The organism is Streptomyces sp. NPDC031466 (genome assembly GCF_055581265.1).
Window position 1 is genome coordinate 626,075 of the sequence record NZ_JBVIJT010000002.1, and the last position, 54,500, is coordinate 680,574.

At 72.2% G+C, this 54,500-nt stretch carries 54 protein-coding genes (2 of these 54 running past the window's edge); 34 read left to right on the plus strand and 20 right to left on the minus strand.

The window, feature by feature from the left end; all coding sequences use genetic code 11:
* The 4 genes in view from opcA to tkt are tightly spaced (at most 34 nt apart) and all read right to left on the minus strand, a layout consistent with a single transcriptional unit that may run on beyond the window.
* A protein-coding gene (gene opcA / locus ACZ5GP_RS05655; RefSeq protein ID WP_468749541.1) for a glucose-6-phosphate dehydrogenase assembly protein OpcA crosses the window boundary here: on the minus strand, window positions 1-936 show its 5' portion. It extends 198 nt beyond the left edge of the window; 936 of the gene's 1,134 nt are visible here — the first part of the coding sequence; the start codon lies at window positions 934-936; the stop codon falls past the left edge of the window.
* Window positions 933-2,456, minus strand: a complete 1,524-nt coding sequence (zwf, locus tag ACZ5GP_RS05660) for a glucose-6-phosphate dehydrogenase (RefSeq protein ID WP_468749542.1) — start codon at window positions 2,454-2,456, stop codon at window positions 933-935. Before zwf ends, opcA begins: the two co-directional genes overlap by 4 nt.
* Window positions 2,457-2,461: 5 nt before the next feature.
* Window positions 2,462-3,580, minus strand: coding sequence for a transaldolase (tal, locus tag ACZ5GP_RS05665; protein WP_468749543.1), 1,119 nt, complete (start codon window positions 3,578-3,580; stop codon window positions 2,462-2,464).
* Window positions 3,581-3,614: 34 nt separating this feature from the next.
* Window positions 3,615-5,702 (minus strand): transketolase, encoded by a 2,088-nt coding sequence (tkt, locus tag ACZ5GP_RS05670; RefSeq protein ID WP_468749544.1) that lies wholly within the window; start codon window positions 5,700-5,702, stop codon window positions 3,615-3,617.
* 430 nt (window positions 5,703-6,132) lie between these two features.
* On the opposite strand from tkt, the gene ACZ5GP_RS05675 reads away from it, so the two are divergent.
* The 3 genes from ACZ5GP_RS05675 to ACZ5GP_RS05685 all read left to right on the plus strand — a co-directional run bounded on the left by ACZ5GP_RS05675 (window position 6,133) and on the right by ACZ5GP_RS05685 (window position 8,741).
* A complete protein-coding gene (locus ACZ5GP_RS05675) occupies window positions 6,133-7,086 on the plus strand; it encodes a heme o synthase (protein ID WP_358583829.1) in 954 nt (317 codons plus the stop codon).
* Window positions 7,087-7,176: 90 nt separating this feature from the next.
* Window positions 7,177-7,536 carry a hypothetical protein gene (locus ACZ5GP_RS05680; RefSeq protein ID WP_468749545.1) on the plus strand — a complete coding sequence of 120 codons (360 nt, stop codon included), beginning with the start codon at window positions 7,177-7,179 and terminating at the stop codon, window positions 7,534-7,536.
* A 110-nt stretch (window positions 7,537-7,646) separates the two neighbouring features.
* Window positions 7,647-8,741 (plus strand): amidohydrolase family protein, encoded by a 1,095-nt coding sequence (locus tag ACZ5GP_RS05685; protein WP_468749546.1) that lies wholly within the window; start codon window positions 7,647-7,649, stop codon window positions 8,739-8,741.
* Here the strand turns inward: ACZ5GP_RS05685 and ACZ5GP_RS05690 are convergent.
* The 3 genes from ACZ5GP_RS05690 to ACZ5GP_RS05700 form a co-directional block, all read right to left on the minus strand.
* The gene (locus ACZ5GP_RS05690; protein WP_468749547.1) at window positions 8,721-9,743 is read right to left on the minus strand and encodes a COX15/CtaA family protein; all 1,023 of its coding nucleotides are present in this window, start codon (window positions 9,741-9,743) and stop codon (window positions 8,721-8,723) included. The two genes, ACZ5GP_RS05685 and ACZ5GP_RS05690, sit on opposite strands and share 21 nt — an antisense overlap.
* 117 nt (window positions 9,744-9,860) lie before the next feature.
* Window positions 9,861-10,631 (minus strand): ABC transporter permease, encoded by a 771-nt coding sequence (locus ACZ5GP_RS05695; protein WP_468749548.1) that lies wholly within the window; start codon window positions 10,629-10,631, stop codon window positions 9,861-9,863.
* Window positions 10,628-11,551 carry an ABC transporter ATP-binding protein gene (locus tag ACZ5GP_RS05700; protein WP_468749549.1) on the minus strand — a complete coding sequence of 308 codons (924 nt, stop codon included), beginning with the start codon at window positions 11,549-11,551 and terminating at the stop codon, window positions 10,628-10,630. The genes ACZ5GP_RS05695 and ACZ5GP_RS05700 overlap by 4 nt, the downstream gene beginning before the upstream one ends.
* A gap of 162 nt (window positions 11,552-11,713) precedes the next feature.
* Here ACZ5GP_RS05700 and ACZ5GP_RS05705 point away from each other — a divergent pair, with 162 nt between their 5' ends.
* The 8 genes from ACZ5GP_RS05705 to ACZ5GP_RS05740 all read left to right on the plus strand — a co-directional run bounded on the left by ACZ5GP_RS05705 (window position 11,714) and on the right by ACZ5GP_RS05740 (window position 18,305).
* On the plus strand, window positions 11,714-12,454 hold the full coding sequence (locus ACZ5GP_RS05705; protein WP_468749550.1) for a helix-turn-helix transcriptional regulator: 741 nt from the start codon (window positions 11,714-11,716) through the stop codon (window positions 12,452-12,454).
* The gene (gene sufB, locus ACZ5GP_RS05710; RefSeq protein ID WP_468749551.1) at window positions 12,451-13,872 is read left to right on the plus strand and encodes a Fe-S cluster assembly protein SufB; all 1,422 of its coding nucleotides are present in this window, start codon (window positions 12,451-12,453) and stop codon (window positions 13,870-13,872) included. The genes ACZ5GP_RS05705 and sufB overlap by 4 nt, the downstream gene beginning before the upstream one ends.
* Before the next feature lie 69 nt (window positions 13,873-13,941).
* Window positions 13,942-15,123 carry a Fe-S cluster assembly protein SufD gene (sufD, locus tag ACZ5GP_RS05715; protein ID WP_468749552.1) on the plus strand — a complete coding sequence of 394 codons (1,182 nt, stop codon included), beginning with the start codon at window positions 13,942-13,944 and terminating at the stop codon, window positions 15,121-15,123.
* On the plus strand, window positions 15,120-15,437 hold the full coding sequence (locus ACZ5GP_RS05720; RefSeq protein WP_361084352.1) for a bifunctional 3-phenylpropionate/cinnamic acid dioxygenase ferredoxin subunit: 318 nt from the start codon (window positions 15,120-15,122) through the stop codon (window positions 15,435-15,437). Before sufD ends, ACZ5GP_RS05720 begins: the two co-directional genes overlap by 4 nt.
* A 7-nt stretch (window positions 15,438-15,444) precedes the next feature.
* Complete coding sequence (gene sufC / locus ACZ5GP_RS05725) at window positions 15,445-16,209, plus strand: Fe-S cluster assembly ATPase SufC (RefSeq protein WP_125512037.1); 765 nt, start codon at window positions 15,445-15,447, stop codon at window positions 16,207-16,209.
* Window positions 16,206-17,462 (plus strand): cysteine desulfurase, encoded by a 1,257-nt coding sequence (locus tag ACZ5GP_RS05730; protein ID WP_358583777.1) that lies wholly within the window; start codon window positions 16,206-16,208, stop codon window positions 17,460-17,462. The genes sufC and ACZ5GP_RS05730 overlap by 4 nt, the downstream gene beginning before the upstream one ends.
* Before the next feature lie 16 nt (window positions 17,463-17,478).
* Entirely contained in the window at window positions 17,479-17,970 is a 492-nt protein-coding gene (gene sufU / locus ACZ5GP_RS05735) for a Fe-S cluster assembly sulfur transfer protein SufU (protein ID WP_358583775.1), read from the plus strand.
* On the plus strand, window positions 17,967-18,305 hold the full coding sequence (locus ACZ5GP_RS05740) for a metal-sulfur cluster assembly factor (RefSeq protein WP_030784222.1): 339 nt from the start codon (window positions 17,967-17,969) through the stop codon (window positions 18,303-18,305). The genes sufU and ACZ5GP_RS05740 overlap by 4 nt, the downstream gene beginning before the upstream one ends.
* Before the next feature lie 54 nt (window positions 18,306-18,359).
* Here ACZ5GP_RS05740 and ACZ5GP_RS05745 read toward each other — a convergent pair whose 3' ends face one another.
* The 3 genes from ACZ5GP_RS05745 to ACZ5GP_RS05755 all read right to left on the minus strand — a co-directional run bounded on the left by ACZ5GP_RS05745 (window position 18,360) and on the right by ACZ5GP_RS05755 (window position 22,004).
* Window positions 18,360-18,518, minus strand: a complete 159-nt coding sequence (locus ACZ5GP_RS05745; protein WP_468749553.1) for a hypothetical protein — start codon at window positions 18,516-18,518, stop codon at window positions 18,360-18,362.
* A 150-nt stretch (window positions 18,519-18,668) separates the two neighbouring features.
* Window positions 18,669-20,987, minus strand: a complete 2,319-nt coding sequence (locus ACZ5GP_RS05750; protein ID WP_468749554.1) for a tetratricopeptide repeat protein — start codon at window positions 20,985-20,987, stop codon at window positions 18,669-18,671.
* A gap of 30 nt (window positions 20,988-21,017) precedes the next feature.
* Window positions 21,018-22,004 carry a DUF7847 domain-containing protein gene (locus tag ACZ5GP_RS05755; protein WP_468749555.1) on the minus strand — a complete coding sequence of 329 codons (987 nt, stop codon included), beginning with the start codon at window positions 22,002-22,004 and terminating at the stop codon, window positions 21,018-21,020.
* A gap of 286 nt (window positions 22,005-22,290) precedes the next feature.
* Here ACZ5GP_RS05755 and ACZ5GP_RS05760 point away from each other — a divergent pair, with 286 nt between their 5' ends.
* The 14 genes from ACZ5GP_RS05760 to ACZ5GP_RS05825 all read left to right on the plus strand — a co-directional run bounded on the left by ACZ5GP_RS05760 (window position 22,291) and on the right by ACZ5GP_RS05825 (window position 32,001).
* Window positions 22,291-22,611, plus strand: a complete 321-nt coding sequence (locus ACZ5GP_RS05760) for a DMT family transporter (RefSeq protein ID WP_468749556.1) — start codon at window positions 22,291-22,293, stop codon at window positions 22,609-22,611.
* Window positions 22,611-23,171, plus strand: a complete 561-nt coding sequence (locus tag ACZ5GP_RS05765) for a TetR/AcrR family transcriptional regulator (RefSeq protein WP_468749557.1) — start codon at window positions 22,611-22,613, stop codon at window positions 23,169-23,171. The genes ACZ5GP_RS05760 and ACZ5GP_RS05765 overlap by 1 nt, the downstream gene beginning before the upstream one ends.
* Window positions 23,172-23,214: 43 nt before the next feature.
* Window positions 23,215-24,204 carry a 2,3,4,5-tetrahydropyridine-2,6-dicarboxylate N-succinyltransferase gene (gene dapD, locus ACZ5GP_RS05770; RefSeq protein WP_468749558.1) on the plus strand — a complete coding sequence of 330 codons (990 nt, stop codon included), beginning with the start codon at window positions 23,215-23,217 and terminating at the stop codon, window positions 24,202-24,204.
* A gap of 142 nt (window positions 24,205-24,346) precedes the next feature.
* Window positions 24,347-24,955: a hypothetical protein gene (locus ACZ5GP_RS05775; RefSeq protein ID WP_468749559.1), complete on the plus strand. Its 609-nt coding sequence runs from the start codon at window positions 24,347-24,349 to the stop codon at window positions 24,953-24,955.
* A 154-nt stretch (window positions 24,956-25,109) separates the two neighbouring features.
* A complete protein-coding gene (locus ACZ5GP_RS05780) occupies window positions 25,110-25,664 on the plus strand; it encodes a SigE family RNA polymerase sigma factor (RefSeq protein WP_468749560.1) in 555 nt (184 codons plus the stop codon).
* Window positions 25,661-26,896, plus strand: coding sequence for a WD40 repeat domain-containing protein (locus ACZ5GP_RS05785; protein WP_468749561.1), 1,236 nt, complete (start codon window positions 25,661-25,663; stop codon window positions 26,894-26,896). The genes ACZ5GP_RS05780 and ACZ5GP_RS05785 overlap by 4 nt, the downstream gene beginning before the upstream one ends.
* Before the next feature lie 108 nt (window positions 26,897-27,004).
* Window positions 27,005-27,181, plus strand: a complete 177-nt coding sequence (locus ACZ5GP_RS05790; RefSeq protein ID WP_468749562.1) for a hypothetical protein — start codon at window positions 27,005-27,007, stop codon at window positions 27,179-27,181.
* On the plus strand, window positions 27,178-27,855 hold the full coding sequence (locus ACZ5GP_RS05795) for a hypothetical protein (RefSeq protein WP_468749563.1): 678 nt from the start codon (window positions 27,178-27,180) through the stop codon (window positions 27,853-27,855). The genes ACZ5GP_RS05790 and ACZ5GP_RS05795 overlap by 4 nt, the downstream gene beginning before the upstream one ends.
* 52 nt (window positions 27,856-27,907) lie before the next feature.
* Window positions 27,908-28,330, plus strand: coding sequence for a phage holin family protein (locus ACZ5GP_RS05800; protein ID WP_468749564.1), 423 nt, complete (start codon window positions 27,908-27,910; stop codon window positions 28,328-28,330).
* Window positions 28,327-28,959 (plus strand): DUF3618 domain-containing protein, encoded by a 633-nt coding sequence (locus ACZ5GP_RS05805; RefSeq protein WP_468749565.1) that lies wholly within the window; start codon window positions 28,327-28,329, stop codon window positions 28,957-28,959. The genes ACZ5GP_RS05800 and ACZ5GP_RS05805 overlap by 4 nt, the downstream gene beginning before the upstream one ends.
* Window positions 28,959-29,225 (plus strand): DUF4235 domain-containing protein, encoded by a 267-nt coding sequence (locus ACZ5GP_RS05810; RefSeq protein WP_468749566.1) that lies wholly within the window; start codon window positions 28,959-28,961, stop codon window positions 29,223-29,225. Before ACZ5GP_RS05805 ends, ACZ5GP_RS05810 begins: the two co-directional genes overlap by 1 nt.
* 266 nt (window positions 29,226-29,491) lie before the next feature.
* Window positions 29,492-30,280 (plus strand): SGNH/GDSL hydrolase family protein, encoded by a 789-nt coding sequence (locus ACZ5GP_RS05815; RefSeq protein WP_468749567.1) that lies wholly within the window; start codon window positions 29,492-29,494, stop codon window positions 30,278-30,280.
* Window positions 30,281-30,385: 105 nt separating this feature from the next.
* Window positions 30,386-31,117, plus strand: coding sequence for an antibiotic biosynthesis monooxygenase (locus ACZ5GP_RS05820; protein ID WP_468749568.1), 732 nt, complete (start codon window positions 30,386-30,388; stop codon window positions 31,115-31,117).
* Between the two features lie 146 nt (window positions 31,118-31,263).
* Complete coding sequence (locus ACZ5GP_RS05825; RefSeq protein WP_468749569.1) at window positions 31,264-32,001, plus strand: SRPBCC family protein; 738 nt, start codon at window positions 31,264-31,266, stop codon at window positions 31,999-32,001.
* Window positions 32,002-32,052: 51 nt separating this feature from the next.
* Here ACZ5GP_RS05825 and ACZ5GP_RS05830 read toward each other — a convergent pair whose 3' ends face one another.
* Window positions 32,053-33,900, minus strand: a complete 1,848-nt coding sequence (locus tag ACZ5GP_RS05830) for an endonuclease/exonuclease/phosphatase family protein (RefSeq protein WP_468749570.1) — start codon at window positions 33,898-33,900, stop codon at window positions 32,053-32,055.
* Between the two features lie 282 nt (window positions 33,901-34,182).
* On the opposite strand from ACZ5GP_RS05830, the gene ACZ5GP_RS05835 reads away from it, so the two are divergent.
* The 3 genes from ACZ5GP_RS05835 to ACZ5GP_RS05845 all read left to right on the plus strand — a co-directional run bounded on the left by ACZ5GP_RS05835 (window position 34,183) and on the right by ACZ5GP_RS05845 (window position 37,923).
* Window positions 34,183-35,649 carry a hypothetical protein gene (locus ACZ5GP_RS05835; RefSeq protein ID WP_468749571.1) on the plus strand — a complete coding sequence of 489 codons (1,467 nt, stop codon included), beginning with the start codon at window positions 34,183-34,185 and terminating at the stop codon, window positions 35,647-35,649.
* 171 nt (window positions 35,650-35,820) lie between these two features.
* Complete coding sequence (locus ACZ5GP_RS05840; RefSeq protein WP_468749572.1) at window positions 35,821-37,299, plus strand: alkaline phosphatase PhoX; 1,479 nt, start codon at window positions 35,821-35,823, stop codon at window positions 37,297-37,299.
* Window positions 37,300-37,695: 396 nt separating this feature from the next.
* Complete coding sequence (locus tag ACZ5GP_RS05845; protein ID WP_358586269.1) at window positions 37,696-37,923, plus strand: CarD family transcriptional regulator; 228 nt, start codon at window positions 37,696-37,698, stop codon at window positions 37,921-37,923.
* A 77-nt stretch (window positions 37,924-38,000) separates the two neighbouring features.
* Here ACZ5GP_RS05845 and ACZ5GP_RS05850 read toward each other — a convergent pair whose 3' ends face one another.
* Together ACZ5GP_RS05850 and ACZ5GP_RS05855 are read right to left on the minus strand one after the other, a co-directional pair.
* The gene (locus ACZ5GP_RS05850) at window positions 38,001-39,227 is read right to left on the minus strand and encodes a TerD family protein (protein ID WP_468749692.1); all 1,227 of its coding nucleotides are present in this window, start codon (window positions 39,225-39,227) and stop codon (window positions 38,001-38,003) included.
* Window positions 39,228-39,314: 87 nt separating this feature from the next.
* A complete protein-coding gene (locus tag ACZ5GP_RS05855; RefSeq protein ID WP_468749573.1) occupies window positions 39,315-40,124 on the minus strand; it encodes an NAD-dependent epimerase/dehydratase family protein in 810 nt (269 codons plus the stop codon).
* Window positions 40,125-40,402: 278 nt separating this feature from the next.
* Here ACZ5GP_RS05855 and ACZ5GP_RS05860 point away from each other — a divergent pair, with 278 nt between their 5' ends.
* Together ACZ5GP_RS05860 and ACZ5GP_RS05865 are read left to right on the plus strand one after the other, a co-directional pair.
* The gene (locus tag ACZ5GP_RS05860; protein ID WP_468749574.1) at window positions 40,403-41,368 is read left to right on the plus strand and encodes a 5-dehydro-4-deoxyglucarate dehydratase; all 966 of its coding nucleotides are present in this window, start codon (window positions 40,403-40,405) and stop codon (window positions 41,366-41,368) included.
* The gene (locus ACZ5GP_RS05865; protein WP_468749575.1) at window positions 41,365-42,531 is read left to right on the plus strand and encodes a hypothetical protein; all 1,167 of its coding nucleotides are present in this window, start codon (window positions 41,365-41,367) and stop codon (window positions 42,529-42,531) included. The genes ACZ5GP_RS05860 and ACZ5GP_RS05865 overlap by 4 nt, the downstream gene beginning before the upstream one ends.
* Window positions 42,532-42,659: 128 nt before the next feature.
* Here the strand turns inward: ACZ5GP_RS05865 and ACZ5GP_RS05870 are convergent, their stop codons facing one another.
* Window positions 42,660-43,862 carry an MFS transporter gene (locus ACZ5GP_RS05870; RefSeq protein ID WP_468749576.1) on the minus strand — a complete coding sequence of 401 codons (1,203 nt, stop codon included), beginning with the start codon at window positions 43,860-43,862 and terminating at the stop codon, window positions 42,660-42,662.
* A gap of 304 nt (window positions 43,863-44,166) precedes the next feature.
* Here ACZ5GP_RS05870 and ACZ5GP_RS05875 point away from each other — a divergent pair, with 304 nt between their 5' ends.
* The 3 genes from ACZ5GP_RS05875 to ACZ5GP_RS05885 are packed head-to-tail and all read left to right on the plus strand — an operon-like array spanning window position 44,167 to window position 46,046.
* Window positions 44,167-44,898 carry a CPBP family intramembrane glutamic endopeptidase gene (locus ACZ5GP_RS05875; RefSeq protein WP_468749577.1) on the plus strand — a complete coding sequence of 244 codons (732 nt, stop codon included), beginning with the start codon at window positions 44,167-44,169 and terminating at the stop codon, window positions 44,896-44,898.
* A 36-nt stretch (window positions 44,899-44,934) separates the two neighbouring features.
* Window positions 44,935-45,276, plus strand: coding sequence for a PadR family transcriptional regulator (locus ACZ5GP_RS05880; RefSeq protein WP_468749578.1), 342 nt, complete (start codon window positions 44,935-44,937; stop codon window positions 45,274-45,276).
* Complete coding sequence (locus ACZ5GP_RS05885) at window positions 45,273-46,046, plus strand: hypothetical protein (RefSeq protein ID WP_468749579.1); 774 nt, start codon at window positions 45,273-45,275, stop codon at window positions 46,044-46,046. Before ACZ5GP_RS05880 ends, ACZ5GP_RS05885 begins: the two co-directional genes overlap by 4 nt.
* 321 nt (window positions 46,047-46,367) lie before the next feature.
* Here the strand turns inward: ACZ5GP_RS05885 and ACZ5GP_RS05890 are convergent, their stop codons facing one another.
* From ACZ5GP_RS05890 to ACZ5GP_RS05910, 5 genes are all read right to left on the minus strand, one after another.
* Window positions 46,368-47,816 (minus strand): peptidoglycan D,D-transpeptidase FtsI family protein, encoded by a 1,449-nt coding sequence (locus tag ACZ5GP_RS05890; protein ID WP_468749580.1) that lies wholly within the window; start codon window positions 47,814-47,816, stop codon window positions 46,368-46,370.
* A gap of 121 nt (window positions 47,817-47,937) precedes the next feature.
* Complete coding sequence (locus tag ACZ5GP_RS05895; protein WP_468749581.1) at window positions 47,938-48,618, minus strand: response regulator transcription factor; 681 nt, start codon at window positions 48,616-48,618, stop codon at window positions 47,938-47,940.
* Window positions 48,615-49,871: a sensor histidine kinase gene (locus ACZ5GP_RS05900; RefSeq protein ID WP_468749582.1), complete on the minus strand. Its 1,257-nt coding sequence runs from the start codon at window positions 49,869-49,871 to the stop codon at window positions 48,615-48,617. The genes ACZ5GP_RS05895 and ACZ5GP_RS05900 overlap by 4 nt, the downstream gene beginning before the upstream one ends.
* Window positions 49,868-50,923, minus strand: a complete 1,056-nt coding sequence (locus ACZ5GP_RS05905; RefSeq protein ID WP_468749583.1) for a hypothetical protein — start codon at window positions 50,921-50,923, stop codon at window positions 49,868-49,870. The genes ACZ5GP_RS05900 and ACZ5GP_RS05905 overlap by 4 nt, the downstream gene beginning before the upstream one ends.
* A 185-nt stretch (window positions 50,924-51,108) precedes the next feature.
* Window positions 51,109-51,882 (minus strand): IclR family transcriptional regulator, encoded by a 774-nt coding sequence (locus tag ACZ5GP_RS05910; RefSeq protein WP_358588126.1) that lies wholly within the window; start codon window positions 51,880-51,882, stop codon window positions 51,109-51,111.
* 148 nt (window positions 51,883-52,030) lie between these two features.
* Between ACZ5GP_RS05910 and ACZ5GP_RS05915 the strand changes: the two genes are divergently transcribed.
* Window positions 52,031-53,563, plus strand: a complete 1,533-nt coding sequence (locus ACZ5GP_RS05915; protein WP_468749584.1) for an aldehyde dehydrogenase (NADP(+)) — start codon at window positions 52,031-52,033, stop codon at window positions 53,561-53,563.
* 40 nt (window positions 53,564-53,603) lie between these two features.
* Here the strand turns inward: ACZ5GP_RS05915 and ACZ5GP_RS05920 are convergent, their stop codons facing one another.
* Window positions 53,604-54,500 carry the 3' portion of a Gfo/Idh/MocA family protein gene (locus ACZ5GP_RS05920; RefSeq protein ID WP_468749585.1) on the minus strand. Its footprint extends 252 nt past the window's final position, so 897 of the gene's 1,149 nt are visible here — the last part of the coding sequence; the start codon falls outside the window, past its right edge — the gene reads right to left on this strand; its stop codon occupies window positions 53,604-53,606.

Genomic DNA, 54,500 nt, shown 5'->3' on the forward strand with positions numbered 1-54,500 from the left:
CTCCGAGGCGGGTCCACCGAGGCGCTCCACGCCGTACTTCAGCGTGGAGGCGTAGGTGTCGTCCGGGTCGAGGCGGCGCAGCTCCTCCGCGATCAGCTCGGCCGTCTCGCGGCGCTTGAGCGCCACCGCGCGGTCGGGCTGTCCCTGGATGGAGAGCGTGGCCAGCGAGCCGTCGGCGCGGTCGAGCACGATGGGACCGCAGTCGGTCTCCATGCGTACGCCGGTCAGGCCGGGGCCCGGCGACAGCGTCCGCTTGACGGGGACGTCGAGGCGGTCGGCGAGCCACATGCCGAGCAGCTCGCAGCTCGGGTTGAACTCCTCGCCCTCCACCTGCACCGAGGTGACCTCGCACGTGACCTGGTCCAGGGCCGCGGCGAGCATGGAGCGCCACGGCGTGATGCGCGTCCAGGACAGGTCCGTGTCGCCGGGGTGGTAGGCCTCGGCGCGGGCGGTCAACTCGTGGATCGGCTGCTCGGCCGCGTAGGTGTCGGTGACGCGGCGCTGGGCCAGCGCGCCGAGCGGGTCCTTGGCCGGGTCCAGCGGCGCGTTCACCGGCCACCACACGACCACGGGCGCGTCGGGGAGCAGCAGCGGCAGGACGACCGACTGGGCGTGGTTGATGACCTCGCCGTACAGCCGCAGGACCACCGTCTCGCCGGTGCCCGCCTCGACGCCGACCCGCACCTCGGCGTCCAGGCGCGAGGTCGTGCGGTCACGGGGCGAGCGGGCGGCGCGCTTGATGACGACGAGGGTGCGCGAGGGGTGCTCGCGCGAGGCGTCGTTGGCGGCCTTCAGGGAGTCGTAGGCGTTCTCCTCGTCGGTGACGATGACGAGGGTCAGGACCATGCCGACGGCCGGGGTGCCGATCGCGCGGCGGCCCTGCACGAGCGCCTTGTTGATCTTGCTGGAGGTGGTGTCCGTAAGGTCGATCTTCATGGCCGACGCCAGCTCCGTCCGTCTCGTGCGAGCATGTCGTCCGCCTCGGTCGGGCCCCAGGTGCCCGCCGGGTACTGCGCGGGCTTGCCGTGCTTGTCCCAGTACTCCTCGATCGGGTCGAGGATGTTCCAGGACAGCTCGACCTCCTCCGTGCGCGGGAAGAGGTTGGCGTCGCCGAGCAGGACGTCCAGGATCAGCCGCTCGTACGCCTCCGGGCTGGACTCGGTGAACGACTCGCCGTACGCGAAGTCCATCGAGACGTCCCGGATCTCCATGGAGGTGCCGGGCACCTTGGAGCCGAAGCGGACCGTGATGCCCTCGTCGGGCTGGACGCGGATGACGATCGCGTTCTGGCCCAGCTCCTCGGTGGCGGTGTGGTCGAAGGGGGAGTGGGGCGCGCGCTGGAAGACCACCGCGATCTCCGTGACCCGGCGGCCGAGCCGCTTGCCGGTGCGCAGGTAGAAGGGGACGCCCGCCCACCGGCGGTTGTCCACCTGCAGCTTGACCGCCGCGTAGGTGTCGGTCTTCGACTTGGGGTCGATGCCCTCTTCCTGGAGGTAGCCGACGGCCTTCTCGCCGCCCTGCCAGCCCGCGGAGTACTGCCCGCGCACGGTGCCCTTGCCGAGGTCCTTGGGCAGCTTCACCGCGCCGAGCACCTTGGCCTTCTCGGCGACCAGCGCGTCGGCGTCGAAGGAGGCTGGCTCCTCCATGGCGGTCAGCGCCATCAGCTGAAGCAGGTGGTTCTGGATGACGTCGCGGGCGGCGCCGATGCCGTCGTAGTAGCCGGCACGGCCGCCGATACCGATGTCCTCGGCCATCGTGATCTGCACGTGGTCCACGTACGACCGGTTCCAGATCGGCTCGAACATCTGGTTGGCGAAGCGCAGGGCCAGGATGTTCTGTACGGTCTCCTTGCCGAGGTAGTGGTCGATCCGGAACACCTGGTCCGGGGCGAACACCTCGTGCACGATCGCGTTCAGGTCCTGGGCGGAAGCCAGGTCGTGGCCGAAGGGCTTCTCGATGACGGCGCGGCGCCAGGAGCCCTCGGGGGCGTCCGCCAGCTCGTGCTTCTTGAGCTGCTGGACGACCTGCGGGAAGAACTTGGGGGGCACCGAGAGGTAGAAGGCGAAGTTGCCGCCCGTGCCCTGGGCCTTGTCCAGCTCCTGGATGGTGGCCTTGAGCTGCTCGAACGCCTTGTCGTCGTCGAAGTTGCCCTGGACGAAGCGCATCCCCTGGATGAGCTGCTGCCAGACCTCCTCGCGGAACGGCGTGCGCGAGTGCTGCTTGACCGCGTCGTGGACGACCTGGGCGAAGTCCTCGTCCTCCCAGTCGCGACGGGCGAAACCAATGAGGGAAAAGCCCGGCGGCAGCAGACCTCGGTTGGCGAGGTCGTACACGGCGGGCATCAGCTTTTTACGGGACAAATCGCCCGTGACACCGAAAATGACCAGGCCCGACGGCCCCGCGATACGCGGGAGCCGTCGGTCTGCGGCGTCACGCAGCGGATTGCTGCTTGACAAAGTGGTCAGCCCTTCGAAGGAGCGAGGCGCTTCAGCTCGGCCTCGGTCGACTTGAGCAGGTCGTTCCAGGAGGCCTCGAACTTGTCGACGCCCTCGTCCTCGAGGAGCCGCACGACCTCGTCGTACGAGATGCCGAGCTTCTCCACGGCGGCGATCTCGGCGCGAGCCTGGTCGTACGTGCCCGCGATGGTGTTGCCGGTGATGGAACCGTGGTCGCCGGTGGCTTCCAGGGTCGCCTCCGGCATGGTGTTCACCGTGTTGGGCGCGACCAGCTCGTCGACGTACAGGGTGTCCTTGTACGCCGGGTCCTTGACGCCGGTCGAGGCCCACAGCGGACGCTGCTTGTTGGCCTGCGCCTTGTCCAGGGCGGCCCAGCGCTCCGAGGAGAAGACCTCCTCGTAGGCCTCGTAGGCCAGGCGGGCGTTGGCGAGCGCGGCCTTGCCCTTGAGGGACTTGGCCTCGTCCGTGCCGATGCCGTCCAGGCGCTTGTCGATCTCGGTGTCCACGCGGGACACGAAGAAGGACGCCACCGAGTGGATCTTGGAGAGGTCCAGGCCGCGCTCCTTGGCCTTCTCCAGGCCCGCCAGGTAGGCGTCCATGACCAGGCGGTAGCGCTCCAGCGAGAAGATCAGCGTGACGTTGACGCTGATGCCGAGGCCGATGACCTCGGTGATCGCCGGGAGGCCGGCCTCGGTGGCCGGGATCTTGATGAGCGTGTTCGGGCGGTCCACCAGCCACGCGAGCTGCTTGGCCTCGGCGGTCGTGGCCTTGGTGTTGTGCGCCAGGCGCGGGTCGACCTCGATGGACACCCGGCCGTCCTGGCCGTCCGTCGCGTCGAAGACCGGGCGCAGGACGTCGGCGGCGTCCCGGACGTCCGCCGTCGTGATCATGCGGATGGCCTCTTCGACCGTGACCTCGCGGGCGGCCAGGTCGGAGAGCTGCTGGTCGTAACCGTCGCCCTGCGAGATGGCCTTCTGGAAGATCGACGGGTTGGTGGTGACGCCCACGACGTGCTGCTGGTCGATCAGTTCCGCGAGGTTGCCGGACGTGATCCGCTTGCGCGACAGGTCGTCCAGCCAGATCGCGACGCCTTCTTCGGAGAGGCGCTTGAGTGCGTCTGTCATGGAATTACATCTCCTACTTCGTCGTATACGGGCGTCAGCGCTGGGCGGCGGCGAGGGATTCCCGCGCCGCCTGGGCCACCGCGTCGGCGGTGAACCCGAACTCCCGGAACAGCACCTTGGCGTCCGCCGAGGCACCGAAGTGCTCCAGCGACACGATGCGTCCGGCGTCGCCCACGAAACGGTGCCAGGTCAGGCCGACGCCCGCTTCGACCGCCACGCGCGCCTTGACCGACGGCGGCAGCACGCTGTCGCGGTACCCCTGGTCCTGCTCCTCGAACCACTCGACCGACGGCATCGAAACCACGCGCGTCGGAACGCCGGCGGCCTGGAGCTGCTCGCGGGCCTCGACGGCGAGGTGCACCTCGGAGCCGGTGCCGATCAGGATGACCTCGGGAGCGCCGCCCTCGGCCTCGAACAGGACGTAGCCGCCCTTGGCCGCGTCCTCGTTGCGCTCGTAGGTCGGCACACCCTGGCGGGTCAGCGCGAGGCCGTGCGGGGCGCCCTTGCCGAACTCCTTGGTGTAGCGCTTGAGGATCTCGCGCCAGGCGATGGCGGTCTCGTTGGCGTCGGCCGGGCGTACGACGTTCAGGCCCGGGATGGCGCGCAGCGAGGCCAGGTGCTCGACCGGCTGGTGGGTCGGGCCGTCCTCGCCGAGGCCGATGGAGTCGTGCGTCCACACGTACGTCACCGGCAGGTGCATGAGCGCGGAGAGGCGGACGGCGTTGCGCATGTAGTCGGAGAACACCAGGAAGGTGCCGCCGTAGATGCGGGTGTTGCCGTGCAGCGCGATGCCGTTCATCTCCGCGGCCATGGAGTGCTCGCGGATGCCGAAGTGGATCGTGCGGCCGTACGGGTCGGCCTCCGGCAGCGGGTTGTCCGCGGGGAGGAACGACGACGTCTTGTCGATCGTCGTGTTGTTGGAGCCCGCGAGGTCGGCGGAGCCGCCCCACAGCTCGGGGATGACCGCGCCGAGGGCCTGGAGGACCTTGCCGGAGGCGGCGCGCGTGGCGACGGCCTTGCCGGTCTCGAAGACGGGGAGCTTGTCCTGCCAGCCCTCGGGCAGCTCGCCCGCGGCGACGCGGTCGAACTCGGCGGCGCGCTCGTCGTTGGCGGTGCGCCAGGCGGCGAAGCCCTTCTCCCACTCGGCCTTGGCCTCACGGCCGCGGTCCAGCGCCTTGCGGGTGTGCGCGATGACCTCGTCGGAGACCTCGAAGGTCTGCTCCGGGTCGAAGCCGAGGACGCGCTTGGTGGCGGCCACCTCCTCGTCGCCGAGCGCCGAGCCGTGCGCGGCCTCGGTGTTCTGCGCGTTCGGGGCGGGCCAGGCGATGATCGAGCGCATCGCGATGAAGGAGGGACGCTCGGTCTCGGCCTTCGCGGCCTGGATCGCGGCGTACAGGGCGGCCGGGTCGAGGTCGCCGTTCTCCTTCGGCTCCACGCGCTGGACGTGCCAGCCGTAGGCCTCGTACCGCTTGAGGGTGTCCTCGGAGATCGCGGTCGCCGTGTCGCCCTCGATCGAGATGTGGTTGTCGTCCCACAGCATCACGAGGTTGCCGAGCTTCTGGTGCCCGGCCATCGAGGACGCCTCCGCGGAGATGCCCTCCTCCAGACAGCCGTCACCGGCGATGACGAAGATGTGGTGGTCGAACGGCGACTCGCCGGCCGGGGCCTGCGGGTCGAACAGACCGCGCTCGTAGCGGGCGGCCATCGCCATGCCCACCGCGTTGGCGACACCCTGGCCCAGCGGGCCCGTCGTCGTCTCCACGCCCGTGGTGTGGCCGTACTCCGGGTGGCCCGGGGTCTTGGAGCCCCAGGTGCGGAAGGCCTTCAGATCGTCCAGCTCCAGGCCGAAACCGGCCAGGTACAGCTGGATGTAAAGGGTCAGGGACGAGTGACCCGCGGAGAGGACGAAACGGTCGCGACCGGTCCACTCCGCGTCCGCCGGGTCATGGCGCATCACCTTCTGGAAAAGGGTGTACGCGGCGGGCGCGAGGCTCATGGCCGTACCGGGATGGCCGTTGCCGACCTTCTGTACGGAATCCATGGCCAGGACGCGAGCGGTGTCAACGGCTCGCTGGTCCAGTTCGGTCCACTCGAGGTCTGTGGTGGTCGGCTTGGTGCTCACCCTGAGTCAGGGCTCCTCTCCACATGTCGAATGCCGGCGATGAGAATCCCACCGGCCGTTGTCGAGCCTACCGTTGCCGGAACGTGCATTTTTTCGAGTCATTCCAGACTGCCGGGCCCCGCGGGGATCCGCCTCCCGAAAGGAATGCGCGGCGATTCGCCATGTGAATAGGGAACCGCTCAAATGTCCGCTCAAAGGTCGTTCGGCAACGCTCATGTGTCCGCTCATGTGTCCGCTCCATGGGCGGTTCACACCTCTGGGGGAGTACCCCACGTGCTCGCCGTACCCCGCGTCCGGCACCTCAACACGACCCCACCCCCGCGAAGGGCTAGGTATGGGCAACGACTACAGTGGCGTGGTACGCGCGAGCCTTTACCGGATCTTCATGTCTGAAGGTCCCGGCCGGTTCGCTGGGATGTCTCTGTCAGGGGTGTGCGTGACGGCCGTTGAATCCCGTCCAGCGGGGGTTTCCGGGACGGACCTTAGCCCGAGCCATCGGCCGTTCGGGGCCCGTGTCAAGGCGTTCGTGGAGCTGACCAAGCCGCGGATCATCGAACTCCTCCTCATCACCACCGTTCCGGTGATGTTCCTCGCCGAGCAGGGCGTGCCCGACCTGTGGCTGGTCCTCGTGACCTGCCTGGGCGGCTATCTGTCCGCCGGCGGCGCCAACGCGCTCAACATGTACATCGACCGCGACATCGACGCCCTGATGGACCGCACGTCGCAGCGGCCACTGGTGACCGGCATGGTCAGCCCCCGCGAGTGCCTCGTCTTCGGCATCACCCTCGCGGTCGTCTCCACGGCGCTGTTCGGTCTCGCCGTCAACTGGCTCTCCGCCTGGCTCTCGCTCGGCGCGCTGCTCTTCTACGTGGTCGTCTACACGATGATCCTCAAGCGCCGCACCTCCCAGAACATCGTCTGGGGCGGCATCGCGGGCTGCCTGCCGGTCCTCATCGGCTGGTCCGCGGTCACCGACTCCCTCTCGTGGGCGCCGGTCATCCTCTTCCTGGTCATGTTCTTCTGGACGCCGCCGCACTACTGGCCGCTGTCCATGAAGGTGAAGGAGGACTACGCGCGCGTGGGCGTGCCGATGCTGCCCGTCATCGCCTCCAACAAGGTGGTCGCCCGGCAGATCGTCCTCTACAGCTGGGTCATGGTCGCCGTCTCCCTGCTCCTGCAGCCCCTCGGCTACACCGGTTGGTTCTACACCGCGGTGGCGCTGGTGACCGGCGGCTGGTGGCTGTGGGAGGCGCACGGCCTGCAGAACCGCGCCAAGGCCGAGGTCACGGGCGGCAAGCTGAAGGAGATGCGGCTCTTCCACTGGTCCATCACCTACGTCTCGCTGCTCTTCGTCGCCGTGGCGGTGGACCCCTTCCTGCGCTAGGCCCTAGGCGCTTTGCGCGGGCGGTGCGTGGGCGACGCCACTTCGAAGGGCTGTCGACCCGATGGGCTACCCGTCGGTAGCATCCTGTCCATGGCAGACACGCAGCAGGTGGACGAGCAGACGGACGACGGCAAGAAGGCCGCCCGCGCGGAGCGCAAGGCGGCCCGGCTCGCCAAGGAGATCGGCGCCTTCGCCCGCGAGCACGGCGGCGCCGAGGGGCAGGTCGCCTACCTCGGCCAGAAGGGCGCCCGCATCGCCCTCGTCGGCGAGGACGGCGGCTGGGGCAACCTGGTGGCGCCCAGCCACGCCGTGGCGCTCAGCGCCCTGGAGAAGGCCGGCGTCACCCTCCACGAGGAGTTCGACGGCGACTTCGCCGCGAAGGTGCGGACCGGCCCCTACGAGTGGACGCGGATGGCCGGGATCCAGATCGGTGGACCGAAGAACGCCTGAGACGGGCTGAAGAACGCCTGGGGCGCGCTGAAGAACGTCGGGGAGCAACACCTGACACAGGGGTCACCCGTTAGGACCGTAGGAGCCAGGTCCATCCAGCGGGGGTCCGCATGATCGAAACGCCGTCCCTGGTGGACCAGTACTGCCATGGCGTCCTCCGTACGGAGCTGGGCCTCGGCACCTTCGAGGCCCACCTCGGCCGGGGCGAGGGTCCGCCCGCCCCGGGCACCACCTTCTTCGACACCCAGACCGGCTTCGCGGTACGCCGCTGGTGCCCGCCGCTGCTCGGCCTCGAACCGCACTGCCCGCCCGCCCGCTATCTGGCCCGGCGCCGCGAGCTGGGCGTCCTGGAGGCGGGACGGCGGCTGCTGCGGGGCAGCGGCATCACCACCTACCTCGTCGACACGGGGCTGCCGGGGGACCTGACCGGGCCCGGCGAGATGGCCGCCACCGGCGGCGCCGAGGCCCGCGAGATCGTCCGCCTGGAACTGCTCGCCGAGCAGGTCGCCGACACCTCGGGCACCGCCGACTCCTTCCTCGCCAACCTCGCCGAGTCCGTGCACGGCGCCGCCGCGGGAGCCGTCGCCTTCACCTCCGTGGCGGGCGCCCGGCACCCGCTCGCCCTCGCGGCGCGGCCGCCGGGCCCCGGCGAGGTGCGCGGCGCGGTGGGACGCTGGCTCGCGGCCCGCGAGGTGGGCGGGGCGCTCGGCGACCCCGTACTGCTGCGGCACCTGCTGTGGGTGGCCGTCGCCTCGGGACGGCCGCTGCAACTGCACGCGGGGGCCGGCGACCCGCAGACCTGCTTCGGGGACTTCGCGCGCGCCACCGCGGGCCTCGGCACCGACCTGGTGCTCCTGCACGGCTACCCCTACCACCGGGGCGCCGCCCACCTCGCCGCCGTCTTCCCGCACGTGTACGCCGACCTCGGCCCCGCCCTCGTCCGCACCGGGGCGCGGGCGGCGGCCGTGCTCGCGGAGATCCTCGAACTGGCGCCCTTCGGCAAACTGCTGTTCTCCAGCGGCGCGCACGGGCTGCCCGAGCTGCACGTCGTGGGGGCCCAGCTGTTCCGTGAGGCGCTCGGGCGGGTCCTTGGCACCTGGGTCGCCGAGGGGGCGTGGTCGCTCGGCGACGCGCAGCGTGTGGCGGGCCTGATCGCGGCGGGCAACGCCCGCCGTGTGTACGGGCTAGACCGCCGAGAGCCGTGAGTCGTCCGCCTGCGCGGGCACCTCGACCACGGGCAGCGGCCGCTCCCGCAGCGACAGCAGGACGCGCAGCACGGCGATCCACACCAGGCACGAACCGAACATGTGCAGGCCGACGAGGATCTCCGGCAGGTCCGTGAAGTACTGGACGTAGCCGATGGCGCCCTGCGCGAGGAGGACCAGGAACAGGTCGCGGGTGCGGGCCAGTGGACCGTGCGGCGCGTCGACCGCCTTGAGGACGAACCACAGGGCGAACGTGAGAGTCACCACGATCCAGGCGAGGACCGCGTGCAGCTTGGTCACGCCCTCCCAGTCCAGGCCGACCGGGGCGAGGTTCATCCGGGGCACGTCGCTGGAGTCACCCGCGTGCGGCCCCGCGCCGGTCACGACCGTGCCGACCGCGATCAGCAGCACCGCCGCCGCCACCAGGAACCACACCAGCTGCGCCACAGCCTTGCCGACCAGCGGACGCGGCTCGGTGTCGCCCTCGCGGGAGCGCTGCCACATGGTGGCGGCGACCGCGATCAGGGCGGTGGAGAGCAGGAAGTGCGCGGCGACCGTGTACGGGTTCAGGCCGACCAGGACGACGATGCCGCCGAGCACGGCGTTGCCCATGACCAGCCAGAACTGGGTCCAGCCGAGCAGGAGCAGGCCGCGCCGCACCGGCTTCTGCGAGCGGGCGGCGATGATCGCCCAGCCGACGGCCGCGCACAGCACGTACGTGAGCATGCGGTTGCCGAACTCGACGACGCCGTGGAAGCCCATCTCGCTGGTCGCGGTGAGGGAGTCCTGCGTGCACTTGGGCCAGGTGGGGCAGCCGAGCCCCGAGCCGGTCAGCCGGACGGCGCCGCCCGTGACCACGATGACGACGGTCATGGCGAGCGAGAGGAAGGCCGCCCGCTGGACGGTCCGCTGGGCGGGGGTCCAGCGCTCGGCGATGAAGGCGAGCGGGTTCCGCGCGGCTTGAGCGAGGTCGGCTCGGGTCACGTTTGGCACGCCCACCATCGTAGGGGGCCGCTTGTGCACGGCTTCACGAGGGGGACGTATCCGGCGTTCGGGCCGCGTGGCGCGCTGCTGCACGGGCTACTCCCACGCGCTGCCCCTGCGCGCCGCTCCCACGCGTTACTCCCAGCGGAAGAACCTCGCCGCCGCGCCCAGTCCGAGCACCGCCCACACCGCGAGGATCGCCAGGTCCGCCCACGGCATGCCCGCGCCGTGCCGCAGCACGTCCCGCAGCCCGTCGGAGAGCGCCGCGATGGGCAGCAGCCCGAGCGCCGTCTGGGCCGCGTCCGGGAACTTGTCGAGCGGCACGATCACCCCGCCGCCGACCAGCAGCAGCAGGAAGACGAGGTTCGCGGCGGCCAGCGTCGCCTCCGCCTTCAGGGTGCCCGCCATCAGCAGGCCGAGGCCCGAGAAGGCCGCCGTGCCGAACACCAGGAGCAGCAGCACCCACAGCGGGTTGCCGTGCGGCGACCAGCCGAGCGCGAAGGCGATGGCCGTGAGCAGCACGATCTGGAGCACCTCGGTGACCAGCACGGAGAGCGTCTTGGCCGCCATCAGGCCCCAGCGGGGCAGCGGGGAGGCGCCGAGCCGCTTGAGCACGCCGTAGCGCCGCTCGAAGCCGGTCGCGATGGCCTGGCCGGTGAACGCCGTCGACATCACGGCGAGCGCGAGGATGCCGGGCGCGAGGAAGTCGACGGCCTTCCCGTCACCCGTGTCCACCACGTCGACCGCGCTGAACAGCACGAGCAGCAGGGTCGGGATCACGACCGTGAGGAGGAGCTGCTCGCCGTTGCGCAGCAGCATCTTGGTCTCCAGCGCGGCCTGCGCGGCGATCATGCGCGGCAGCGGGGCGCCGCCCGGCTTCGGCGTGTACGTTCCGGCGGCGCTCATCCGCGCAGCTCCTTACCCGTGAGCTCCAGGAAGACGTCTTCCAGGGTGTGGCGTTCGACCGAGATCCTGTCGGGCATCACCCCGTGCTGGGCGCACCAGGAGGTGACCGTGGCGAGCAGCTGCGGGTCGACCGTGCCGCTCACGCGGTAGGCGCCCGGGGTCAGCTCCACCGCCGCCGAGTCCGGGGGCAGGGCCTTGAGGAGCGAGCCGACGTCGAGGCCGGGGCGGCCGGTGAAGCGCAGGGTGTTCTCGGCACCGCCCCGGCACAGCGCGTCGGGGCTGCCCTGTGCGATGACCCGGCCGGCGTCGATGATCGCGACGTCGTCGGAGAGTTCCTCGGCCTCGTCCATGTGGTGCGTGGTGAGGATGACGCTGACGCCGTCGCGGCGCAGATCGCGTACGAGGTCCCAGGTCGCCCGGCGCGCCTGCGGGTCGAGGCCCGCGGTCGGCTCGTCCAGGAAGACCAGGTCGGGCCTGCCGACGACGGCCATCGCGAGCGCGAGGCGCTGCTGCTGGCCGCCCGAGAGGCGCCGGTAGGTGGTGCGGCCGCACGAGCCGAGCCCCAGGCGCTCGATGAGGGCGTCCACGTCCAGCGGGTGGGCGTGCAGCTTGGCGACGTGGCGCAGCATCTCGTCGGCGCGGGCGCCGGAGTAGACGCCACCCGACTGGAGCATCACGCCGACGCGGGGCCGCAGCGCGGCGGCCTCGCGCACCGGGTCGAGGCCGAGGACGCGGACGGTGCCCGCGTCCGGCCTGCGGTATCCCTCGCACGTCTCGATCGTGGTGGTCTTGCCGGCGCCGTTGGGGCCGAGGACGGCGGTGATGCCCGCCCGGGCCGTCAGATCGAGACCGTCGACCGCGGTCTTGGTTCCGTACCGCTTGACCAGACTCTCGATCTGGACGACGGGCTCTTCTCGCATGGTGGACCAGTCTAGGGACGGACGGCGGGCGCCGGGCGGGCGGGGCACCGGTCAGTGATCGTTTCCGCAGGTCAGCTTAGGTTTGCCTAAGTGACGCAGCGCACCACGCGGTGATCATGGCGCGGGTTGTCAGCCTCTGAGGAATTACGCAACAATGGCGTTGTGAAAAACGTTGGCGAGGCTCCGCAGGAGGAACTCGCGACCGGTGAGCGGTCCACCCGCAACCGCGTCGCGCGCTCCATCCTGGACCACGGCCCCTCCACCGTCGCCGATCTCGCGAAGCGCCTCGGCCTGACCCAGGCCGCCGTCCGCAGGCACCTCGACGCCCTCGCCCATGAGAACGTCGTCGAGCCCCGCGAGCAGCGCGTCTACGGCGCCCGCACCCGCGGCCGCCCCGCCAAGGTCTTCGCGCTGACCGACTGCGGGCGCGACGCCTTCGACCAGTCGTACGACAAGCTGGCCGCGGACGCGCTCCGGTGGATCACCGAACAGCACGGCGAGGAAGCGGTCGTCGCGTTCGCCCGGGCGAGGATCACCGCCCAGGCCGAGACGTACCGGAACGCGATCGACGCCGCACCCGCCGAGCGGCGCACCGAGGCGCTGGCCAGGGCGCTGACCGCCGACGGGTACGCTGCCACGGCGCGCACCGCGCCGGTCGGCGAGCAACTGTGCCAGCACCACTGCCCGGTCGCCCATGTCGCCGAGCAGTACCCGCAGCTGTGCGAGGCGGAGACGGAGATGTTCTCCGCGCTGCTCGGCACGCATGTGCAGCGCCTGGCCACCATCGCCCACGGGGACGGCGTCTGCACGACGTTCATCCCGCGCAGCGGCGGCAGCGGCGCCGGCACCACTCAGACCACCCCATCAGCATCAGCAAGTACGGCCGGGAGGAACCCCGCATGACGCTCCCCACGGAGACTGCCCACCCCGAACTCGAGGGTCTGGGCACGTATGAATACGGCTGGGCCGACTCCGACGTCGCCGGTGCCTCCGCCAGGCGCGGCATCAGCGAGGACGTCGTCCGGGACATCTCGGCCAAGAAGTCCGAGCCGGAGTGGATGACCAAGCTCCGCCTCAAGGGCCTGCGCCTGTTCGACAAGAAGCCCATGCCGAACTGGGGCTCGGACCTCTCGGGCATCGACTTCGACAACATCAAGTACTTCGTGCGCTCCACGGAGAAGCAGGCGGAGTCCTGGGAGGACCTGCCCGAGGACATCAAGAACACGTACGACAAGCTCGGCATCCCCGAGGCGGAGAAGCAGCGCCTCGTCTCCGGTGTCGCGGCCCAGTACGAGTCCGAGGTCGTCTACCACCAGATCCGCGAGGACCTGGAGGAGCAGGGCGTCATCTTCCTGGACACCGACACGGCGCTGAAGGAGCACCCGGAGCTCTTCAAGGAGTACTTCGGCACCGTCATCCCCGTCGGCGACAACAAGTTCGCGTCGCTGAACACCGCCGTGTGGTCCGGCGGCTCGTTCATCTACGTCCCCAAGGGCGTGCACGTCGACATCCCGCTCCAGGCCTACTTCCGCATCAACACGGAGAACATGGGCCAGTTCGAGCGGACGCTGATCATCGTCGACGAGGGCGCCTACGTCCACTACGTCGAGGGCTGCACCGCGCCGATCTACAAGTCGGACTCGCTGCACTCCGCCGTGGTCGAGATCATCGTGAAGAAGGGCGGCCGCTGCCGCTACACGACGATCCAGAACTGGTCGAACAACGTCTACAACCTGGTCACCAAGCGCGCCGTGGCCTACGAGGGCGCGACCATGGAGTGGATCGACGGCAACATCGGCTCCAAGGTGACGATGAAGTACCCGGCCGTCTACCTCATGGGCGAGCACGCCAAGGGCGAGACGCTGTCCATCGCCTTCGCGGGCGAGGGCCAGCACCAGGACGCCGGCTCCAAGATGGTCCACATGGCGCCGAACACGTCCTCCAACATCGTCTCCAAGTCGGTGGCGCGCGGTGGTGGCCGCACCTCGTACCGCGGCCTCGTGGAGATCGGTGAGGGCGCTCACGGCTCGAAGTCGAACGTGCTGTGCGACGCGCTGCTCGTCGACACGATCTCGCGCTCGGACACCTACCCCTACGTCGACGTCCGCGAGGACGACGTGTCGATGGGCCACGAGGCGACCGTCTCCAAGGTCTCCGACGACCAGCTCTTCTACCTGATGAGCCGCGGCATGACGGAGTTCGAGGCCATGGCGATGATCGTGCGCGGCTTCGTCGAGCCGATCGCCAAGGAGCTGCCCATGGAGTACGCCCTGGAGCTCAACCGGCTGATCGAGCTGCAGATGGAAGGGTCGGTCGGCTGAGTCCGGCGACCGTCCCCGCAGCGAGCAGACTTCTTACGCAGAGCGCAGAGAGAGAGCACGACGACAGCCATGGCTGAGGCCCAGAATTCCCCGGTGGGATCGACGACCGCCGGATCCATCGCGGTGGCCGCCGAGTCCACCGTCGCCACCCGCATGAGCGCGCCCCCGTCCTTCGACGTGGCGAACTTCCCGGTCCCCCACGGCCGCGAGGAGGAGTGGCGGTTCACGCCGCTGGAGCGGCTGCGCGGGCTGCACGACGGCACGGCGGTGGCCGACGGCGGTATCCGTGTCGAGGTGAGCGCCCCCGACGGCGTCACCCAGGAGACGGTGGGCCGGGACGACGCGCGCGTCGGCAAGGCGGGCAAGCCCGTCGACCGCGTCGCCGCGCAGGCGTACTCGTCCTTCGAGAAGGCCTCGGTCATCACCGTCCCCAAGGAGACGGTCCTGACCGAGCCCATCCGCATCGGTGTGCACGGCGAGGGCGGCACCGCCTTCGCGCACCAGGTCATCGAGGTGGGCGCGTTCGCCGAGGCCCTGGTCGTCATCGACCATACCGGTGACGCCGTGCTCGCCGTCAACGTCGACTTCATCGTCGGCGACGGCGCCAAGCTCACCGTCGTCTCCGTCCAGGACTGGGACGACAAGGCGGTGCACGTCGCCCAGCACAACGCGCTGATCGGCCGCGACGCCTCCTTCAAGTCCGTCGTCGTCACCTTCGGCGGCGACCTGGTCCGCCTGCACCCCCGCGTGACCTACGCGGGCACCGGCGGCGAGGCCGAGCTGTTCGGCCTGTACGTCACCGACGCGGGCCAGCACCAGGAGCACCGCCTCCTGGTCGACCACAACACCCCGCACTGCAAGTCGAACGTCGTCTACAAGGGCGCGCTCCAGGGCGACAGCGCCCACGCGGTGTGGATCGGCGACGTCCTCATCGAGGCCGCCGCCGAGGGCACGGACACCTACGAGCTGAACCGCAACCTCGTGCTGACCGACGGCGCCCGCGTGGACTCGGTCCCGAACCTGGAGATCGAGACCGGCGAGATCGTCGGCGCGGGCCACGCCTCGGCGACCGGCCGCTTCGACGACGAGCAGCTGTTCTACCTCCAGTCGCGCGGTATCTCGCAGGAGGACGCGCGCCGCCTGGTCGTGCGCGGCTTCTTCGCCGAGCTGGTCCAGCAGATCGGTCTGCCGGACGTCGAGGAGCGCCTCCTCGCGAAGATCGAAGAGGAGCTGGAGGCGACGGTCGCATGACCTTCGTACGCGTCTGCGGACTGAGTGAGCTGTCGGAGGACACCCCCAAGCGGGTGGAACTCGACGGCACGCCGGTCTCGGTCGTCCACACCGAGGGCGAGGTGTTCGCCATCCACGACATCTGCTCGCACGCGAACGTCTCCCTCTCCGAGGGCGAGGTGGAGGACTGCCAGATCGAGTGCTGGCTGCACGGCTCCGCGTTCGACCTCCGCACCGGCAAGCCGTCCGGCCTCCCCGCGACGCGCCCCGTCCCCGTATACCCCGTAAAGATCGAAGGGGACGACGTGCTCGTCTCCCTCTCCCAGGAGTCCTGAGGCACCCATGGCAACGCTTGAAATCAAGGACCTGCACGTCACCGTCGAGGCCGACAACTCCACCAAGGAGATCCTCAAGGGCGTCGACCTGACCGTGAAGCAGGGCGAGACCCACGCCATCATGGGCCCGAACGGCTCCGGCAAGTCGACTCTCGCCTACTCCATCGCGGGCCACCCCAAGTACACGATCACCCAGGGCAGCGTGACCCTCGACGGCGAGGACGTCCTGGAGATGTCCGTCGACGAGCGCGCCCGCGCCGGCATGTTCCTCGCCATGCAGTACCCGGTCGAGGTCCCCGGCGTCTCGGTCTCCAACTTCCTGCGTACGTCGGCGACGGCGATCCGCGGCGAGGCCCCCAAGCTGCGCACCTGGGTGAAGGAGGTCAAGTCCGCGATGGAGCAGCTCCAGATGGACCCGGCCTTCGCCGAGCGCAACGTGAACGAGGGCTTCTCCGGCGGCGAGAAGAAGCGCCACGAGATCCTCCAGATGGAGCTCCTCAAGCCGAAGATCGCGATCCTCGACGAGACGGACTCCGGTCTGGACGTCGACGCGCTGCGCCAGGTCTCGGACGGCGTCAACCGCGTCCGTGAGACCGGCGAGGTCGGCACCCTGCTGATCACGCACTACACGCGCATCCTGCGCTACATCAAGCCCGACTTCGTGCACGTCTTCGCCAACGGCCGCATCGCCGAGTCGGGCGGCGCGGAGCTGGCCGACAAGCTCGAGGCCGAGGGCTACGAGGCTTACACGAAGGGCGGCGCATCCGCGTGACACAGTTGCCGGGCCTCCTCGACACCGAGGCGATCCGCAAGGACTTCCCGATCCTGGATCGCACGATCCACGACGGCAAGAAGCTCGTGTACCTGGACAACGCGGCGACGTCCCAGACGCCGCGCCAGGTCCTCGACGTACTGAACGAGTACTACGAGCAGCACAACGCCAACGTCCACCGCGGCGTGCACGTCCTCGCCGAGGAGGCCACGGCGCTGTACGAGGGCGCCCGCGACAAGGTCGCGGCGTTCATCAACGCGCCCAGCCGCAACGAGGTGATCTTCACCAAGAACGCCTCCGAGTCGCTGAACCTCGTGGCCAACATGCTGGGCTGGGCCGATGAGCCCTACCGCGTGGACCACGAGACCGAGATCGTCATCACCGAGATGGAGCACCACTCCAACATCGTGCCGTGGCAGCTGCTCTCGCAGCGCACGGGCGCGAAGCTGAAGTGGTTCGGCCTCACCGACGACGGACGTCTCGACCTGTCGAACATCGACGAGATCATCACCGAGAAGACGAAGATCGTCTCCTTCGTGCTGGTGTCGAACATCCTGGGCACGCTCAACCCGGTCGAGGCGATCGTGCGCCGCGCCCAGGAGGTCGGCGCGCTCGTCCTCATCGACGCCTCGCAGGCCGCGCCGCACATGCCGCTGGACGTGCAGGCGCTCCAGGCCGACTTCGTGGCCTTCACCGGCCACAAGATGTGCGGGCCGACGGGCATCGGCGTGCTGTGGGGCCGCCAGGAACTCCTGGAGGACCTGCCCCCGTTCCTCGGCGGCGGCGAGATGATCGAGACCGTGTCGATGAACTCGTCGACGTACGCTCCCGCGCCGCACAAGTTCGAGGCGGGCACGCCCCCGGTCTCCCAGGCCGTGGGCCTGGGCGCGGCCGTGGACTACCTCTCGGCCATCGGCATGGACAAGATCGCCGCGCATGAGCACGCGATCACCGAGTACGCGGTCAAGCGCCTCCTCGAAGTCCCGGACCTCAGGATCATCGGTCCGACGACGGCCGAGGACCGCGGCGCCGCGATCTCCTTCACGCTCGGTGACATCCACCCGCACGACGTGGGCCAGGTCCTGGACGAGGAAGGCATCGCGGTCCGCGTGGGTCACCACTGCGCCCGCCCCGTCTGCCTGCGCTACGGAATTCCCGCGACCACGCGAGCGTCGTTCTATCTGTACTCCACGCCCGGCGAGATCGACGCCCTTGTCGACGGCCTGGAGCACGTACGGAACTTCTTCGGCTGAGGGGCTGGCTGAGCACGTGAAGCTGGATTCGATGTACCAGGAAGTCATCCTGGACCACTACAAGCACCCGCACGGGCGTGGTCTGCGCGATGGCGACGCCGAGGTGCACCACGTCAACCCGACGTGCGGTGACGAGATCACCCTGCGTGTGAAGTACGACGGGTCGACGATCGCCGACGTGTCGTACGAGGGCCAGGGCTGCTCCATCAGCCAGGCCAGCGCGTCCGTCCTGAACGACCTGCTGGTCGGCAAGGAACTGGCCGAGGCGCAGAGGATCCAGGAAGTGTTCCTGGAGCTGATGCAGTCCAAGGGCAAGGTGGAGCCCGACGACGCCATGGAGGAGGTCCTGGAGGACGCGGTCGCGTTCGCCGGGGTCTCCAAGTACCCCGCGCGCGTCAAGTGTGCTCTGCTGAGCTGGATGGCGTGGAAGGACGCGACGGCGCAGGCGCTGGGCGAGAACGACGGTGCCGCCGCTTCGGGCGCCGCCGCTGAGAGGAAGACCGCATGAGCGAGAACGAGACCCTGACCACGAAGCCCGCTTCCGAGGAAGAGGTCCGCGAGGCGCTCTACGACGTCGTCGACCCCGAGCTGGGCATCGACGTCGTCAACCTCGGCCTGATCTACGGCATCCACGTCGACGACGCCAACATCGCCACGATCGACATGACGCTCACCTCGGCGGCCTGCCCGCTGACCGACGTCATCGAGGACCAGGCGAAGTCCGCGACGGAGGGCATCGTCAACGAGCTGCGGATCAACTGGGTCTGGATGCCGCCGTGGGGCCCGGACAAGATCACGGACGACGGCCGCGAGCAGTTGCGGGCGCTCGGCTTCAACGTCTGAGTCCGCTTGATCCATATGAGGGCCCCGGGCAGCTGTCCCGGGGCCCTCATCTCGTTACCGGCGCCGCTTCACCGCCTCGGCGAAGACGCGGAAGGCTGCGATGCGCTGATCGCCCCGCAGCCCCCGGAGCGTTGCGAGGTGGCCCACGAACAGGGTGACGACCACCGTCAGCGGCAGTCCTGCGAGCAGCAGGAGCTCGTGAGTGAGTGACATGGGTCCTGGCCTTTCGACGGAGAGCGGGCTTGGCGATCGCTTGGCCTCACGAAACCCGCACGCAGGGAGCCAGGTCCATCGCCCGCTCGACCGTCGAGGGAAGGGCCGCAGGTCAAGACGGGTATGCGGGATTTCCCGGCGGGACGCGGCTCACCGCGCAAAACCCCGCTCGGGGTCGCGGGCGTCGTCGGCGCGGAAGGGCTTGAACCAGTCCTCCGCCTCCAGGTTGGCCATGCCGAGTCGTTGGTTGACGAAGTTGCCGGAGTCCTCGATGCCCTGGGACCAGGGCTCGTACAGGAACAGGACGTCGGTGTCCTCGAACAGCACGTCCACGCAGAGGTTCCAGTCCCAGTCGTCGTGGTGCGGGGGGATCTCCGCCACCCACGGGGCCACCAGTTCCGGCTCGTCCACCACCATGTTCGAGGCGTGCTCGATGGCGACGTGCAAGGCCATCTCCTCGCCCGTGCACGTGGGGCGCGGCCAGTTTCCCGCCTTGATGTCCGACGCCAAGTCGTGGAAGCAGCGCGCCATTTGTCGGCGCCACCGAGCGTCCATGGACCAGGTGAGCACCGGCAGGTCGCTGAAGATGTAGGCGTACTTGTTCCGGAGGTCGATCCGCTTGTCGCCGATCTCCTCCAGCACGTCGTAGGCCATGTCCGAGGCGATCTCCAGGGCCGCTTCCAGGACTCGCAACGTGCGGGCGGTCGGGCCGTAACCGCTCTCCTCGTCCTCCCAGTCCTCCTCGCCGTCCTCCGTGACGCTTTCCTCGGCGGGCGGGGGCGGTGGCACGAGGCATTCCGGGACCGGCCCCGAGGTGGCTCTCGGCTCGTTGTAGTAGGACTCCGATACTTCGTCTCCGGCTTCCGCCGCCCTCCGGTACCAGGCGCCCGCGGCGCGCCTGTCCTGGTTGCGGAAGTGGAGGTTGCCCATGAGCCGCAGCGCCAGGACATCGCCCGCGTCGATGGCGAGTCGAAGCCACCGCACCGCTTCTTCCTTGTCACTTCGTTCGTGGAGGAGCCCCAGGGTGCGCATCGCGTCGATGTCGTCCGACTCCGCCAACGGCAGGAGGGCTCGTCGGCCCACGTCCATGCGGTCGTTGGCGTGGGCGGCCAGGGCGATGCTGAAGCGCTGGTGGCGGTGGGGGCTCCGGGCCAGAACGACTTCCCAGATCCTCTCCGGGATCAGCTCGGGGGAGGGGCCCCGGTCGCGCAGGTGGGCGTCCAGCAGATAGTCGAAGGCCCGGACGCCCTCACCCTCGGGGACCAGCAGGCGCGTGACACCTCCGTCGTGCGGGCTGCCGGCCCAGGAGAGAGCTTCGTCCAGCGGTTCAGGACCGATCAACTGCCTGTTGCGGCCCGGAAGATATGCCTCGTGCAGCTCGGTGAGCAGTTCCACGGACACCGGCTCGACCAGCCCTGCCAGGGCCACATCGATGGCGGCCCATACGAGTGCGGCGCCTCTGGGGTGGCCCTCCACGACTGAGGCGCTGGTCAGCTCGCGCCAGAGCTGAGGGCCCGCGGCAAGGGTCTCGGCGACTCCGAAGTCCTCTGCTTGTTCCAGGGCGAGGCGCAACCGCCCGTCATGGCGGGATCGCAGGTGCTCCCTGGCCCGTTCGAGCTCCGGGGCCGACCACAGGCGCGGCACCTCGAACTGTTCGGCGAGCCTGACCAGTTCGTCGGACGGCAGGTCCGCGAGGATGCGGGAGCGCATCGTGCCCAGCAGTACGGTTCCGGCTCTGCGCAGCGCCCGGATGTCCTGCAGGCTCAGGCCGCCGAGCCCCAGGAACTGCTCCATGTCGTTCAGCCAGAGGACACATCGCGTGTGGGCCTTGGCGGCCCGGACCGCCTCGGTGACGGCGGCCGGCAACTCCGTGACATGACGCGGGACGATGAGCAGGTGGTCGGGCAGGACCGCACGCATCGCTTCGTAGGCGCATCTCGTCTTGCCGGCTGTGGAGGCTCCGACGAGCAGGATCACCCCTCCGTCATCGCTCACACGGGCCAGCGCGGTGCGGACGGAAGTGTCGACGTCCCGCGGGATGTAGTCCGGTACGGCGTTGCCGTCCGCGGTGGTGCGCGCTCGATGGACTTTCAGTTCCAACGGGTCCGCGTCGCGTACCAGGAAGGTCGCGACGTGTGAGCCCGAGGCCGACACGGGCGCCCGCTGCGCGCGTTTGAAGAGGCGGCGCCACTTCTCGCGGTCGAGCTTTCCTTGCTCCAGTGAAGCCGCTCTCTCCAGGGCGGTGAGGAACGACTCCACCACGGCCCAGGAGGCGGGGATCCGCTCCCCCCTCTTCCAGGCACTGATCGCCGTGGTGCTGCACCTGGGCCGCCCGCCCCGCTGGGAGGCTCTGTCGATGCGGGCCAGGGTGGGCTTCGTCGCACCCGCGCGTGCCGCTTCTTCAATCGCTGATCCGATGGCCCGGGCGAACTCGTCGCGAGCCCCATCCCCGAATGTCGCGTGTTCCATGGCGGGATGGTGCCAAACACCACTGACAGTTCACTGCGGGGCCGGGTGTGCGACAGACGGCCGGGACGCCTCCGCCAGCGCCTGGGCCAGGCCCTCCGTGCGGATGCGGCGGTCGATGTAGAGCAGGGCCGTCACCAGGGGGAGGAAGAGCGAGGCCAGGAGTTGTGTGAGGAGGCTGGCCGCCAGGCCCGCGAGGGCGTAGAGGCCGAACTGGGAGCGCAGTTGGTCGAAGAGGATCTCCGACGTGTCGCTGTCCGGGGTCACGACGGGTGGCTCCGGGGCGGCGAACTGGAGGGGGAGCCGCAGCGCCAGGGACACGATCAGCACGATGAGCCCCGCGAGCAGCGAGATACCGAACGTGCGCCACCGGGCGCCGCGTACGAGGCGGGCGGAGCGGCGCAGTGCCGTGAGAGGCCCCGCCATTTCCAGGACCGCCGCGGTGGGGGCGAAGGCGAACGTGACGTACAGCCACGCCGACAGAGGGGTCACGACGAGCAAGAGGAGGAAGATCAGGCCCAAGGGGGCGCTCGAATCGGTCATGACCGAGACGAAGAAGGCGACGAAGAGCAGGGCGAGGACCACGAGCGGCAGCAGCAGGACGAGGGCGAGCAGCAGTGTCACGGCGGCCACCGACGGTGTCCGCGACCACGCCCCGCGCCACACCGCCCGGAACGTCGCGCGGCGGCCGAGGACCGCCTCGTGCAGGGTCTTCGCGCACGCGGCCTGGATGAAGGAGTTGACGGCCAGGCTGCCCAGCAGTCCCGTGAGCCAGACGGCGCCGAAGGCCAGCAGCAACGGCCGGCCGTGCTCCCAGGAGAAGGTGGCGCCCGGCGCGTACATGGCCCGGAACTCGTCGCGGGTGGCGGCGTGGGCGAGCAGGAGCGCGCCCGCCATCACCGCGGCCAGCAGGCCGTACGCGGCGGCCGCCGTACCGAAGAGCGGCTTGGCGTAGCGCCGCATCGCGGCGAAGGCGCCGCCGAACACGTGATCGACGCCGAGCGGGGCGAGGGGGATCACACCGGGCTTCGGTGGCGGAGGCGGCGGCGGGCCCCAGGGATGCTGTTGCCAGCCGTACGAACCCCATCCGGGACCCGGCCCCGCCTGAGGCCCCTGTGGCTGCTGCGGCCCCTGCGGCCCCTGCGGCCCGTGTGGTCCCCACCCCGGTGTGTCCGGCATCGCTCTTGCGCTCCATAGGTGTGCGTCGTGCGTCCTGTGGCCCCCCACAGAGATCGCGTCACCCTAACCGGTGCGGACGGGACGCCTTTGCGTACGCCCGTACACAACGATATGTACACTCGTACACATGGGATACGCGCTGCTCGCCGGGGCCATCACCGCGGAGGTGGCCGCCACCACGGCCATGACGTACAGCGAGGGGTTCAGCAGGCTGTGGCCCTCGCTGATCACGCTCGCCGGATACCTGATCGCCTTCACCCTCCTCGCGCAGACCCTCAAGACGCTCTCCGTGGGCACCGCCTACGCGATCTGGGCCGGCGTCGGCACCGCGGCCGTCGCCGCCATCGGCATGCTCTTCCTCGGGGAATCGGCCGGTCCGGTCAAGCTCGTCGGCCTCGCCCTCGTCATCGTCGGTGTCGTCGTGCTCAACCTCGGCGGGGCCCACTGATGCCCCGCCGCCACGACCCCGAGCGCCGCCAGCGGATCATCGACGCCGCGATCCGGGTGGTCGGCGCGAAGGGGATCGCCGGGCTCAGCCACCGCTCGGCCGCCGCCGAGGCCGACGTGCCGCTCGGCTCCACCACGTACCACTTCAAGACGCTCGACGAGCTGCTGGTCGCCGCGTTGCGGCAGGCCAACGAGGGCTTCGCGAAGGCGGTGGCCGCGAGCGGCGCCTTCGCGGACCCGCGCGCCGACCTCGCCGCGGAGCTCGCCCGGCTCCTCGGCGACTGGCTCGCGGGGGAGCGCACCGGCGTCGAGCTGGAGTACGAGCTGTACCTCGCCGCCCTGCGCAGACCCGCCCTGCGCCCCGTGGCCGCCGAGTGGTGCCGGGGCGTCACCGACGTGCTGACACCCCGCACCGACCCCGTCACCGCGCGCGCCCTGGTCGCCCTGATGGACGGGATCTGCCTCCAGGTGCTGCTCACCGGCGGGACCTACGACGAGGCGTACGCGCGCGAGATGCTCGGCCGGCTGCTGGCGCCCGCGCAGGGGCGGCCCGGACCCTGAGACCGGTTCGCCCGCGCGAGGCCGCTCCGGTTAGGTTTCACCCATGACCGACACGAACGCACCCCGCACCACCGGCGCCATCGCCGCAGGCCTCGCCACCGTCACCGCCGAGGGCACCGTCCTCGACACCTGGTTCCCCGCGCCCGAACTCGTCGCCGAGGCCGGCCCGGCCGGCAGCGAGCGGCTGAGCGCCGAGCGCGCCGTGGAGCTGCTCGGCGAGGGCGCCGCCCAGGCCATCGGGCCGGACGCCCGCCGTGGCGTGGAGGTCATCGCCGTACGTACGGTCATCGCCTCCCTCGACGACAAGCCGCTGGACGCCCACGACGTCTACCTCCGTCTGCACCTGCTCTCGCACCGCCTGGTCAAGCCGCACGGCGTCAACCTCGACGGCCAGTTCGGCTTCCTCGCCAACGTCGCCTGGACCTCGCTCGGCCCGGTCGCCGTCGACGACGTCGAGAAGGTGCGGCTCAACGCCCGCGCCGAGGGCCTGCACCTCGCCGTGACGTCCGTCGACAAGTTCCCGCGCATGACCGACTACGTCGTGCCGAAGGGCGTCCGCATCGCCGACGCCGACCGCGTCCGCCTCGGCGCGCACCTCGCCGAGGGCACCACGGTCATGCACGAGGGCTTCGTGAACTTCAACGCGGGCACGCTCGGCACCTCCATGGTCGAGGGCCGCATCTCCGCCGGCGTCGTCATCGGCGACGGCTCGGACATCGGCGGCGGCGCCTCCACGATGGGCACGCTGTCGGGCGGCGGCAACGTCCGCATCGTCATCGGCGAGCGCTGCCTGATCGGCGCCGAGGCGGGCGTCGGCATCGCGCTCGGTGACGAGTGCGTCGTCGAGGCGGGCCTGTACGTCACGGCCGGCACCCGCGTGACCATGCCCGACGGGCAGATCGTCAAGGCCCGCGAACTCTCCGGCGCCTCGAACGTCCTCTTCCGCCGCAACTCCGTCACCGGCACGGTAGAGGCCCGCCCGAACAACGCGGTCTGGGGCGGCCTCAACGAGATCCTGCACAGCCACAACTGACCCACGACGGGGCGGCCGAGCGCCCGCGGCCGCCCCGCCCCCCAGCGCGCCGGGCCGCCGCCGGCCCTCCGCGCCGGCCGACCTGCTACAACTGCGGGGTGGCCGCCGCTGGGCGCGGGGCCGGGCGACAGGGGGAAGTCATATGCGCGGAACAGGTGTGCGGGCGCTGGCTCTGGGGGCCGTGACCGTGTGCGGGCTGCTGGTCGGGTGCGGGCAGAGCGCCGGGCAGGTCCAGGGGGACGGCCAGGGCGTCGAGCGGGAGGTCAGCCGGGCCGTGGCGGGCGACCACGGTTACCCGCTGCGCAAGAGCGACATCCCCTGGAGCGGGAGCCCGAGCCCCTTCAACGCCCAGGTCAAGCTCGCCGACGGGCGGCGCGTGGCCATGCACTACATGCGGGGCAAGGGACTCTACGTACAGGACTACAGCCCCCGGGCCAGGGGCTGGTCCAAGCCGGCCGTGGTCCACAGGACCAGGACCGACGCCTGCCAGGGGATCACCCTCAAGGCCAAGGACGGCACCGTCGCCGCCTTCGGGGACTTCGGTGTGTACTGCGCGGACGGCGAGCCGCCCACCGAATCGGTCGCCACCGTGGCCACGGGCCGGCTGACCACCTGGGACAAGCACCTCACCAAGGACTTCGACGGCTGGGAGAAGATCGCCGTCGCCTCCGGGGGCAAGAAGGTCACCTTCAGCCGGGGCGGCACCACGCTGCGCTGGACCAAGGCGGCCGGCTTCCCCGCCGGGAGCTGAATCCCCGCCCCTCCCCGCTCTCCAGGAGCGGTCGCCCCTCGGGGTGACCGCTCCTTTTTCTCTTTCCTCCCGGCAGGAGGCATAGCGGGGCCCTGCCGGACCCGTCCTCACTGGTACGGGAGGGCAACGGGCCCCCCAGGGAGCGAAGGTGACGATGGATGCCGAAGAGCAGGACAGTTTCCGGGAGTTCGTGGCGAGCAGATCGCCGGCGCTGCTGAAGACCGCGGTGCTGCTCAGCGGCGGCGACCGGCACGCCGGCGAGGACCTGCTGCAGAACGCGCTGGTCAAGGCCGCGGCCCGCTGGCGCCGCATCGACGAGCCGGAGGCGTACGTACGGCGCGTCCTCTACCGCCAGCAGGTCAGCCGGTGGCGGCTGAAGTGGCCGCGCCGCGAACTGGCCGTCGCCGACCCGCCGGAGAGCGCCGCCTCGGGGGACGGCGCGTCCGCCGCGGAGCTGCGCGTCGTGCTGCGCGGGGCGCTCGCCAAGCTCACCACGCGCCAGCGGACCGTACTGGTGCTGCGTTACTTCGAGGACCTGCCGGAGGCGGACGTCGCCCGACTCCTCGGCTGCTCCGTCGGCACGGTGCGCAGCACGACGCACCGCTCCCTCGCCCGGCTGCGCAGCCTCGCTCCCGACCTGGAGCGCCTCGACCGGCCGGACGCCGAACCCCGGCCGGCGTCCCGCGACTTCTCGCCCATGGAGGTATGACCGTGAACGTGGAAGAACTGGTGCGCGAGTCGCTGCGGGAGCAGGCCGACCAGGGCGCGCCCCCGCCGGGTGACCTCGCCGACCGGGTGCTGGCCGCGCGGCGCCGCCGCCGGGCCCGGACGATCACCGGCGCGTCGCTCGCCGTCGTGACGGCGGCGGTGGTGGCCGTCGCGGTGCCGAGCCACGACCCGGGGCCCCACGAGGCGCGTCCGGCCAGTGAATTGCAGAGCGGTGACGTCGTCGCGCACCCGGGGCAGACACCGCCCCGGGACCTGATCGCCGTCGGCGACACGGCGCTCGCCGCGTACAGCACGCGCAGCCGCGTCAAGCTGCCGGACGGCGACGAACTGGTCGAGCGCACCTACCACCTGCTCGACCAGCGGACGGGCACCTACCGCAAGGACGCCCGGTGGGCGTGGCTGGCCGTCGCCCCCGGCCTGCGCACCGCCGCGGTCGTCGAACGGGGGCTGCCCGCACAGCGGGTCGGCCTGCTGAACCTGCTGACCGGGGAGGTCGAGCGCTGGATCCCGGTGCGGCGGGGCGTCGCCGGCCTCGCGTTCTCACCGGACGGCGGAAAACTCGTCGCCACGACCTACGCGAAAGACCCGGACCGGCTCGACATGGACCGGCCGATCCACGACGGCAACCACAAGCGGCCCGGCCCCGGCGAACCGAGCAGGACCGGCTTCTACGTCATCGACGTGGCGTCGGGCGAGGCGCACTGGAGCGCCGTGGAGATGCAGTCCGACAAGCCCGACGAGTTCGGGCTCTCCGGCATCAACGCCCGGGAGGACTTCGGGTTCAGCCGGGACGGCACCCTCGTCCTCTCCGGTCTCACCACCGCGCCGTACCAGCAGTACTACGACTTCGAGGGCCGCGAGCGGAGCGCCCCGCCGCAGGAGAAGCACCTGCGTCCGTACAACGAGGCCGGGCTCTCGCCGGACGGGAAGCTCGCCGCGGGCGACTTCGCGGGGAGCGCCGGAACCACCGCGTCCGAGGTCATCGACCCCGCGACCGGCAAGCGCGTCGCCAAGGTGCCCGGCCAGCAGCTGCTCGCCTGGGCCGACTCGCGGCGGCTCATCGCCTGGGACATCGAACCCGGCACGAGCGAATACCGGCAGCGGCTCGTCCTCGTCACCATCGGCGACCGCAAGACCGTTCCGCTCAGCGGCTACCGCTCGACGAAGGAGGACTCCGCCGGACGCTGGACGCCGGTCTTCGCCGAACGGTGAGGAGCGGTGCGGAGCAGTGCGCGACGGTGAGGAGATGACGTACGCACTGGTGCCAACTCGGCCCTGTATGGGTCACCATGGCACAACAGTCGGTCCCTAGGAGGCGTCATGAGGCTCGGCAAGGCACTCGCGACCGGTATCGCCGAAGAGCAGCCGCGACAGGAGGAGACGGCGCGCGCGGACGAGACGGCGCGCGCGGACAGGGCGTCCGCATCCCGTCCCTGCCCGAAGGCCCCGGAGTCCGTGCCGGAGCCCCGGCCCGTCGAGGCCGCGGTCACCCGATGAGGGCGCGGCTCCCCGAGGAACGCCCGACGGAGCCGCCGACCGGATACAAGATCGCCCGCCCGGTGCTGTCCCACGACGGCACCCGGGCCGCCTTCACCGGCGTCTCCCTCGGCGCGGGCCTGCCCTACGGAGTGCTCGACGAGGCGCGCTGCGTCTACGGCAGACGGCACAGCGCCCCCAGCCGCCGCTGTGACTGCGGCTTCCACTGCGTGCACGACCGCGCCACCGCCGAGGGGCTGCTGTGCACCGCCGAACACCGCGGGGCGGTGCTCCTCGAAGTGACGGTGCTCGGGGCGTACATCCGCTTCGAGCGCGGCTTCCGGTACGCCAGGCAGCGGGTGCGGTGTGCGACCGTGCCGCCGTGCGGCTGCGGCGCCCCCGCCTCGCTCCTGGCCGACGCCGGGTGGGGCAGGCCGGGGTGGCGGGTCCTCGAAGCGGCGTGCGGGCGGTGCCGGGGTGGGCGGCAGGCCGTGTCCGTCGCCGGGTTCGCGCGGCTCGCGGGCGAGGGGCTCACCGTCGTCGCGCCCGCCCCGCCCACCTCCCCGGACGGGCCCGCGGGCCCGCTCGCGGGGGTCGGGATGCCCGAACTGATGGCCGAGGCCGCGCTTCTCCAGGCACGCCTGGACTGGTTCCAGGCCGAGTTGTCCCGGCTGGCCGGGGATCAGCGGGGATAGCGCGGCCGGGCGCGGGTACCCGGGCCTCCCAGCCAGAAGGGAGGCGGCACCCGTGACCGGGACCATGGACGAGCAGCCGACGCGCGAGAACGCGCAGCACTCGGTGGGTCAGCTCGTCGAGCAGGCCACCACACAGCTTTCGGAGCTCGTGCGCCAGGAGATGCGGCTCGCCGCACAGGAGATGGCCGAGAAGGGCAAACGCGCGGGCCGCGGCGGCGGACTCATCGGCGCGGCCGGCGCGATCTCGTACGTAGGGCTCATGGCCCTGTCCGCCACGGCGATCGCGGCGCTCTCGCTCGCCCTGCCCGTCTGGGCGGCGGCCCTGATCGTCACCGGCGTCCTCTTCGCCGTGGCCGGGGTACTGGCCGTGCTGGGACGCGGCCAGCTGGCCCGCGCGGTTCCGCCCGTGCCGCAGGAGGCCATCGACAGCGTCAAGGCGGACGTCGAGGAGATCAAGGAAAGGGCGCACCGATGACGAATATGCCGGAGGATTCCGAGAAGACGGGCGTGAAGGGGCCGGACGAACTGCGCCGGCAGATCGAGGAGACCCGCGGGCGACTCGGCGAGACCGTCGAGGAACTGGCCGCGAAGGCGGATGTGAAGACCCGCGCCCGGCAGCGCGCCGAGGCGGTCAAGGGCCAGGTACGAGGAACGGCGGCACAGGTGAAGGAAAAGATGACCGAGCAGGCGGCGCGCGCGAAGAGCAAGGCGACGGACGAGGCGGGACACGCGAAGAACGCGACCGCCGAGGGCGCGGCGCAGGCCAAGGGCAAGGCGATCGAGGGCGCGGCCCAGGTGAAGGGCAAGGCCATCGAGGGCGCCGCTCTGGCGAAGGGCAAGGCCATCGAGGGCGCCGCCCAGGTGAAGGGTGCCGTGCTCGGGGCCAAGGCGCGTGCGGAGGAGCACCAGGCCGTGGCACAGGCCGAGGAGAAGGTCGCCGAGGCGGCCCGGATCGTGCAGGAGAAGACCCCCGAGCAGGTCAAGGCCGTGGCGAACGGCGTCGTACGGGCCGGCAGCCGGCGCCCCGGCGCGTTCGTCGCGGCGGGAGCGGGCGTGCTGCTCGCGTACGTGCTGCTGCGCGGCCGGAAGCGGGGTGGGCGCTGATGAGCAAGGTCACGGTGCTGTACAAGCCGCTCGGCATGGCCTTCGGCATGCTCGGCGGCATGGTCGCGAGCTCCCTGTTCGCCCGTACGTGGAAGGCGGTGGCGGGCGAGGACGACGCCCCGGACGCCCACGACGAGGACCGGAACCTGCGCGAGATCCTCGCCGCCGCCGCGCTCCAGGGCGCGATCTTCGCCGTGGTCAAGGCGGCGGTGGAACGCGGCGGCGCGGTCGGCGTACGCCGTGTGACGGGCCGCTGGCCCGGCTGAACGTCCTTCGCGGGGCCTCCGGTCCGGGGCGAGCGCCTTGTGGCGCCCCTGGGCCGGGGGCCCTTCGCTGGTTGTGGGCCTTCGGCCAGAGGGCGCCGGGGCTGGGCGTGGCGCTACCGCTGACGGCCCGGCCGCGTCGGCAGGGCGGCGCGGCCGATGTGAAGGCGTAGGCGTGTCCGGGGCGCCGCGCAGGGGGTCCTCGGCACGCCCGGGAAGCGCCGTGAGGGCGCGTTGACGGGGTCCGGTGGGCGGAGGAAGCTCGGCCCATGACCACCACGCAGCACCATCCGTACGCACGCTACGTCGCGCTGGGGGACAGCCAGACCGAAGGCCTCGGGGACGGCGACGAGACGTACGGCTACCGGGGCTGGGCCGACCGGCTCGCCGAGATACTCGCCGCGGCCAACCCCGACCTCACCTACGCCAATCTCGCCGTGCGCGGCCGGCTGACGGCGGGGATCAAGGCGGAGCAGCTGGGCCCCGCCCTCGCGCTGAAGCCCGATCTGGTGACCGTCATGGCGGGCATGAACGACCTGGTGCGGCCGGGCTTCGACGCCGGACGCGTCGCCGCCGACATCGAGGAGATGTTCACCGAACTGACCGCGGCGGGCGCGCACGTCGCCACCGTGACCTTCCCCGACCTCGGGCGCATCTCCCCGCTCGCGCGGCGCGCGCTGCCCCGCGTCCTGGACCTGAACGCCCGGATCCGGGCGGCCGCCGACCGGCACGGGGTGACCGTGCTCGACACGTTCCCGCACCGGATCACCACCGACCCGCGCCTGTGGAGCGGCGACCGCATGCACGCGAGCCCGCTGGGCCACGCGAGGATCGCCGCGGGGATGGCGGACGCCCTCGGCCTGCCGGGGCACCGGAGCTGGCTGACCGCGCTGCCGCCGCTCGCCCGGGCGTCGGTGTTCGCGCAGGTGACGGCGGAGGCACGCTGGTGCGCGGGGTTCATGGGGCCGTGGCTGTGGCGGCGGATGCGGGGGCGCTCGTCGGGAGACGGCCGGCAGGCCAAGCGCCCCGTCCTCGGCGCGGTGCACACCGGAGTGTGAACGGGCTTGACCTGAACCGCGCTTGAGGTCGGAGCGTGGTGCGTGCACCGGAGCCGGACCCCACCGGCACCGCGACGACCCGCACCGACGAACGGATGGACAGTCATGTCTGCGACCAGGACCCTCCGCACCGCCACCCTGCCCGACCCGACCCACCCGGACGTGGGCCTCACCTTCTTCAGCACGTGGGACACCGGGTCGCCCGAACGGCAGCAGGCCACCCTGGACGCCATCGCACGGGCCTGGGAGAGCCGTCCCTGGCCGCACGAGGGGCTGCTGTCGTACACCGTGTACGCGGGCGGTGACGGCACGACGCTCCTGCACCACTCCCAGTGGCGCGACGAGGAGGCCTACCAGGACTTCTTCGCCAGTCCGGCGAACGGCAGGGACGCCCGCAACGCCGACATCGACGCGGCCGTGCCGGGCATCGCCCGCCTCTCCCTCTCCAAGACGCGGCTCCACCGCGGCTGGCACGCCGACGCGGACCGCGACGACCGGCGGGTCGGCGCGATCGTGGTCGTACAGGTCGACTTCGACGGTCCCGACGCCGACCGCCAGCGCGCCTGGATCGACGGCGTGCTGGCGGCCCTGGACAGTGACCCGGTCCGGGACAAGGGACTGATCTCGGCGCACTTCCATGCCACCACGGACGGCACCAAGGTCGTCAACTACGCGCGGTGGGAGACCGAGCAGGCCCACATCGACGCGCTCGCCGCGGCGGGCGACGGCGTCGGCTCGCCGACACCGCAGTGGCGGCGGGTGCGCGACTTCCCCGGCGTCACCTCCGGCGGATCGGTCGCCCGGTACCGCTTCGCGTACCGCCTCATACCGAGCTGAGCGTAGATCCCGGGCCGCCTGCCGCCGCTCGCCGCGCCCGCCTGGACAGCCGGGGCCGGTGGCGGGACGGTGGCGGGACGGTGGAAGGCTCCGGACGGTGCCGCTCGGTGGCGACCGGAGTCGACGGGGACCCCGAGGGAGTCGGTATGAGCGACGGCGGCAAGGAGTTCGAGATAGCCCGCGAGTTCGAGGTCGAGGGCTCGCCGGCCGAGGTCTGGGCCGCCCTCACCACCGGCACCGGCGGCTGGCTGTGGCCCATGCGCTACGAACCGCGCGAGGGCGGTGCCGCCCCTTTCGGCGGCACCGTCACCCGCTGGGACCCGCCGCACCGCCTCACCGCCCGGGTCGAGGACCCGGACGGGGTGCGCGGCCAGGGGCTCGACCGGCTGGACCACACCATCGAGCCCCGGGACGGCGGCCGCCGCTCCTGGCTGCGCTACGTCCACAGCGGCGTCTTCACCGAGCACGGGCACGACCAGTACGAGGACGCCGCGAAGCGCGTCGACTTCCACCTGCACACCCTGCGCCAGTACCTGGCCTACTTCGGGGGCCGCGCCGCCGTCTTCTGCGCCCTCAACGGCCCGCCCGGCTCGGCCGGACCGGACGCCTTCGCGCGCCTGGCCCGCGCCCTCGGCCTGCCCGACGACGCGAGCGAGGGGGCCCGCGTCCGCGTGGAGGCGCCGGGCGCGGAACTGGACGCCGTGATCGACTTCCGCAGCCGGTACTTCATCGGCCTGCGGACGGACGACACCCTGCACCGCTTCTTCGGCCGCAACCACTTCGGCGCGCCGGTGGCCGTCCGCGTGCACGACTTCGGCCCGCACGCGGACGCCAAGCGCACCGAACTGGCCTGGCAGGACTGGCTCCACCACCTCTACGGCTGAGCCGGCCCCGCCGCCTGCCCGTTACGGCCTGAAGAGCTACGGCTTGAAGCGCTACGGCTTGAAGCGCAGCACCTGCGGGTCGTGGTCGCTGTTCTGGTCGGCGAACTCCGCGTTGATGTGCACACTGTCGTAGGAGAAGCCGTCGCCGACGCCGGGGCTGGTCAGGATCTGGTCGAGGACCTGCGAGTTGCCCTGGTAGACGTACGAGTAACGCTCGCTCCTCGGCAGCGACTTGACGGCCGCGTACAGGGCGCCACCGTCCTGGAGGGCCTTGGCGGTCGCCGAGAACTCGAAGTCGTTGATGTCGCCGAGCACGACGACGTCCGCGTCGCGCTGGACCTCGCGGATGTCCTTCACGAAGCCGTTCACGGCCTGCGCCTGCTTGACTCGCTGCGTCTCCGAGGAGCGTACCGGCGGCTGGTGGTGTGAGGTGAGGCCCTCGTCGCCGCCCTTGGAGGCGAAGTGGTTGGCGATCACGATGACCGTGCGGCCACGGAAGACGAACTCCCCGGCCAGCGGCTTGCGGCTGTTGGTCCACGCCTCGTTCTGCGGGTCGATCCGGCCGGGGGAGTGGCTCAGCGCGGCCCGCTTGCCCGCGCGGACGACCTCGGTCGCCGTCGTCGCGTCCCCGCCCGCGCGCTCGGTGAAGGAGACCCGCTCGGGGTTGAAGAGGAACACCTGGCGGATGTTGCCGCCCGGCTCGCCGCCGTCCTTGTTGTTCACCGGGTCGATGGAGCGCCACTCGTAGCGCGGCCCGCCCGCGGCGGCGATCGCGTCCGTGAACTTGCGCAGGGTCGCGCCCGCGGCGACCGTGCCGTCGTTCTTCGCGCCGTTGTCGTCCTGGATCTCCTCCAGGGCGACGATGTCGGGCGAGGCGAGGTTCGTCACGACCGCCCCGGCGAGCGCGTCGAACTTCTCCTGCGGGTCCGTGGGGTCGAGATTCTCGACGTTGTACGTGGCCACGGCCAGCTCACCCTTGGCCTGGCGCCGCGTCTTCTCCCGCACGAGGCCCTTGTCGCGGACGTCGCCCAGCTCGCGGGCGGCGAGGGTGTAGCCGCCGAACTGGTTGAAGTCCAGGGGACCGGCCGCGCCGCCGGTCAGCACATCGCCGACGTTCGCCTTCGGGAAGGGGTGCTCGGAGACCGGCGCGAGCTGCTGGATCTGGAGCCGGCCGCCGTTCTGCGCGTCGTAGGAGCCGTAGACGGTGCCGCCGCGCCGGTCGCGGTGCTCGTGCGGCTTCACCGTCACCCACAGCTCGTTGTACGGGTCACTCGCCCCGACCACCCGCGAGGTGCCGACACTGACGTTCATGCCCTCCAGGGACTCGTAGAGGTCCAGGGCGTACGTACGGGGCTTCAGCGGCAGCCCGTTGACGCTGTTGCCCTGCGCCGGGTCACCGGCGGGCGCGTAGCGGGCGGGCACCGCCCGTGCGTCGATCCGCACCGGCGCGGGCAGCGCGTTGCCGGAGGACTCCACCGTCACCGTCGGTTTGGTGAGCTGCGTGAGCGACTGGTTGCCGGAGCCGGTGCCCCCGGGGACGTACTCCCCGACCGTGCCGGAGACTCGCACCGCGTCGCCCGGCTTGACGGTGAGCGGCGCCGAGCCGGTGAAGACGAAGACGCCCTCGCTGGTGGCCGGGTCCGCGTCGGCCTGCGCGGACTGGAGCCAAAAGCCCTTGGAGCCGTAGGTCCGCACGCCGGTGACGATGCCGGGGACGTCGGTGACCTGCTGCCCGGCCAGCGGGGAGACACGGGTGGTGCCCTGGATGTCGTGGACGCCGACCCCGTCGGCCGAGGCGGCGGAGGAGGAGGCGGCGAGCAGGCCGGCCGCCAGGGCGGTGGCGACGACTGCACTGACCGCGGCCGTTCTGGAGGTGCGGGGCGTCGGTATCTGCGGCATGAGGGGCTCCGGATGAGGGTGAGGGAAAACGGTGCGGCGGTGCGGCGTCGCGCGGGGCCGGGCGGGGCCACGCGGGTGCTCTACGCGCGTCAATCTCTTGCCTGACCAGGGCAGTTGTCAAGGTTGTGCGGGCATTCCCGCACCCCGCGTCTTCTGACAGGGACATGAACCGGGCGGCATGGGGCCAAATCCGTCTAGGCTTGCGCCCTGCCCGACCCTTCCCCGAGCTCCGGACGCCGTTCGAGCTGGGGAGCCCCCCATCCGCCGGAGGAGAACCAGCCGATGTCCGTAAGCCCCGCCACCCTGCCGCCGGTGCTGCTGCACTCCGAAGCGGAGCTCGCGCGGGCCGCGCTCGCCACCCCGCTGCTCTCCCGCGCCGTCCGGCTCGCCCGCTGGACCGGCCCGGGGACCCGGGTGGGCGCGGGTGGCGAGCTGGTCGAGGCCCAGCTCCCGGCGGCCGCCGCCGAGCTGGGTCTCGCGGCGGACGACCCGGACGCGGCTGCGCTCGCGAGCGAGGCCTGGCGGATCGCCGTGGACACCGGCCTGGTCGACGTCACGGACGCCGAGGAGGAGGGCGCGCAGGGCACCGCCGCCCAGGGCGAGGAGCTGGCCCTGCTCTCCTCCGGCGGCCCGCAGGACGTCCTCGGCATCTGGCTCGGCGCCCTGGACACCGTGTACGCGGACGCCACCGTGCCCGACATGGAGAACCTCCTGGACGTCCTGGAGGAGAACGGCGAGGTGAACTTCGACGAGCTGGGCTGGGACCCGCAGGCGGAGGCCGACTTCCTCGACGGCGTGCTCGGCAACCTCTACCTGCTCACCGTGGGCGACGCCGCGGCCGGCGGGGGGCCGGTCCCGCTGCCCGCGCTCGCCGCCTCGATGATCGTCCCCGACGACATGGGCGAGCCCACGGACGACGTCCTGGAGCAGGTGTCGGACGCGATGATGAGGCTCGACGACCAGTTCCGCCTCTTCGAACCGCTCGGCCTGGTCGAGTACCAGCCGGTCGACGAGGCCCTCATGGCCGAGATCGACGACGAGGGCAGCGACGAGGTGCGGGAGCCCGACCCGGTCGACGACGAGGACGTCACCCGCTACGGCATGGTCCGGCTCACCCCCCTCGGCCTGTACGGCGTCCGCGCCCGCATGCTGGAGGCCGGCGTCGACGCGCCCGCCGTCGGCGACCTCGCGGACAAGGGCGCCGACGCGCTCCTGGCGGGCACCTCCGGCTTCCCGCAGGCCGCCGCGCAGGCGGAGATCGAGCAGTGGCTCGCCCGGCACGAGCCGCTCGGCGCGGCGCGCGAGCTGCTGGCCGCCGCCCGCGGCGGCGACGAGGGCGCGCCGCTGCGCAGGCTCCGCTGCCAGCAGGCGCTCTCCCTGGTCGGCGGCGAGGCGGAGCCCGCTCTCCGGGAGGTGCTCGACGACCCGGAGCTCGGCGGTCTCGCCCGGGTGTGGCTCGCCGAGCAGGGCGCCGCGGACGTACCCGCGCCGTCCGAGGCGCTCATCTTCTGGCTGACCATCGACACGCTGGCCGCGCAGCTCGCCGCCGAGGGCAACTCCGACGAGCTGCAGGGCCTCGTCGAGGGCCTCGCACAGCAGCACAGCGGCTTCTTCGCCCAGGCGTGGCGGGTGGAGCACCCCGCGACGGCGGACGTCCTGGACGCGATGGGCCGGCTGCACCCTGACAAGAAGGTGGCCAAGGAGGCCCGCAAGGCGGCCTTCAAGGCGAGGTCGCAGCAGGGGCTGTGACAGGGCCGACCGTCGGGTGGGCGCGTATCGCCCCGCCCGCCCGGCGGTCGGGTTCACGCAAGGTGGCCCTTCGGCGTCGAACGGCGTTCAACCGCCGTTCAAGCGCGGGCGGGACGGTTTCGGCGACGGCAGCCGGTCGTACGCATCCGCCTCAGCGCCCCAGGAGAAACCATGTCGCTCGCCCGCAGGGACCTCACCAGACGCTCCGCGCTCTCCGGGGCGGGGGTCGCCCTGGCCGGCAGCGTCGGCGCGCTCGCCACCGCACCCGGCGCGCTCGCCGCCACCGAGACCGACACCGACCACGGCACCGACCCCGGCGACGTGGGGGCGGACGCGGAAGCGCGGGGCCACGGACACCACGACCCCGGCTACGGCCCGCTGCTCCCCGACCCGAAGGGCCTGCTGGCCCTGCCCGCCGGGTTCTCCTACCGCGTCCTGACCCACAGCGGGAAGACGAAGCTGGAGAGCGGCGAGTACACCCCCTCGCACCACGACGGCACCGCCGCCTTCGCGGGCCCGCGCGGCACCACCCTCCTCGTCAACAACCACGAGCTGGGCGGCCCCCGCGGCAAGTGGGAGCACCCCGTCCCGCTCACCGAGGGGCTGGTGTACGACCCGGCCGCGTCCGGCGGCTGCACCGTGGTCGAGGTCCACCGCGACGGGCGGGTCGCCGAATGGGTCGCCATCGCGGGCACCGCCACCAACTGCGCCGGCGGCAGCACTCCCTGGGGCACCTGGCTGACCTGCGAGGAGACCGAGGACAAGGCCGGCCGCAACGGCATGACCAAGGACCACGGCTACGTCTTCGAGGTCGACCCCGTGGACCGGCGCGCCAACCGCGCCCCCAAGCCCGTCAAGGCGCTCGGCCGCTTCGCCCACGAGGCCGTCGTGGTCGACCCGAGGCGCGGTCACCTCTACCTCACCGAGGACGCCTCCGGGCCCAACGGCCTGCTCTACCGCTGGAGCCCGCCGCACGGCTTCGAGCACGGCCGCGGCAGGCTGCGCACCCTCGCCGACGACGCGGGCGTCCTGAAGGCCCCGAAGTGCTTCGACTCCGGCGGCCGCTTCGTCGACGACCTGTCCCGCGCCACCCGGATCGGCACGGTGTACGGCGTGGACTGGGTGGAGGTCCCCGACCGCGACGCGCGGACCGTGCCGGTGCGCCAGCAGTTCGACGACGGCGACATCACGCGCGCCCGCAAGCTCGAGGGCATGTGGTGGGGCGACGGCGGCGTCTACGTCGTGTCCTCCTTCGCCCGCGCCGAGAGCCCCGTACAGCATGACGGGCAGGTGTGGTTCTACCACCCCGGCCGCCGCACCCTGACCCTGAAGGTGCTGCTCGGCGTGAACCCCGACCCGGGCCGCGACGGCGCCTTCGACGGCCCCGACAACATCACCGTCTCGCCCTACGGCGGTCTGGTCGTCGCCGAGGACGGCGACGGCGTCCAGCACCTGTTCGGCGCGACGGAGCGCGGCCGGACGTACCCCATCGCGCGGAACGAACTCAACCTCGGCACGGAGGACGACCCGGAGTACAGCGAGTTCACCGGCGTCACCTTCTCGCCCGACGGCCGCACGCTGTTCGCCAACATTCAAAAGCCCGGCATCCTGCTGGCCATCACCGGCCCGTGGAAGCGGCAGCGGCGCTGAATCGCCTGACCGGGCGTGAGAGGTGTCACGATTTCGCCGCTTCCGGCGGCCCGCCGGCGCGGCCCACCGGCTCCTCGGGGCCGCGATGCCGGTGATCCGTGCCTCCGGTACCTTCTTCGCCGGGGGACTCACCGCCGAGGCCCTGGCACCCCTGGCGTCCGGCGCGACAATCCGGGCGGTTACTGGCCATATCGGTGTCGTCCGCGGCTCCGAACGCGGGTGGCGGCGGGTGCGGTCTCACCCGATACGGCGAGACGGCCCCTCCGGACAGGGGGCGAACCGATCATGGAAAACACCCCCGGCACCAGCCGCTTGTGTGTCTGTTCCATACCGATGTGAAAGCGGTGTGAGCTCGGAGCATGGTGCGGGGGGTGTCCGGGGGCGCATACTTCGAATATGACGAGGCCCGCCGGCTCGCGCCGCCACCTGCCGAACAGTCCCTTCAACGTGCCCGCTCCGCCCGCACCACCCGTAGAGCAGTTCGCCGTGGGCGACCGGGTCTCCCACGACCAGTACGGACTCGGGAGGATCGTCGGCGTCGAGGGAGAGGACGCGGTCGTCATCGACTTCCAGGGACGCCAGGGACGCTTCCTGAGCCCCTACTCGAAGCTGTCCAAGCTCTGACGCCCGACCGCTGACCTGACACACGTGAGGGGCGGTGGACCGCATGTCGCGGTCCGCCGCCCCTCACGCATGTCCGGCTACAGCGCCTGGGCCGCCGGCTTCACCATGCCGCGGACCGTGCGCGACTTGACGAACTGGCCCATGCCGGTCATTTCCCACTCGCCGGTGAACTGCTTGATCAGCTTGGCCATCATGACGCCCGTCTGCGCCTCGGCGTTCGTCAGGTCGAAGCGGACCAGCTCCTCGCCGGACGCCGCGTCGATCAGACGGCAGTACGCCTTCGCGACCTCGGTGAACTTCTGGCCGGAGAAGGAGTTCACCGTGAAGACCAGGCCCGTGACGTCCTGGGGGAGGCGGCCGAGGTCCACGACGATCACCTCGTCGTCACCGCCGCCCTCGCCCGTGAGGTTGTCGCCGGAGTGCTTGATCGCGCCGTTGACGATCGACAGCTTGCCGAAGTAGCAGCTGTCCACGTGGTTGCGGTTCGGGCCGTAGGCGATGACGGAGGCGTCCAGGTCGATGTCCTTGCCGCGGAAGGCGGGCTCCCAGCCGAGGCCCATCTTGACCTGGGAGAGCAGCGGCTTGCCGCCCTTGACCAGGGACACCGTCTGGTTCTTCTGCAGGCTGACCCGGCCCTTGTCCAGGTTGATCTTCCCGGCGCCGGGGGCGGGCGCGGCGGGGGCCGGGGGAGCGGCGGGCGCGCTCGGCGCGGCCTGACGCGGGTCGGCGACCGGCGGGGGCGGGCCCTGGACCGGCTGCCCCACGGGGGGCGCCATCGGGGCAGCGGGGGCGGCGGCCGGGGCCGGGGCGGGCTCCTCGACCGAGACGCCGAAGTCCGTCGCGATGCCCGCGAGGCCGTTGGCGTACCCCTGGCCGACCGCGCGGGCCTTCCACGCGCCGTTGCGCAGGTAGATCTCGACGATCACCAGGGCCGTCTCGGAGCCGAGCTGCGGCGGGGTGAAGGTGGCGAGGACGGAGCCGCTGTCCGCGTCGCGGATGGTGGCGGTGGGCTCGATGCCCTGGAAGGTCTGGCCCGCCGCGTCCGGGCTCGCGGTCACGACGATCTTCTCGATGCCGGCCGGCACGGCGGCCGTGTCCACGATGACCTTGTCGGGGGTCGTGCCGCCACCCGACTGATAGGTCACGCCGGGGCCCGAGGGCTGGTTGAAGAAGATGAAGTCGTCGTCGGAGCGCACCTTGCCGTCGGCGGTGAGCAGCAGGCCCGATACGTCGAGCCGCACCGGGGCGGCGACGTCCACCGCCACGCGGGCGGCGGTCAGCGGGATGTTCGAGCCGGGGGTCATAGCTGTCATGCCAGAGGTAACGAACGACCCCGCTTTACCGTTCCCTTACTCGCGGAAGCTTTTTTCGCGGGGTATCGGATTGCGGTGTCAGTGCGGCCACACCGGCGGGTCGGTGCAGAAGTGGCCGCCCAGGTGGGCGTGGGCGGGGTCGTCGGGGTCCAGTTCGCCCTGCTCGGCGATGAGCTTCGCGGCGTACGGCTCGGAGTCGTCCCGCGGGTCGTAGCCGAGCGCACGCGCGGGGGAGAGGTCCCACCACAGGCGGGTGTTGGCGGACGAGCCGTGGACGACGGTGTGCCCGACGTCCTCGGCGGTGAGCGCCGCGTGGAAGAGCCGGGCGCCGTCGGCGGGGCTCATCCAGACGGACAGCATTCGTACGTTCGTCGGCTCGGGGAAGCAGGAGCCGATGCGCACGGACACCGTCTCGATGCCGTGCTTGTCCCAGTAGAACTGGGCGAGGTCCTCGCCGAAGCACTTCGACAGGCCGTAGAACGTGTCGGGGCGGTGCGGGGTGTCGACCGGGATCAGCGGGTCGTCCCCCCGGGGGCGCCGCGTGAAGCCCACCGCGTGGTTGGAGGAGGCGAGGACGATCCGCCGCACGCCCTCCGCACGGGCCGCCTCGTAGAGGTTGTACGTGCCTTCGATGTTGGCCTTGAGGATCTTGTCGAAGGTGGACTCCAGGGAGATGCCCGCGAGATGGAGGACCGCGTCGACCCCCCGTACGGCCGCACGCAGCGCGTCCTCGTCGGCGAGGTCGGCGACGATCGCGTCCGGCTCGTCCCCGATGGCGCGCAGGTCGAGCAGGCGCAGCTCGTGTCCATGGGCCGGCAGGAGGTCGCGCATCAGCGTGCCGAGGCCGCCGGCGGCGCCGGTGAGCAGGACGGTGCGGGCAGCGGGCATGCGGGGTCTCCTCGGGCGGCCGTATGCGGGTGCGTAGCCGTACGGATGGACGCGGCCGTTCTTATCGGCGTACAGGATTCACATCCGTAGACAACTTAGGGATCCCGGTCGCGCCGCGTCAAGTGTCTTCGGGCGCCTTCCCGGAGTCTCTGGGAGGCGGTGAATCCGCTCCTGTGCGGGGAGTTCGTCCGCTTGACCGGGGCCGACGGGGCGCCTTAGCGTGACGGTGTTCAGGGATATGGACGCCAATCATGAACGTGCACGCCTAGGGAGAGTCCGTGACGTCAGCCCCTCTCGCTTTCCGACTTCGCGTCCCCAGCGGGCCGTTGTTCTTCCCGGTCACCGCGTACGGCCCCGACGGCTCCGTGGACCTGGACGCCTTCCGCGCCCATGTGCGGGCCGGCGTCGACGCGGGCGCCGCGGCCGTGTTCGCCTGCTGTGGCACGGGCGAGTTCCACGCCCTGACGCCCGAGGAGTTCCAGAGCTGCGTCGGCGCGGCCGTCCGGGAGACGGCGGGGCGCGTGCCGGTCGTCGCCGGCACCGGGTACGGCACCGCGCTCGCCGTGCGGTACGCGCGCCTGGCCGAGGAGGCGGGCGCCGACGGGCTGCTCGCCCTGCCGCCCTACCTCGTCGTCGCCGGACAGGAGGGCCTCGTACGGCACTACAGCGAGCTGGCGGGGGCCACCTCCCTGGACGTCATCGTCTACCAGCGCGACAACGCCGTCTTCACCCCCCGGACCGTCGTCGAACTCGCCCGCACCGAGGGGATCATCGGCTTCAAGGACGGCCTCGGCGACATGGACCTGATGCAGCGCGTCGTGAGTGCCGTGCGCAGCGAGGTGCCGGAGGACTTCCTCTACTTCAACGGACTGCCGACCGCCGAGCTGACCGGCCTCGCCTACCGGGGCATCGGCGTGCGGCTGTACTCCTCGGCCGTCTTCTGCTTCGCGCCCGACATCGCGCTCGCCTTCCACCGCGCGTTCAACGCGGGCACCCCGGAGGGCGACGCCACCGTCAACCGCCTCCTCGACGGCTTCTACCGGCCCTTCGTGGAGCTGCGCGCGCTCGGCCGCGGCTATGCCGTCTCCCTCGTCAAGGCGGGCGTACGGCTCGGCGGCCTCGACGTCGGCCCCGTGCGGCCGCCGCTGCACGAACCGGCCGGCGAACACGTCAAGCGGCTGGCCGAACTCATCGCTCGCGGCCGGGAGTCGCTCGGGCCCGCGCACCCGGGAGCGGACGCATGAGGGCCGCCGCGTTCCTCTACCCCTGGGACGTCGTCGGCGACCCCGACGCGCCCGCCCGCCTCCTCGACCTCGGCATCCGCCAGGTCACCCTCGCCGCCGCCTACCACTCCACGCGCGCCCTGACCCCGCGCCACCCCCGCCACCGCATCGTCACGGCCGCGCACGCCGCCGTGCTCTACCCGCCGGGCGACCGGTGGCAGGGCCGCGGGCTGCGGCCGTACCCCGCCGGGGAGTGGGCGCCCGGCGACGCCTACGGAGCGGCCGCCGAGGCGCTCGCGACCGCCGGAATCGCCGTACGCAGTTGGGTCGTCCTCGCCCACAACTCCCGGATGGGCGAGGAACACCCGACCACCTCCGTCGTCAACGCCTACGGGGACCGCTATCCGTGGGCGCCGTGCATCGCGCGGCCCGCCACGCGCGCGTACCTCGTCGACCTCGCCGCCGAGGCCGCCGTGCGCCCCGGAGCGCACGGCACCGAACTGGAGTCGTGCGGCTGGTACGGCCTCGCGCATCTGCACGCCCATGACAAGACCGCCGGCGTCGGCCTCGGCGAGGCGGGGCAGTACCTGATGTCCCTGTGTTTCTGCTCTTCCTGCCGCGCGGGGTACACGGGAGCCGGCCTCGACCCGGACGCGCTGGCGGCCACCGTCCGGCGCGGCCTGGAGCCCGTGTGGCGCGGCGAGGCGGACGACACGGGCTGGGCGTCCGTCGAGACGCTCATCGGCACCGACCTGGCGGCGGCCACGCGTGCGTGGCGCGAGGAAACCGCCCGCACGCTCCAGGAGGCCGCCGTCGCCGCCGTACGCGCGGCCGCCCCGCCGGACTTCCAGGTGTTGCTGCACGCGGACCCGGTGCCCTACCACTGCGGCGCGAACGCGGGCGTGGACCCGGCGCACGTCCTCTCCGTGGCCGACGGCGTCGTCGTGCCGTGCACGGGCGGCGCCGAGGCCCTGACGCCGTTCACCGCCCACGCCGGGCCCGCCACCGTCCTGGCCGCCAACCTCACCGTGGTGGGCACCATGGGCGGCCGCCCCGGCACACTCGCCGCCGACGCGGCCCGCGCCGCACGGCTCGGCGCCACGGAACTGCGGCTGTACCACGCGGGGTTGGCGTCGGACGACGACCTCGCGCAGGTCGGCAGGGCCCTGTCGACCCCGGAGTGAACGCCCCCACGATCCGCGCACCGCGATCGTCGCCGAGGGGGAGGGAGACAAGGCGCGCGGCCCGTCCCTTCCCGAGCCGGCCACCGTCAAGCTGCCCGAGGCCGAACGGGCGCGGGCCCTCGCGACGATCAAGCGCCGGACGAACGTGAAGTGACTCCGCGCCGCAGGAGCAGGGGCGCGGCGATCAGCAGCCGCGCCCCCGCGAGCACCGGCAGCAGGACGCGCAGGTCCACGCACTCCACGAGGGCCGCGCCCGCCGCGATGCCGAGCGCGGTCGGCGTGAACATCACCGTGTTGGCGGTGGCCGCCACCCGGCCGAGCAGCGCGCCGGGCGTCTCGCGCTGCACCGCCGTCAGGCCCGCGATCAGCACACAGGGCAGTCCGACGCCGTTCGCGAAGCTCCCCGCGAGCACCGCCGCGTCGCTCGGCAGCGCGCTCAGGGCCGCCGCCGCGCCGGTCAGCGCGATGCCCGCCCCACCGAACCGCCGCGCCCCGAACCGCCGCAGCAGCGCCCCCGACGCCACGCCCACCGCGACGGACCCCGCCCCCTGCACGGCGTACAGCACACCCGCGTACGCGGGCGTGTGGCGGAGCCGCTCCACGATCGCGTAGACGGCCGCGCCGCTGACCCCCGACGACAGCATCGTCAGACCTCCCGCCACCACCAGCGGCCGCAGCCGCGCGTGCCCCCGCAAGTACCGTGCCCCCTCGGCGGTGCGGGCCCGCAGGGAGGCGCGCTCGCGTGCCGGGGCGGCCTCGCGCACCCGCAGCAGCGCGTACATGCCGGCGGCGAGCACGAAGGTGACGGCGTCCAGGAGCGCCACCGCGGCGCCCCCGTAAGCGGCGAACAGGCCGGCGCCCGCGAGGGGCGCCACCAGTTTCATGCCCTCGTTCGCGGACATCCGCAGGCCGTTGAGGTCGCCGAGCACTTCCTGGCCGACGGCCGTCGGGACCAGGGCGGCCTCCGCCGCGTCCGTGACGACGCCGCACACCCCGTACAGCAGGAGGACGGCGAAGAGGATCCACAGCCCTCCCGTGCCGTCCGCGGCGAGCAGGGACAGGAGCAGCACCCCGAGCGCGAGGTTCGCGGCCACCAGGAGCGGTTTGCGGCGCGTGCGGTCGGCGAGGGTGCCGAGCAGCGGGCCGACGAGGGTGGGCGCCCACAGGGCGAACTGGCAGAGCGCGGCGAGCCCGTCGGAGCCGGTCAGCTCCTTCACCCAGACGCCGCAGGCCAGCCACAGCGCGGAGGTCCCGAAACCCGAGACCACCACCGCGCCCAGGTAGAGGCGGGCATCGCGGTTCCGCAGGACGTGCCCGATCGTCGATGTCATGCCAGGTGATGCTGGCTTCTAAGGCCCCCGCCAGGGAATCGGGCTGCTTCCCCAACTGCCGGCCGGTGAGTCCGGGCCCCGGGCCGATCACCAGAGGAGACACGCCGGGACCGCTGCCTTAGGGGAGACAGGGGGACCCTCATGGCGGGCGGCCGGGGCCGGCGCCCCTCTGCCTGGTGACGGCAGCGCGATATAGGTTGCATTCCTGACTAGGTCGCCATACGGTCTAGGTAGTTCAGACGCTCAGGGGTCGCGCGGCACGCGGAGACATGCGGCGCGCGGCCCCCTCGGGAAGGGGGATCCCATGACCATCTCGCCGGACTTCTCGGTCGCCTCGACGGCCGTCACGGCCACGCTCGCCGCCTATCTGCTGCTCGGTGAGCCCTGGGCCGGCCGCCGGATGTACGCCTCGCTGGCCCGCCGCAGGGACACCGAACCCCGCGCGCTCGTCCGCTACTTCGGCGTCACGCTCGCCCTGTGGGGCGTCCTCGCCGCCGGCGCCGTGGCGGCACTGCTGCTCTCGCCCGGCGTCGACGCCGCCGACCTCGGTCTCGTCACGCCGGAACGGCCCGGATACACCGTGACCCTGACGCTCCTCTTCGTCGCGATCGCCGTGGCGTCCGGACGCAACTTCCGCGGCATGGTCGAGCAGGGCAAACACGTGCCCGGGCTCGCCTCCATCGAGGCGATGCTGCCGCGCACGGCCGAGGAGCGGCGGCTGGCGATCGCCGTCGCCGTCACCGACGGCATCGGCGCCAACCTCCTGTACCGCGGCCTCCTCATCGCCTTCGGCGTCGGCGCGCTCGGCCTCGACCTCTATGTGGCCGCGGCCCTCTCGGTCCTCGTCTACGCGCTCGCCGGCTTCTACCAGGGCCGCCAGGGCGTCCTCGTCTTCGCCCTGGTCGGCGCCGTCATGACCGGCCTCTACCTCGCGACGGGCAGTCTGCTGCTCCCCGTCGTGGCGCACGCCGCGCTGAGCGCCCGCGACCTGACGCTGCCCGCGCCGGACGAGCGGCGCGCCACGTCCGCCGCCTGACGGGGGGACATCCGTGCCGAAGAAGGGCCTGACACCATGACCGACCGCCGCGCCAGCTGGTTCAAGGGCGTGCTCGACCTCCTCGTGCTCGCCAGCCTCACCGACGACGAGAGCTACGGCTACGAGATCGCCAAGCTGCTCTCGGCCGCGGGCTTCGGGCAGATCAAGGGCGGCACGCTCTACCCCGTCCTCAACCGGTTGGAGGAGGCGGGCCTGGTCGCCGCCGAGTTCCGCGCCACCGAGAAGGGGCCCGGCCGGCGCTACTACCGGCTCACCGACGCGGGCCGGGAGACCCTCGGCGAGCAGGGCGGGCTGTGGCTGGCCTTCGACACGTCCGTGCGCGAGGTCCTGGCCAAGGCGGGAGTGACGCCACGATGAACGGAGCGGACGCGGTGAACACCCGGTACGAGCAGGACGGTTACCTCATCGACCTCGCCGAGCGGCTGCGGGCGCGCGGGCTGCCCGCCGACCGGGTCGAGGCGACCGTCGAGGAGCTGGCCGCGCACCTGGAGGAGTCGGGAGCCGACGCGCTGGAGGAGTTCGGACCGGCCGACGAGTTCGCCGGGCAGCTGGTGCCCGCCACGGGGGAGCGGGCACCGACCGCCCCGGCCGCCCACGGCGAGACGTGGCGCTGGACCGCCGACACCTACGTCGACGAGGAGCTGCTGAACCGTTTCGGCGACGAGGGCTGGGAGGTGGAGCGGGTCGACGCACTCGGCCGCTTCGTCTGCCGCCGCGACGCGGAGCGGCCGCAGCGCTGGGAGTACCGGCGCGAGCTGGTCTCGCGCGGCCGCGAGGGCCTGGACGGGCGGCTCGCCCCCGACGGCTGGGAGGCCTGCGGCACCTGGCTGGTCCACGCCTGGTTCAAGCGGCCGAAGGCGGCGAGCCTCGGCCCCGGCGCGGAGCTCGCGTCGCCGCCGCCGGTGCCGGACCGCAGCAACTTCCTGAGCCGGAAGTTCTACGCCCTGGTGGCCGTCGTCATCGCCGCCGTGGCCGCCTCGGGCGTCTCGACCGCCCTCGACGACGGCGCGAGCACCGGGATCGGCTACGCGACGGGCCTGCTGGCCGGCGCCTGCGCACCGTTCCTGCTGATCGTGCTCGGCCGGACCTGGCGCGGGGGCCGCGAGCGCAAGCGGGACCGGGAGTGAGGCCGGGTCGGGCTGATGCGGGCGGGGGTCGACGCGGGCGCGGCCGAGGCGGACGGGAGTTGCGGCCGGGCCGGTGAGGCAGGCCGAGCCGGGCTGAAGCGGGGCAGGGACTGGGGCCGAGGGTGGCGGGGTTCGTGCCACCGTGCCACCGGAGTGGCCACCGTGGCGGTGGGCGGTGGGCGGTGGGCGGCGGGGGGTCGGGCCACCGTCGCGGCGGAGTGCCCCGGTGGCGCGGCAGGGCGGGGGCATCGGGCCGCCGCGGCGGTGGGGCTGCGGGCGGCGGCGTGTCGTGGTGGCGTCGTGGGGTGGCGCCGGTCCCGCTCAGCGGGCGAGCGCCGCCTCCATCATCGCCTTGGCGATCGGCGCCGCCAGACCGTTGCCGCTCACCTCGTCGCGGGCCGCACTCGACGACTCGATCATCACCGCGACCGCCACCTGTCGGCCGTCGCCGCCCTTGGCGTACGACGTGAACCACGCGTACGGCGTCTTGCTGTTGTTCTCGCCGTGCTGCGCCGTACCCGTCTTGCCGCCCACCGTCGCGCCGTCGATCCGCGCGTTCGAACCGGTGCCCTTCTCCACGACCGTCCGCATCGCCGACCGCAGGCCCTCGGCGACGGACTCGCTCATCACGCGCCGGGAGTCCCCGTCGCCGTATTTCTCCAGGGTGTTGCCGTCGGCGTCGGTGATCCGGGAGACCATGTGCGGCCGGACCAGCTCGCCGCCGTTCGCGATCGCCGCCGACACCATCGACATCTGGAGCGGCGTCGCCGTCACGTCGAACTGGCCGATGCCCGACAGACCCGTCTGCGCCTTGTCCATGCCGGCGGGGTACACGCTCTTCGCCGCGCGCACCGGCACGTCGAGCTTCTCCGCGTTGAAGCCCATCTTCTCCGCCATCGCCGCGACCTTGTCCTGGCCCAGGTCGACGGCCATCTTCGCGAAGACGTTGTTGCAGGAGTACCGCAGGCCGGTGCGGATCGTCGCGTTCTCGCAGGGCGCCGACGCGTTCTCGTTGCGCAGGACCGTCGCCGTGCCCGGCAGCGTGTACGGGTTCGGGCTGTCGGTGCGCGCGTCCACCGAGGAGTACAGGCCGTCCTCGAGGGCCGCGGCCGCGACGACCAGCTTGAACGTCGAACCGGGCGGCAAGGGCTGGCGCATCGCGCGGTTCACCATCGGCTTGTCCTTGTCGGAGGTCAGCTCCCGCCACTGCGCGGAGTCCGTGGAGCCGCTGATCCGCGACGGGTCGTACGACGGCGTCGAGACCATGCCGAGGATCTCGCCGGTCTTCGGGTCGACGGCGACCGCCGCCCCCTTGGTGTCACCGAGCGCCTTGTACCCGGCCTTCTGCACCGCCGGGTCGATGGTCGTCATCACGTCGCCGCCCTCGGCGCGCTTGCCGGTGAGCGTGTCGAGCGGGTTCTTCAGCCGGCTGTCGGTGCCGTCGAGGAGGTCCTGGTAGATGCCTTCGAGCTGCGTGGCGCCGTACACCTGCGAGCTGTAGCCCGTGACGGGCGCGTAGAGGGCGCCGTTTTTGTACGTGCGCTTGTACGCGAGGTCTCCTCCCTTCGTCCGCACGGAGCCGGTGACGGCCTCACCGCCCACGATGATGTCGCCCAGCGGGTTCGCGTACTGCTCGATCGCCTTGCGCCGGTTGTGCTTGTCGTCCGTGAGCGCCTTCGAGTCGTGGAACTGCACCCACGTCGCCCGCACCAGGAGGGCGAGCACGAGCAGCAGTGCGAAGACCGAGGCGCGCCTGATCGTCTTGTTCATCCCACGGAAGGACGAGCGGACGGGAGGGTTTCGTTCCCTTCTGATCCGCTTGCGACCGTTTTCTCAGAAAGTCCTCATGAACCCGGGGCGCCCCCGCCGTCCCGTCGGCGCGGGAGCCGGCTCAGTCCCGGTCCACGAAGCCCGCCTCGTACGCGGCGATCACCGCCTGCGTGCGGTCCCGCGCGCCCGTCTTGGCGAGCACGGACGCCACGTGCGTCTTCACCGTCGCGGCGCCCACCCCCATCCGTGCGGCGATCTCCGTGTTGGTCAGCCCCGTCGCCATCAGCCGCAGCACCTCGCTCTCCCGGCCGGTCAGCCGCGCCACCCACGCGGGCGGCGCCGGCCTCGCGCGCCCGTACTCGGCGGCCAGGGCGCGCACCGCCGCGGGGAACAGCAGCGAGTCGCCGTGCGCCACCACGCGCACCGCCTGGACGAGCGCGTCCGCGTCCGCCCGCTTGAGCAGGAAGCCGGCGGCGCCCGCGCGCAGCGCCTCGTACACGTACGCGTCGTTCTCGAAGGTCGTCACGACCACGATCCGCGGCGGCTCCGGCACCGTCCGGAGTATCTGCTCGGTGGCGCGGATGCCGTCGATCTCCGGCATGCGTACGTCCATCAGGACGACGTCGGGCCTCAGTTGTCGCACGACCGACACGGCCTCGGCGCCGGTCGCCGCCTCGCCGACGACCTCGATGCCCGCCTCCGCGGAGAGGATCGCGCGCAGGGCGGTGCGCACCATGCGCTCGTCGTCGGCGAGGACGATCCGGATGGCGGTGGTGCCGGTGGGTGCGGAGGTGGTCGTCATGCGTGTCCCTTCAGCGGAAGTCGTACGTCCAGTCGCCAGGCGCCGTCCGCCGGGCCCGCCGCGGCCGTGCCGCCGAGCAGCCGGGCCCGGTCCGCGATGCCGCGCAGGCCGTGGCCGCCGCCGGGGCGGGTGGCGGGGGAGTGGAGCGGCAGCGGGTTCTCGGCCGTGACGGCCAGGTCGGGGCCGTCCAGGGCGATGCGCAGGGTCACCCGGGCGTCCCCGCCGCCGTGCCGCAGGGCGTTGCCGAGCGCCTCCTGCACGATGCGGTACGCCTCGCGGGAGACCAGCGGGGGCAGGGTGTCCGGCTCCAGGGCGACGGTGGCGCCGACCCGCAGACCGCTCGCCCTGGTGCGGCGCAGCAATCCGTCCAGGTCGGTGGCGAGGGTCGGCGCGGGCGCCGTGGAGCGGGCGTCGTCGGCCTCCCGCAACACACCCAGCACGGCGTCGAGTTCGCCGGCCGTGCGGCGCGTGGTGTCCTCGATGGCGGCCAGCGCCTCCCGGACGAACTCCGGGTCGTGGTCCAGGACGCGGCGGGCCGCGCTCGCCTGGAGGGTGACGGCGCTCAGCGCGTGGCCCACCGAGTCGTGCAGTTCGCGTGCCAGGCGGTTGCGCACCGCGAGGTCGGCGGCGCGCTGCTCGGCGGCCGCGAGCCGGTCGGCGGGCGTCGGCCCGAGCAACGCCGGGGCCCAGCGCGCGAGGAGCCCGCCGGACGCGGCCGCGCAGGCGGCGAGCGCCACCAGCGAGGCGCAGCCGATGACCGGCGAGAGAGCCACCAGCCAGGGCTCGCCGAAGACCTCGGGCAGCCCGATGCGGCTGTCGCGGAGCACGGCGAAGAACGGCACCGCCATCAGGACGCACGCGAACGGCGGCAGCGCCAGCGACATGCCGCTGACGATCCCGCCGAGGCCCAGGTGCAGCGTGAACCACGCCGCGGTCCGCCCGCGTGCCGCCCGCCCCCGCGCGGGCCCCTCGGCGAGAGCGCCGTCGGGCACCCCGCACAGGGCGCGTACGGCGGCCACCGACATCGGGCGGGTCAGCGAGAACAGCGCGGTGATCGCGGCCAGCGGCAACCCGGCGGCGAAGGAGGCGAGTTGCGAGGTGAGCGAGCCGAAGAAGCGGTCGTCGTGGAGGAGCGGCCCGACGATCACCGAGCCGACGAAGACGTACGGCATGGCGAGCGCGCCGCCGAGGATCAGATGGACCCACCGGCGGCGCGCCCGGCGCCCGAGCAGGGCGGCGGCGAGGCCCCTCACGCCGAGGAACCCGCCCGCTCTTCGAGGAGACCCGCCCGCTCTGCGCGGGAGCCCGCTCGCTCCTTGAGGAAGCGCACCCCGACGGCGGCCACGAGCGTTCCGATGATCATCTGCACAGCGTAGGCGAGGACCATGGCGGCGGTGGGCTGCTTCGTGGCGTCGCCGAGGCTCATGAGCGAACCGAACAGCAGCCAGCCGCCCCAGCAGCCCACCGCGCCCGACCCCAGCCAGGCCAGCGCGAGCGGCACCTTCACCGGCAGCGCGGGGCCCCACCGGAACGCGAGGAGCAGGGCGCCGCTCACGGCGAGGACGAGGTACAGCGCGCTCAGGGACTCCAGGGCGCGGAAGTCGGGGCCGCGTTCCTCGATCCGGCCCTCGTCGAGGCCGGCGGTCGAGCCGGTGGCCCACAGCAGGTGCAGGGCGCCGGGGAAGAGCGTGAGCAGCGCGGCCGTGACGGCGACGGCCCGTGCGCCCGGCCGACGGCTCGGGGGCAGGTCACGCACCCGTCCCCGCCACAGGTGGCTCCAGCGGTCCCCGGCGTAGAGGACGAAGAGGGAGCCGAGCGCGACGCCCTGGACGATGAAACCGGTGTAGACGACGCCGAACACCCAGTCGTCCAGGAAGGGTTCGCTCGATCCGCCGGCCCCGGAACGGGGGCCGGACCCGGTGCCCAGGGCCTGGACCAGCAGGGTCAGCGGGAACCCGGCCATGATCGGCACGAGCAGCCCACTGGCCGTCCACATCGGCGGGACGAGCAGCCGGGCCGGCGCCCGCAGGCCCCATGGCCGGGTCAGGAGCAGCACCAGCACGATGACGGTCGCGTCCATCAGGACGGTCAGACCGTTGGCGAAGATCAGGGAGGCGCGGTGGCCGAGCAGCGGGCTGCCCTCGGGGATGCCGGTGTGACTCCCGCAGATCCAGGCGACCTTGAGCGCGAGGTACGGGGCGCAGGCCGCCATGGCGACGAACCGCAGCGCGCGGCGCGGCCGGCTGAGGCCGACCGCGGCGAACGCCGTCGGGCCGGCCTGCGGGGAGGGCAGGGTCCGTGTCATGACTCCACCCTCCCGGCCCGCCGCGGCACGGCACGTCCTGCGCCCTGACGATCCGCCTCCACCCCGCGGGGGAGCCGAGGGGGCATGGGGAGGAGAGAGGGCCATGTCACGTGCGACGGAGCCCGGAGATCCGCTCAGGGGGTCTCCGGGGGCTCCAGGACCGCGGCGAACCGGCGTTGTCCGCCTCAGAGCCTACGAGTCGCCAGGGTCAGCCGGTCGCGCGCGTCGAACAGGGCGTCCTTGACCATCTGCTCGTGCGCGGGCGTGAGGCGGGCCACCGGCACCGAGCAGCTGATCGCGTCCCGGGCCGGGGTGCGGTAGGGGATGGCGACACCGAAGCAGCGCAGGCCGAGCGTGTTCTCCTCGCGGTCCACCGCGAAGCCCTGCTCGCGAACCGTGTGCAGCTCCTCGATGAGCTTCTCGCGGTCGGTGATGGTGTGCTCGGTGAGCGCGGGCAGCGCCTGGGGGAGCAGCGCGCGGACCTGCTCGTCGGTGAAGGTGGCGAGCAGCGCCTTGCCGAGTGAGGTGGAGTGCGCGGGCAGCCTGCGGCCGACCCGGGTGAAGGGCCGCAGATAGTGCTGCGACTGGCGGGTGGCCAGATAGACGACGTTCGTGCCGTCGAGCCGCGCCAGGTGGATGGTCTCGGTGGTGTCGTCGGAGAGCCGGTCCAGGGTTGGCCGGGCGGCGGCCACCACCTCGTCGCCGTCGATGTAGGAGGTGCCCACCAGCAGGGCGCGCACGCCGATGCCGTACCGCGTGCCGGTCGCGTCCGTCTCCACCCAGCCCAGCTCGACCAGGGTGCGCAGCAGCATGTAGAGGCTCGACTTGGGGTACCCGACCGCCTCCTGGACGGCTGCCAGGGAGTGCATTCCGGGACGGCCCGCGAAGTACTCGAGCAGTTCCACCGTCCGCACCGCGGACTTGACCTGTGCCCCGCCTCCGGTCTCGCCAGCCGACATCGCCCTTGACCCCTTAGATCGCCGAGAAATACGCTCCGAGTCCCTGCCCGTTCATCAGCGGAGACGTTGTTCAGCATATCGAACAGCCCTGGTGAGCGGCAGACCTCAGCCCGTACGACCGGCATCACCTTTGGAAAGGGAATCCGCGGTGGCAGCAGCACCAGTCTGGAGTGTCGACCCCCGAACCGGGAAGCAGCGCGAGCAGGTTGCGGTGGAAGCCACGGCCGAGGAGGTCGACGGCGCGGTCCGCGCCGCCCGGGACGCGGCGCCCGCCCTCGCCGACCGCGTGGTCCGCGCCGCCTTCCTGCGCACCGCCGCCGAACTGCTCGACGAGGCGAAGGACCACCTCGTGGAGGCCGCCGACGCGGAGACCGCGCTCGGCCCGGTCCGGCTCACCGGCGAACTCGCGCGCACCTGCTATCAGTTGCGAGCCTTCGCGGACCTGGTCGACGAGGGCGCCTTCCTCGGCGTCGTCATCGACCACCCGGACGCCTCGGCGACCCCGCCCATCCCGGACCTGCGGCGCTACAAGCTCCCGCTCGGCGTCGTCGCCGTCTACTCCGCGTCCAACTTCCCCTTCGCCTTCTCCGTGCCCGGCGGCGACACCGCGAGCGCGCTCGCCGCGGGCTGCCCCGTCGTCGTCAAGGCCCACCCCGACCACCCGGGCACCTCCGAGCTGGTCGCCTCCGTGCTGCGCAGGGCGGCGGCGCGGCACGACATCCCCGAGGGCGTCCTCGGCCTGGTGCACGGCTTCGAGGCGGGCGTCGAGCTGGTCAAGCACCCGCTGGTCGCCGGCGCCGGGTTCACCGGTTCCATCCGCGGCGGGCGCGCCCTGTTCGACGCGGCCGCCGCCCGGCCGGTGCCGATCCCCTTCCACGGCGAGCTGGGCTCCCTCAACCCCGTCGTGGTCACCGAGGCCGCCGCCGCCGAGCGCGGCGAGCAGATCGGCACCGGACTCGCGGGTTCGATGACGCTCGGCGTCGGCCAGTTCTGCGTCAAGCCGGGTCTCGTCCTCGCCCCCGAGGGCGCGGCCGGCGACCGGCTCGTGAAGTCGCTGACCGAGGCGGTCGCCGACACCGAGGCCGGGGTGCTCCTGGACCACCGGATGCGGGACAACTTCGTCGCCGGGGTACGCGAGCGCGCCGCACTCCCCGACGTCCAGGCCCCGGTGACCCCGGGCGCCGGCGGCGAGCACACCGTCAGCGCCGGCTTCCTCACGGTCCCGGCCGCGCGCCTGGCGGGCGAAGGGCCGCACGACCTGCTCCTGGAGGAGTGCTTCGGCCCGGTCACCGTCGTCGCGCGCTACACCGACGACGCGGAGATCACCGCCGTCCTCTCGCGCCTGCCCGGCAACCTGACCGCGACGGTGCAGCTCTCCACCGACGAGGCGGCGGGCGCGAGCCCGCGCGGCGCCGAGCTTCTCGCCGAGGTGACCCCGCTCGCCGGGCGCGTGCTCGTGGACGGCTGGCCCACCGGCGTCGCCGTCGCGCCCGCCCAGCACCACGGCGGCCCCTACCCCGCCACCACGTCCACGTCGACGTCCGTGGGCGGCACGGCCATCGAGCGCTGGCTGCGCCCGGTCGCGTACCAGAACACCCCCGAGGCCCTGCTCCCGCCGGAACTGCGCGACGCCAACCCGCTGGGGCTGCCGAGGAGGGTGGACGGACGGCTGGAACACTGACCCGCGGCGGGCTCGGGGCGGGGCCCGGCCGACCCGGGCCTCACACCGTCACCCGGGTTCCGGTGGCCGCCGCCCGCCCGATCGCGTCCAGCAGGCGGTGGCGCCGCACCGCGTGCGCGAAGTCCGGCGCGTGGGCGGTGCCCTCCGTCAGGTCGGCGAGGATCCGGGCGTACTGCGCCCCCACGTTGTAGGCCACTTCGTACGACGGCGCGGCGCGCAGCTCGTCCAGTTCCGGCACGGCGAAGTGGCGCGCGGGCACCGGAAGTTCGGTGAGGCCCCGCTCGGCGCCGCGGCCGCCGCGCACGGTCACCGCCGCCTGCTGGAGGTGGCCGGAGTCGCCGGTGACGACGAGGTCCCCGTCCGTGCCGTTGATCTCCCAGTGGAAGTTCGTGCCCCGGGACAGACCCGAGCGGAAGTGCGCCGAGACGACCGCGCCCGATGCGAGCCGCCCCGACACCGCGACCTGGTCGGCGGCCGTCATCGGGGCGGTGCGTCCGGTGCCCGCCTCGCGTACGACGGGACGCCGCGTCGCCAGCGTCGCGGAGACCTCGGTGAACTCCCCGAGGGCCATGGTGAGCGCGTCGACGGTGTGCCCGAAGGGGATCGTCAGCATCGTGGCGCCGTTCCGCTCGTCCAGCAGATAGGCGCCGCTCGGCTCGAACGTGGGTCCCCACCCGCGCCCCGAGGCCACCAGGCTCGTCGACAGGACCTCGCCGACCCGGCCCTCGGCGACCAGTTCCCGTACGTACCGCACCGCCGGCGCCGAACGGGCCTGGAGCCCGGTGAACGTCCGCACCCCGGCCCGGTCCGCGGCCGCCGCCAGCTCCTCGGCCTCGGCGAAGCCGTTGCCGAGCGGCCACTCGCAGAGGACCGCCTTGCCCGCGCCGAGCGCGGCGAGGACCGCCTCGCGGTGCAGCGGCACCCGCACGCTCACCAC

What these genes read in the sequence shown, in the direction of transcription:
- ACZ5GP_RS05680 (WP_468749545.1), top strand. Translation starts at nt 7,177, where the DNA reads ATGGCAGACACGCAGCAGGTGGACGAGCAGACGGACGACGGCAAGAAG.
- sufC (WP_125512037.1), top strand. Translation starts at nt 15,445, where the DNA reads ATGGCAACGCTTGAAATCAAGGACCTGCACGTCACCGTCGAGGCCGAC.
- ACZ5GP_RS05815 (WP_468749567.1), top strand. Translation starts at nt 29,492, where the DNA reads ATGACCACCACGCAGCACCATCCGTACGCACGCTACGTCGCGCTGGGG.
- ACZ5GP_RS05820 (WP_468749568.1), top strand. Translation starts at nt 30,386, where the DNA reads ATGTCTGCGACCAGGACCCTCCGCACCGCCACCCTGCCCGACCCGACC.
- ACZ5GP_RS05890 (WP_468749580.1), bottom strand. Translation starts at nt 47,816, where the DNA reads ATGAACAAGACGATCAGGCGCGCCTCGGTCTTCGCACTGCTGCTCGTG.
- ACZ5GP_RS05895 (WP_468749581.1), bottom strand. Translation starts at nt 48,618, where the DNA reads ATGACGACCACCTCCGCACCCACCGGCACCACCGCCATCCGGATCGTC.
- ACZ5GP_RS05775 (WP_468749559.1), top strand. Translation starts at nt 24,347, where the DNA reads ATGCGCGGAACAGGTGTGCGGGCGCTGGCTCTGGGGGCCGTGACCGTG.
- dapD (WP_468749558.1), top strand. Translation starts at nt 23,215, where the DNA reads ATGACCGACACGAACGCACCCCGCACCACCGGCGCCATCGCCGCAGGC.
- ACZ5GP_RS05795 (WP_468749563.1), top strand. Translation starts at nt 27,178, where the DNA reads ATGAGGGCGCGGCTCCCCGAGGAACGCCCGACGGAGCCGCCGACCGGA.
- ACZ5GP_RS05780 (WP_468749560.1), top strand. Translation starts at nt 25,110, where the DNA reads ATGGATGCCGAAGAGCAGGACAGTTTCCGGGAGTTCGTGGCGAGCAGA.
- ACZ5GP_RS05910 (WP_358588126.1), bottom strand. Translation starts at nt 51,882, where the DNA reads ATGTCGGCTGGCGAGACCGGAGGCGGGGCACAGGTCAAGTCCGCGGTG.
- ACZ5GP_RS05825 (WP_468749569.1), top strand. Translation starts at nt 31,264, where the DNA reads ATGAGCGACGGCGGCAAGGAGTTCGAGATAGCCCGCGAGTTCGAGGTC.
- ACZ5GP_RS05845 (WP_358586269.1), top strand. Translation starts at nt 37,696, where the DNA reads ATGACGAGGCCCGCCGGCTCGCGCCGCCACCTGCCGAACAGTCCCTTC.
- ACZ5GP_RS05810 (WP_468749566.1), top strand. Translation starts at nt 28,959, where the DNA reads ATGAGCAAGGTCACGGTGCTGTACAAGCCGCTCGGCATGGCCTTCGGC.
- ACZ5GP_RS05745 (WP_468749553.1), bottom strand. Translation starts at nt 18,518, where the DNA reads ATGTCACTCACTCACGAGCTCCTGCTGCTCGCAGGACTGCCGCTGACG.
- ACZ5GP_RS05765 (WP_468749557.1), top strand. Translation starts at nt 22,611, where the DNA reads ATGCCCCGCCGCCACGACCCCGAGCGCCGCCAGCGGATCATCGACGCC.
- ACZ5GP_RS05870 (WP_468749576.1), bottom strand. Translation starts at nt 43,862, where the DNA reads ATGACATCGACGATCGGGCACGTCCTGCGGAACCGCGATGCCCGCCTC.
- ACZ5GP_RS05690 (WP_468749547.1), bottom strand. Translation starts at nt 9,743, where the DNA reads ATGGTGGGCGTGCCAAACGTGACCCGAGCCGACCTCGCTCAAGCCGCG.
- ACZ5GP_RS05840 (WP_468749572.1), top strand. Translation starts at nt 35,821, where the DNA reads ATGTCGCTCGCCCGCAGGGACCTCACCAGACGCTCCGCGCTCTCCGGG.
- ACZ5GP_RS05865 (WP_468749575.1), top strand. Translation starts at nt 41,365, where the DNA reads ATGAGGGCCGCCGCGTTCCTCTACCCCTGGGACGTCGTCGGCGACCCC.
- ACZ5GP_RS05885 (WP_468749579.1), top strand. Translation starts at nt 45,273, where the DNA reads ATGAACGGAGCGGACGCGGTGAACACCCGGTACGAGCAGGACGGTTAC.
- ACZ5GP_RS05685 (WP_468749546.1), top strand. Translation starts at nt 7,647, where the DNA reads ATGATCGAAACGCCGTCCCTGGTGGACCAGTACTGCCATGGCGTCCTC.
- ACZ5GP_RS05720 (WP_361084352.1), top strand. Translation starts at nt 15,120, where the DNA reads ATGACCTTCGTACGCGTCTGCGGACTGAGTGAGCTGTCGGAGGACACC.
- ACZ5GP_RS05740 (WP_030784222.1), top strand. Translation starts at nt 17,967, where the DNA reads ATGAGCGAGAACGAGACCCTGACCACGAAGCCCGCTTCCGAGGAAGAG.
- ACZ5GP_RS05785 (WP_468749561.1), top strand. Translation starts at nt 25,661, where the DNA reads ATGACCGTGAACGTGGAAGAACTGGTGCGCGAGTCGCTGCGGGAGCAG.
- ACZ5GP_RS05835 (WP_468749571.1), top strand. Translation starts at nt 34,183, where the DNA reads ATGTCCGTAAGCCCCGCCACCCTGCCGCCGGTGCTGCTGCACTCCGAA.
- ACZ5GP_RS05830 (WP_468749570.1), bottom strand. Translation starts at nt 33,900, where the DNA reads ATGCCGCAGATACCGACGCCCCGCACCTCCAGAACGGCCGCGGTCAGT.
- ACZ5GP_RS05855 (WP_468749573.1), bottom strand. Translation starts at nt 40,124, where the DNA reads ATGCCCGCTGCCCGCACCGTCCTGCTCACCGGCGCCGCCGGCGGCCTC.
- sufB (WP_468749551.1), top strand. Translation starts at nt 12,451, where the DNA reads ATGACGCTCCCCACGGAGACTGCCCACCCCGAACTCGAGGGTCTGGGC.
- ACZ5GP_RS05695 (WP_468749548.1), bottom strand. Translation starts at nt 10,631, where the DNA reads ATGAGCGCCGCCGGAACGTACACGCCGAAGCCGGGCGGCGCCCCGCTG.
- ACZ5GP_RS05880 (WP_468749578.1), top strand. Translation starts at nt 44,935, where the DNA reads ATGACCGACCGCCGCGCCAGCTGGTTCAAGGGCGTGCTCGACCTCCTC.
- ACZ5GP_RS05750 (WP_468749554.1), bottom strand. Translation starts at nt 20,987, where the DNA reads ATGGAACACGCGACATTCGGGGATGGGGCTCGCGACGAGTTCGCCCGG.
- sufD (WP_468749552.1), top strand. Translation starts at nt 13,942, where the DNA reads ATGGCTGAGGCCCAGAATTCCCCGGTGGGATCGACGACCGCCGGATCC.
- ACZ5GP_RS05850 (WP_468749692.1), bottom strand. Translation starts at nt 39,227, where the DNA reads ATGACCCCCGGCTCGAACATCCCGCTGACCGCCGCCCGCGTGGCGGTG.
- ACZ5GP_RS05805 (WP_468749565.1), top strand. Translation starts at nt 28,327, where the DNA reads ATGACGAATATGCCGGAGGATTCCGAGAAGACGGGCGTGAAGGGGCCG.
- ACZ5GP_RS05875 (WP_468749577.1), top strand. Translation starts at nt 44,167, where the DNA reads ATGACCATCTCGCCGGACTTCTCGGTCGCCTCGACGGCCGTCACGGCC.
- tal (WP_468749543.1), bottom strand. Translation starts at nt 3,580, where the DNA reads ATGACAGACGCACTCAAGCGCCTCTCCGAAGAAGGCGTCGCGATCTGG.
- ACZ5GP_RS05905 (WP_468749583.1), bottom strand. Translation starts at nt 50,923, where the DNA reads ATGACACGGACCCTGCCCTCCCCGCAGGCCGGCCCGACGGCGTTCGCC.
- ACZ5GP_RS05760 (WP_468749556.1), top strand. Translation starts at nt 22,291, where the DNA reads ATGGGATACGCGCTGCTCGCCGGGGCCATCACCGCGGAGGTGGCCGCC.
- ACZ5GP_RS05700 (WP_468749549.1), bottom strand. Translation starts at nt 11,551, where the DNA reads ATGCGAGAAGAGCCCGTCGTCCAGATCGAGAGTCTGGTCAAGCGGTAC.
- ACZ5GP_RS05790 (WP_468749562.1), top strand. Translation starts at nt 27,005, where the DNA reads ATGAGGCTCGGCAAGGCACTCGCGACCGGTATCGCCGAAGAGCAGCCG.